Origin of the sequence: Algibacter marinivivus (assembly GCF_003143755.1) — a bacterium.
GTDB lineage: Bacteria > Bacteroidota > Bacteroidia > Flavobacteriales > Flavobacteriaceae > Algibacter_B > Algibacter_B marinivivus.
Genome location: NZ_QFRI01000001.1, coordinates 576,714 through 634,384 on the forward strand (window position 1 = coordinate 576,714; position 57,671 = coordinate 634,384).

General features: G+C 32.0%; 43 protein-coding genes and 1 tRNA gene (2 of these 44 cut by a window edge). 15 read left to right on the forward strand and 29 right to left on the reverse strand.

Going from position 1 to position 57,671, the window contains the following annotated elements; translation table 11 throughout:
- The 3 genes in view from DIS18_RS02775 to DIS18_RS02785 are tightly spaced (each overlapping or abutting the next) and all read left to right on the forward strand, a layout consistent with a single transcriptional unit that may run on beyond the window.
- Positions 1-96, forward strand: partial view of a toxin-antitoxin system YwqK family antitoxin gene (locus tag DIS18_RS02775; protein WP_109351506.1) — the end only. 381 nt of this gene lie to the left of the window's left edge; 96 of the gene's 477 nt are visible here — the last part of the coding sequence; its start codon lies beyond the left edge, outside the window; the stop codon is at positions 94-96.
- Positions 93-782 carry a glycosyltransferase family 2 protein gene (locus DIS18_RS02780; RefSeq protein ID WP_109351507.1) on the forward strand — a complete coding sequence of 230 codons (690 nt, stop codon included), beginning with the start codon at positions 93-95 and terminating at the stop codon, positions 780-782. Before DIS18_RS02775 ends, DIS18_RS02780 begins: the two co-directional genes overlap by 4 nt.
- Positions 782-2,272: a cellulose synthase family protein gene (locus tag DIS18_RS02785; protein WP_109351508.1), complete on the forward strand. Its 1,491-nt coding sequence runs from the start codon at positions 782-784 to the stop codon at positions 2,270-2,272. The genes DIS18_RS02780 and DIS18_RS02785 overlap by 1 nt, the downstream gene beginning before the upstream one ends.
- A gap of 305 nt (positions 2,273-2,577) precedes the next feature.
- On the opposite strand, the gene DIS18_RS02790 is transcribed toward DIS18_RS02785, so the two are convergent.
- Positions 2,578-3,318: a hypothetical protein gene (locus tag DIS18_RS02790; protein ID WP_146191788.1), complete on the reverse strand. Its 741-nt coding sequence runs from the start codon at positions 3,316-3,318 to the stop codon at positions 2,578-2,580.
- A 158-nt stretch (positions 3,319-3,476) separates the two neighbouring features.
- Here DIS18_RS02790 and DIS18_RS02795 point away from each other — a divergent pair, with 158 nt between their 5' ends.
- Positions 3,477-5,027: an MptA/MptB family glycosyltransferase gene (locus DIS18_RS02795; RefSeq protein WP_109351510.1), complete on the forward strand. Its 1,551-nt coding sequence runs from the start codon at positions 3,477-3,479 to the stop codon at positions 5,025-5,027.
- Positions 5,028-5,065: 38 nt separating this feature from the next.
- Here the strand turns inward: DIS18_RS02795 and DIS18_RS02800 are convergent, their stop codons facing one another.
- The 12 genes from DIS18_RS02800 to DIS18_RS02855 form a co-directional block, all read right to left on the reverse strand.
- The gene (locus DIS18_RS02800) at positions 5,066-5,419 is read right to left on the reverse strand and encodes a hypothetical protein (RefSeq protein ID WP_109351511.1); all 354 of its coding nucleotides are present in this window, start codon (positions 5,417-5,419) and stop codon (positions 5,066-5,068) included.
- Between the two features lie 158 nt (positions 5,420-5,577).
- The gene (locus DIS18_RS02805) at positions 5,578-5,799 is read right to left on the reverse strand and encodes a hypothetical protein (protein ID WP_109351512.1); all 222 of its coding nucleotides are present in this window, start codon (positions 5,797-5,799) and stop codon (positions 5,578-5,580) included.
- A gap of 29 nt (positions 5,800-5,828) precedes the next feature.
- Positions 5,829-6,137 (reverse strand): hypothetical protein, encoded by a 309-nt coding sequence (locus DIS18_RS02810; RefSeq protein ID WP_109351513.1) that lies wholly within the window; start codon positions 6,135-6,137, stop codon positions 5,829-5,831.
- 259 nt (positions 6,138-6,396) lie between these two features.
- Positions 6,397-7,239 (reverse strand): pseudouridine synthase, encoded by an 843-nt coding sequence (locus tag DIS18_RS02815; protein WP_109351514.1) that lies wholly within the window; start codon positions 7,237-7,239, stop codon positions 6,397-6,399.
- 51 nt (positions 7,240-7,290) lie between these two features.
- Positions 7,291-8,241, reverse strand: coding sequence for a carbon-nitrogen hydrolase family protein (locus tag DIS18_RS02820; protein WP_109351515.1), 951 nt, complete (start codon positions 8,239-8,241; stop codon positions 7,291-7,293).
- Entirely contained in the window at positions 8,242-9,144 is a 903-nt protein-coding gene (locus tag DIS18_RS02825; protein WP_109351516.1) for a geranylgeranylglycerol-phosphate geranylgeranyltransferase, read from the reverse strand. It abuts the gene before it with no gap.
- A 72-nt stretch (positions 9,145-9,216) separates the two neighbouring features.
- Positions 9,217-10,146 (reverse strand): mevalonate kinase family protein, encoded by a 930-nt coding sequence (locus DIS18_RS02830; protein ID WP_109352564.1) that lies wholly within the window; start codon positions 10,144-10,146, stop codon positions 9,217-9,219.
- A gap of 28 nt (positions 10,147-10,174) precedes the next feature.
- On the reverse strand, positions 10,175-11,254 hold the full coding sequence (mvaD, locus tag DIS18_RS02835; protein ID WP_109351517.1) for a diphosphomevalonate decarboxylase: 1,080 nt from the start codon (positions 11,252-11,254) through the stop codon (positions 10,175-10,177).
- Complete coding sequence (locus DIS18_RS02840; protein WP_109351518.1) at positions 11,251-11,793, reverse strand: DUF1697 domain-containing protein; 543 nt, start codon at positions 11,791-11,793, stop codon at positions 11,251-11,253. The genes mvaD and DIS18_RS02840 overlap by 4 nt, the downstream gene beginning before the upstream one ends.
- Positions 11,794-13,002, reverse strand: coding sequence for a BaiN/RdsA family NAD(P)/FAD-dependent oxidoreductase (locus DIS18_RS02845; RefSeq protein WP_181363976.1), 1,209 nt, complete (start codon positions 13,000-13,002; stop codon positions 11,794-11,796). It abuts the gene before it with no gap.
- A complete protein-coding gene (locus DIS18_RS02850) occupies positions 13,002-13,688 on the reverse strand; it encodes a glycerophosphodiester phosphodiesterase (protein WP_109351520.1) in 687 nt (228 codons plus the stop codon). The genes DIS18_RS02845 and DIS18_RS02850 overlap by 1 nt, the downstream gene beginning before the upstream one ends.
- A 13-nt stretch (positions 13,689-13,701) precedes the next feature.
- Complete coding sequence (locus DIS18_RS02855; RefSeq protein ID WP_109351521.1) at positions 13,702-14,349, reverse strand: MORN repeat-containing protein; 648 nt, start codon at positions 14,347-14,349, stop codon at positions 13,702-13,704.
- A gap of 145 nt (positions 14,350-14,494) precedes the next feature.
- Here DIS18_RS02855 and DIS18_RS02860 point away from each other — a divergent pair, with 145 nt between their 5' ends.
- Positions 14,495-15,298, forward strand: a complete 804-nt coding sequence (locus DIS18_RS02860; protein ID WP_109351522.1) for a hypothetical protein — start codon at positions 14,495-14,497, stop codon at positions 15,296-15,298.
- A gap of 9 nt (positions 15,299-15,307) precedes the next feature.
- Here DIS18_RS02860 and trxA read toward each other — a convergent pair whose 3' ends face one another.
- The gene (gene trxA, locus DIS18_RS02865; protein ID WP_109351523.1) at positions 15,308-15,607 is read right to left on the reverse strand and encodes a thioredoxin; all 300 of its coding nucleotides are present in this window, start codon (positions 15,605-15,607) and stop codon (positions 15,308-15,310) included.
- Between the two features lie 71 nt (positions 15,608-15,678).
- A complete protein-coding gene (locus tag DIS18_RS02870; protein WP_109351524.1) occupies positions 15,679-19,368 on the reverse strand; it encodes a metallophosphoesterase in 3,690 nt (1,229 codons plus the stop codon).
- Between the two features lie 154 nt (positions 19,369-19,522).
- Between DIS18_RS02870 and DIS18_RS02875 the strand changes: the two genes are divergently transcribed.
- Positions 19,523-20,719 (forward strand): Pycsar system effector family protein, encoded by a 1,197-nt coding sequence (locus DIS18_RS02875; RefSeq protein WP_109351525.1) that lies wholly within the window; start codon positions 19,523-19,525, stop codon positions 20,717-20,719.
- On the opposite strand, the gene DIS18_RS02880 is transcribed toward DIS18_RS02875, so the two are convergent.
- The 10 genes from DIS18_RS02880 to DIS18_RS02925 form a co-directional block, all read right to left on the reverse strand.
- On the reverse strand, positions 20,716-23,088 hold the full coding sequence (locus tag DIS18_RS02880; protein WP_109351526.1) for a GAF domain-containing protein: 2,373 nt from the start codon (positions 23,086-23,088) through the stop codon (positions 20,716-20,718). The genes DIS18_RS02875 and DIS18_RS02880 overlap by 4 nt on opposite strands.
- A gap of 94 nt (positions 23,089-23,182) precedes the next feature.
- Positions 23,183-24,835, reverse strand: a complete 1,653-nt coding sequence (locus DIS18_RS02885; RefSeq protein ID WP_109351527.1) for an alpha-amylase family glycosyl hydrolase — start codon at positions 24,833-24,835, stop codon at positions 23,183-23,185.
- A gap of 4 nt (positions 24,836-24,839) precedes the next feature.
- A complete protein-coding gene (locus DIS18_RS02890; protein WP_109351528.1) occupies positions 24,840-26,717 on the reverse strand; it encodes an alpha-amylase family protein in 1,878 nt (625 codons plus the stop codon).
- Position 26,718: 1 nt separating this feature from the next.
- On the reverse strand, positions 26,719-27,696 hold the full coding sequence (locus tag DIS18_RS02895; protein ID WP_109351529.1) for an alpha/beta hydrolase: 978 nt from the start codon (positions 27,694-27,696) through the stop codon (positions 26,719-26,721).
- Between the two features lie 85 nt (positions 27,697-27,781).
- Entirely contained in the window at positions 27,782-29,761 is a 1,980-nt protein-coding gene (locus DIS18_RS02900) for a glycoside hydrolase family 13 protein (protein WP_109351530.1), read from the reverse strand.
- Positions 29,762-29,771: 10 nt separating this feature from the next.
- Complete coding sequence (locus tag DIS18_RS02905; RefSeq protein ID WP_109351531.1) at positions 29,772-31,889, reverse strand: glycoside hydrolase family 97 protein; 2,118 nt, start codon at positions 31,887-31,889, stop codon at positions 29,772-29,774.
- A 19-nt stretch (positions 31,890-31,908) separates the two neighbouring features.
- Positions 31,909-34,218, reverse strand: coding sequence for a glycoside hydrolase family 65 protein (locus DIS18_RS02910; protein WP_109351532.1), 2,310 nt, complete (start codon positions 34,216-34,218; stop codon positions 31,909-31,911).
- 65 nt (positions 34,219-34,283) lie between these two features.
- Complete coding sequence (gene pgmB, locus DIS18_RS02915; protein WP_109351533.1) at positions 34,284-34,967, reverse strand: beta-phosphoglucomutase; 684 nt, start codon at positions 34,965-34,967, stop codon at positions 34,284-34,286.
- 2 nt (positions 34,968-34,969) lie between these two features.
- Complete coding sequence (locus DIS18_RS02920) at positions 34,970-36,337, reverse strand: MFS transporter (RefSeq protein ID WP_109351534.1); 1,368 nt, start codon at positions 36,335-36,337, stop codon at positions 34,970-34,972.
- A 153-nt stretch (positions 36,338-36,490) separates the two neighbouring features.
- Entirely contained in the window at positions 36,491-37,564 is a 1,074-nt protein-coding gene (locus DIS18_RS02925) for a LacI family DNA-binding transcriptional regulator (RefSeq protein ID WP_109351535.1), read from the reverse strand.
- A gap of 250 nt (positions 37,565-37,814) precedes the next feature.
- Between DIS18_RS02925 and DIS18_RS02930 the strand changes: the two genes are divergently transcribed.
- The 4 genes from DIS18_RS02930 to DIS18_RS02945 all read left to right on the forward strand — a co-directional run bounded on the left by DIS18_RS02930 (position 37,815) and on the right by DIS18_RS02945 (position 46,823).
- Positions 37,815-40,919 (forward strand): SusC/RagA family TonB-linked outer membrane protein, encoded by a 3,105-nt coding sequence (locus DIS18_RS02930; protein ID WP_109351536.1) that lies wholly within the window; start codon positions 37,815-37,817, stop codon positions 40,917-40,919.
- Between the two features lie 12 nt (positions 40,920-40,931).
- Positions 40,932-42,485, forward strand: a complete 1,554-nt coding sequence (locus DIS18_RS02935) for a RagB/SusD family nutrient uptake outer membrane protein (protein WP_109352565.1) — start codon at positions 40,932-40,934, stop codon at positions 42,483-42,485.
- A gap of 11 nt (positions 42,486-42,496) precedes the next feature.
- On the forward strand, positions 42,497-43,849 hold the full coding sequence (locus tag DIS18_RS02940) for a SusF/SusE family carbohydrate-binding protein (protein WP_109351537.1): 1,353 nt from the start codon (positions 42,497-42,499) through the stop codon (positions 43,847-43,849).
- Between the two features lie 88 nt (positions 43,850-43,937).
- A complete protein-coding gene (locus DIS18_RS02945) occupies positions 43,938-46,823 on the forward strand; it encodes an alpha-amylase family glycosyl hydrolase (protein WP_109351538.1) in 2,886 nt (961 codons plus the stop codon).
- A gap of 81 nt (positions 46,824-46,904) precedes the next feature.
- On the opposite strand, the gene fsa is transcribed toward DIS18_RS02945, so the two are convergent.
- The 4 genes from fsa to DIS18_RS02965 form a co-directional block, all read right to left on the reverse strand.
- Positions 46,905-47,561, reverse strand: a complete 657-nt coding sequence (gene fsa / locus DIS18_RS02950) for a fructose-6-phosphate aldolase (protein WP_109351539.1) — start codon at positions 47,559-47,561, stop codon at positions 46,905-46,907.
- 7 nt (positions 47,562-47,568) lie between these two features.
- Positions 47,569-49,617 (reverse strand): transketolase family protein, encoded by a 2,049-nt coding sequence (locus DIS18_RS02955; RefSeq protein ID WP_109351540.1) that lies wholly within the window; start codon positions 49,615-49,617, stop codon positions 47,569-47,571.
- Between the two features lie 210 nt (positions 49,618-49,827).
- Positions 49,828-52,086, reverse strand: a complete 2,259-nt coding sequence (gene bglX, locus DIS18_RS02960) for a beta-glucosidase BglX (protein ID WP_109351541.1) — start codon at positions 52,084-52,086, stop codon at positions 49,828-49,830.
- Positions 52,087-52,172: 86 nt separating this feature from the next.
- Positions 52,173-52,254 (reverse strand) — tRNA-Leu (locus DIS18_RS02965).
- A 100-nt stretch (positions 52,255-52,354) separates the two neighbouring features.
- Here DIS18_RS02965 and DIS18_RS02970 point away from each other — a divergent pair.
- From DIS18_RS02970 to DIS18_RS02990, 5 genes are all read left to right on the forward strand, one after another.
- Positions 52,355-53,743 carry a dipeptidase gene (locus DIS18_RS02970; protein ID WP_109351542.1) on the forward strand — a complete coding sequence of 463 codons (1,389 nt, stop codon included), beginning with the start codon at positions 52,355-52,357 and terminating at the stop codon, positions 53,741-53,743.
- Between the two features lie 109 nt (positions 53,744-53,852).
- The gene (locus DIS18_RS02975; protein ID WP_109351543.1) at positions 53,853-54,713 is read left to right on the forward strand and encodes a DMT family transporter; all 861 of its coding nucleotides are present in this window, start codon (positions 53,853-53,855) and stop codon (positions 54,711-54,713) included.
- A gap of 82 nt (positions 54,714-54,795) precedes the next feature.
- A complete protein-coding gene (locus DIS18_RS02980; RefSeq protein ID WP_109351544.1) occupies positions 54,796-55,161 on the forward strand; it encodes a BlaI/MecI/CopY family transcriptional regulator in 366 nt (121 codons plus the stop codon).
- Between the two features lie 2 nt (positions 55,162-55,163).
- Entirely contained in the window at positions 55,164-57,095 is a 1,932-nt protein-coding gene (locus tag DIS18_RS02985) for a M56 family metallopeptidase (RefSeq protein WP_109351545.1), read from the forward strand.
- Between the two features lie 122 nt (positions 57,096-57,217).
- Positions 57,218-57,671: the beginning of a DUF4407 domain-containing protein gene (locus DIS18_RS02990; RefSeq protein WP_109351546.1), read on the forward strand. It continues 647 nt past the right edge of the window; only the first 454 of its 1,101 coding nucleotides appear in the window; the start codon lies at positions 57,218-57,220; its stop codon lies beyond the right edge, outside the window.

Consider the following 57,671-nt stretch of genomic DNA (forward strand, 5'->3'; position numbering starts at 1 on the left):
ATAGCAGCTTCTAAATTTAAAGCAGGTAAAAAAATAAAAGAATGGACTACCTTTGCATCCTTTAAAAAGGAAAACAAACTCAGCGATCTTAAATGACCAAAATAATAGTCATCATTCCAGCTTATAACGAAGCGGATTCTATTGCACATGTAATTAACGATATTCCAAAAACCGTTAACGAGGTTCTTGTGGTTAGTAACAATTCATCTGATGACACAGAAATTAATGCTAAAAATGCTGGGGCAACCGTTTTAAAAGAAACCAATAAAGGTTATGGTTATGCCTGCTTAAAAGGCATGCAGTACATTGCTGATGAAAATAAACAACCAGATATCATCGTTTTCCTTGATGGAGACTATAGTGATTATCCTGAAGAGTTAACAAAAATTGTAGCACCAATAATTAATAATAATGTTGATTTTGTAATAGGAGCACGAGTAAACCGACTTAGAGAAAAAGGTTCTATGACCGTACCACAAATTTTTGGTAATTGGTTAGCAACAACTTTAATGACCTTATTCTTTAAAGCTAAATTCTCAGATCTAGGGCCTTTTAGAGCTATTAAATATGAAAAATTATTAGCGCTAAATATGGAAGACAAAACTTATGGATGGACCGTAGAAATGCAACTTAAAGCGCTAAAACAAAAACTCACATATACTGAAGTACCAGTAAATTATAGAAATAGAATTGGCGTTTCAAAGGTGTCTGGTACAGTAAAAGGTGCTATATTTGCAGGCGTTAAAATCTTAGGTTGGATTTTTAAATACAGTTTTAAATAATGATTTTAGAAACAACAGTTATAGTTATATATACCGTATCGCTTTTGCTCATATTTATGTACGCATTGGCGCAACTTAATCTGTTATTTAATTATCTGTCTTCAAAAAAAGCGAAAGACAATTGCCCTAAGTACGATTTATCAAACCCAGACGAAATCCCATATATCACCATACAACTTCCTGTGTATAATGAGATGTATGTTATGGAACGTTTGCTTGATAATATTGCTAAAATTGACTATCCAAAAGATAAATTAGAAATTCAAGTTTTAGATGATTCTACAGACGAAACTGTTGCAAGTACTCTAAAACACGTACAAAAATTACAAGCCACTGGCTTAGACATCACGCATATTACCAGAACAGACCGTACAGGCTTTAAAGCAGGTGCGCTTAAAGAAGGTTTAGAAATAGCAAAAGGTGATATTATAGCCATTTTCGATTCCGATTTTTTACCACAAAAAGACTGGTTAAAACGTACCGTGCCGTATTTTAAAGATCAAGCAGTTGGTGTAGTACAAACACGTTGGGGGCATATTAACCGCAACTATTCTATACTTACAAGAATTCAAGCCTTTGCACTCGATGCGCATTTTACTTTAGAGCAAGTGGGGCGAAACAGTAAAGGGCATTTTATCAATTTTAATGGTACTGCAGGATTGTGGCGTAAAGCCTGTATTATTGATGCCGGAAATTGGGAAGGAGACACCCTTACCGAAGATTTAGACCTTAGTTACCGTGCACAACTTAAAAATTGGAAATTCAAATATTTAGAGCACGTAGAAACCCCTGCCGAACTTCCTATAGTTATAAGTGCAGCACGTTCTCAACAATTTAGATGGAATAAAGGTGGTGCAGAAAACTTCCGTAAAATGCTAAGTCGTGTTGTAAAAAGCAAAAATATTTCGGCTAAAACAAAAGTACATGGCTTACTGCATTTATTAAACAGTACCATGTTTTTAAATGTTCTTATCGTTGGTGTTTTAAGTATTCCAATGTTATACATAAAAAACGAATATGCGCATTTACGCCCTTACTTTTATGTAATGAGTTTCTTTGTAATGAGTACCATTATATTTTTTATATGCTACTGGTTTATGTACAAAAACATCTATGGTGGTGGCTTTAAAAACTTTATACGCTATATAGGCATGTTTTTCGTGTTTTTCTCAATAGCAATGGGGTTTTCATTACATAATTCTATAGCAGTTCTAGAAGGCCATTTGGGTAAAAAATCAGAGTTTGTTCGTACTCCAAAATTCAATATTAAAAAGTATAAAGACAATTGGAAAAACAACAAGTACATAAAAAAAACAGTATCTGTACACGTTATTTTCGAAGGGCTACTTATGCTTTATTTTGGTTTTGGTATGTATAGCGCCTTTATTGTAGGCAACCAAGGTGGCGATTTCGGACTCTTCCCATTTCACCTCATGCTTTTTGTAGGCTTTGGCTATGTGTTTTTTAAATCTTTAGCTTCTAAAGTTTAACACGTTTCAGTATCTATTTTTTGGGCGTTACCACAAGGGTCGGGCTATCCGTTACAAGTCCTCGCTCCCAAAAAGGTCGCTGTGGGCTTTCCACTGCTATCCCTAACGCGGGCTTGTTTGCTTATTTTGTTTTAAAATCAAAAAGAGAGGCTTTTTTGGAGAAGTTCGTTTAACGTGTTTGTGTATGATTTCGTTGCGTGGTTTAAGCACTAAAGTTAGCAAATAAATCACAGATAGAAAGTCCGCGAGGACTTTCGTAAGTAGGCTATAACTAGCAATGAATTATACACGTTGTTGTGCTTTCGTTATTTTATTTCTACTGTTTTAAATATTTTCTTCAATTCACTTTTGTCAAATTCCATATCTGATTTTATTCCAATTGATAATTCATTTTTTGAATCTCCATAAACTGGTTCAAAATTCACGCTTGATATATTCGGATTTTGTTTGTCTTTCCACAATGCGATTGTTCTTTTATAATTTCCGATTGTGTCAATAGTCAATTCGTAATTTTCAAATTGTTTTCGTTCTTCGTTTGGTATGCAGAAAGGAATTATAAATTCCGCTTTTTTGTACTCAAAAGTGTAATAATACTCACAATTACTTTTAAAGTTATTTTGAGTAGCAATACTATCAGTCATTTTATGTAAATTCAAGTTCCTGATTTTTTTAACTATTTCTCGTGGATTTACACCTCCATTTTCATCTTCATAAGGTTTTAAGTCAATTTTGTTAAAGAACTTTTGAGTCGTTTCAAAATTCATTCCTTTTCGGCTTTCCTCAATATAGCTTCTTTCGTCCATTGGTGGACTTGGTGAATACCAGCCATAATCAAAAATAAACTTTGACTTTCCGTTTTTAATTTCTCCGACAAAAGAGTCAATTCCGTCAATTTTTTCATATTTGAATTCAGTTGGAAGAATAATACTGAACAATTCGAAATCAATTAAATGACTTTTTCCATTTTCTTGCGTAACGTATTTTGCACCATCATTACAGCTTATTAAAAGCAAAAATGTAAATAATATAATAATGTTCTTTTTCAATTCTAATGTTTTTGGGTAATGAAGCACAATGTTTTCACGGATATGCGTCGTTTTAATGACTTATATCCGACGTTAAACGAAGGTAGCAGATTTTTTTTACAAAGTCAAGTAAGTACCTTTCATAAAAAGCAACAAACAAATAGTATTATATTTGATTCATGCTTTTAAATCCAACGTTTTTAAAACTTAATAGAATACCATTGCTTATGGTATTATCTAGTGCAATATTCTATTGGGCTTTTGCTTACGATTTGGTGAGAACAGACTATATAAAACTCATCATGCTTTATAGTGCATTATTTTTTTTGTTCTACAAATTGGTACAACGTTTTAAAAGTAATATTTCTTTTTTAACTTATTTAGCCTTCGCGTTTCGAGCTATTTTTATTTTAGCCATTCCTAACCTGTCACAAGATTTTTACCGCTTTATTTGGGATGGCCGCATTATTTTAGAAGGCATAAACCCTTATTTATTTACTGTAGAACACTTTATAAGTCAAGGCCAGTTTCCAGTAGCAGAAGCCTTAGAACTACGCGCAGGTATGGGCAATTTAAACGCAAGCCACTACACAAACTATCCGCCCATAAACCAACTCTGCTTTATTATTGCAGGATTATTTGCAAGTAAAAGTATTTTAGGTTCAGTAATCGTTATGCGATTGCTCATTATTGCTGCGGATTTTGGAACACTGTTTTTTGGTAAAAAAATATTAGAAAAACTAAAACTCCCTACTTATCATATATTCTGGTATATTTTAAATCCATTCATCATTATTGAACTCGCAGGAAATCTGCATTTTGAAGGTGTTATGATATTCTTTCTGGTTTGGAGTTTATACCTGCTTTATGTTGGTAAATGGCAATTTGCAGCAGTTGTTTTAGCTTTATCAATTTCTGTAAAACTCATTCCATTAATATTTTTGCCTTTGTTTTTTCAGTGGTTTGTGAAGCAACCTCTCGTCGGAGCTTGTGCTGAGCGCAGTCGAAGTGCTCGAGGTGACAACGAAAATGATTTGTCTGGTCGAGCGCAGTCGAGACCTAATTCAAGTAAAGAAGATCATGTGATACTGAAACAAGTTCAGCATGACAGAACCTCTAAGTTGATTCCTGCCTTTACTTCGACTGCACTCAGTATAAACTCAAGAATAACAAAATTAATAGCTTTTTACAGCATTGTCATCATAACTACACTTCTACTTTTTCTTCCATTTTACTCCTCAGAATTCATAAATAATTACTCTCAAACGGTAGCCCTTTGGTTTCAAAATTTCGAATTTAATGGAAGCTTGTATTACTTAGCCAGAGAAATTGGATACCTTTTTAGAGGTTATAACGAAATTGCTATTATTGGAACCATTACACCAATTATTGTAATTCTATTTGTTTTAATAATCACCTTTTTCAGAAAAAACAGAACGTATATAGAACTTATTACTGCCATGTTACTGGTATTATCATTTTACTATTTTACAACCACTACAGTGCATCCTTGGTATGTGGCTACGCTATTAATATTATCGGTATTTACTAGATACAAATTCCCATTGGTGTGGAGCTTTGTTATTATACTCAGTTATTTGGCTTATATAAACCTTAATAAAGCCGATAAATCTGAAAACCTTTGGGTAATTGCTTTAGAATACATGATTGTATATGGTGTATTTATCTGGGAAGTATTCATAAAAAAGGCTCCCAAACTGGAAGCCTAAATCTTTTTTATAAAAACTATATATCGATTTCAATAGAGCTAGTGAACTTGCACCTTTTCTAGTTTCGAGATCGTTTTTGTTTCATCACCGCCTTGATTAAACGTAATTTTAAACATCGTGCCTACAAAAGTTTCAGCATTTAAATCAAACGCAGTTAATACACTATCGGCAGCATTTTGAAAGCTTAAGGCTTGCTTTTTACCTTTTCTATCTGTAACGATAAAATTATAATCCGTGTCAGTTTTCCCATCATAAACTGCATAAACAACTAAACCATCTTGGGTTTCAACTTTGCAGAAAGTCTCATTTAAATCCAATCCAGATTTAAAGCTTGAAAGTGATAAAAAAAGAACCATTAAACCACTTAATAAAATTATTTTTTTTGTGTTCATCATTAAAAATTTAAAATTCAACTTAAATTATTTTTCGAAAACGATTTACCTAAATTTAAATCACTTGAAATAATTACAACGTAAAAATACTGATATTCAATATAATAAATAGTTTCCGTTTTATAACTAACACAAATAACGTGCCTCTTTAAAAAAAATTAAAGTGGCTTTAAACTCTCTACTCTATAAATAGGATCATCATCATTTCCGTCTTCAATAAATGTAATTCGAAAATCTCTATCAATCAAACTTTCGTCATTTCTTAAATCATACTGTTTTAAAACACGTGGATGCACTTCTTCAAAAGCTAATTCTTCACCGTTTTCAAACCAAAAAATATAATAACCATTTTCAAAAGACTTAAAAACAGCTGTTCTCATAGTGCTAAAATATTTTTGTTTTTTTTATTTTATTCTTCTTCATCCATTTTTGGTAACTGCACTCCCTTTGGGTCATCACTATCAAAGTCTTCATAATCATCTTCATCATAATTCTCCATAGTTACCGCTAATTTAGAACTTACTTTAACTAAATACTTAGTGTCTTCTGTTGTTACCTCAACAGCCTCTATCATGTCATTGTGTTGGTTCCTGAAAGATATAATATGGTCATCATCATATCCATCAGGGTACTTCTCTACTAATAACGTCAAAATTTCTGGAGTTAATTTTTTAAAATCAACAATGACACGTTTTAAGTTATCATTCCTCTTTTCCATCGTTAGATTTTTAATTTGATTTGGTTAATTTACATACAAGAAATATACATAAAAATTAAAAACGCAACAATAGAGGCATTATTTTTTTATGAATTTTATAGTATAAAAATCAAAGTGAAATAAAATTAAAGTTTTGAGTATAAGATTATTCTTAAATTCTATAAATAAAAAAACCCTTTAGATACCAAAATATCTAAAGGGTTTTTCGAGAATAGTGCTTTCTATACTTTTCGGAACCTTATGAAGGTTTCCAAATTCATTATAACATTTTTAACGTATTTAATTCTTGTTCTGTTAAGTGTTTCCAACTTCCGCGAGGTATATCTTTTTTAGTTAAATGCCCTATAGCAACACAATCTAAACTTAAAATATCGTATTTAAAATATTCAAAAATGGTACGAATAATGGTGTTCCCAGTGTTTTTAATTTTTAATCCTATTTCTTTTTTGCTAGCACCATCTATATAACTTATTTCTTCTACTTCTATCAATTTTCCTTCAACTTTAAAACCACCTTGAATCTTTTTTAAATCTTCTAGTTTTAGGTTTTTATCTAACTCTATATGGAACAAACGTGCTACACCATTTTTAGAATTAGTGAATTTTTTTACTACAGCATCATCATTTGTAAATAACAATAATCCTTTAGAGTTTCTACCTAAACGGCCAATTGGTTTTATTTTAGAATTTGTAGCATTTGCAACTAAATCCATAACGGTTCTACCTTTACCCTCACTAGTGGTTGTAGCAAATCCTTTAGGTTTGTTGAGTAATACATAGGCCTTTTTCTCAGGATTAATTCGTGCGCCATCATAACGCACCTCATCTCCTGGCTTAACTTTATAGCCCATTTCTGTTATAATTTTTCCGTTTACAGCTACTAAACCTGTAGCTATATGAACATCAGCTTCACGTCGTGAACACATGCCTGAATTAGCAACATATTTATTCAATCGGATTTCATCAGAATTACTAGGTGTATTCTTTTGAGTATTTGCTTTCTTAACTGGCGCATTTCCTTTTCCATATCCTTTAGAACGATGATCTCTATTTCCTCGTCCTGATGGTTTTCCTTTTCCTTTACCGCCTTGTTGTCTGTTCATGACTTATAATTTTTTGCAAAGATAGGTTTAAAATCTACTATTTACGCTTATTTACTTATTAAACTTAACTGTAGATTGTCTTTCTGTATTTACTGACAATAGTGTAACATCAGGCCTTGAATAATGTCCTACAGGATCAAAATTTTGACGTTCTTCATAAACTCGATTAAAATCAATCGTTTCAATAATTAAACCTGATTTATTAAGAACAGGTTCAATTATCCACTCACCGTCAGGTCCTGCAATACAACTACCGCCATTAGCCAAAACATTAGGAGATTTTTCCAATATTTTATCTAGATGTGGTGTGCTTTTCGGAAAGTCTTCTTTATTCATTAAACTCGAAACAGAAATAACAAAACTTCGAGATTCTCTAGCAATAAAACGTGTAATATCTTTTGTGTTATGATAGCCCCCTGGCCATACAGCTATATGCAAATTTTCACCTAAACCATAAAGTGCTGCTCTTGGTAAAGGCATCCAATTTTCCCAACAGTTTAAACCACCAACTGTAAATTCTTTAAGGGAATGCACTTGTAAACCATTACCGTCTCCTGGAGACCAAGTTAAGCGTTCATCATAAGTGGGTTGTAATTTTCTATGCACAGATTTAATCTCTCCTGCTTCGTTTATGTATACTAAAGATGCATAAACACTGTGTCCTCCCCTATCCAATGGTCGCTCTATAATTCCTAAATAAATTGCTATTTTGTTTAATTTAGCAAGTTTACAAATGGAATCTAAATCTCCATCTTCAATAGTTACCGCATTTCTAACATAATGGGCATGAATTTCTTTATTTACATCTTTATTCCACTCTGCACCATCTGTTAATGCTAGCCAAAAAGGATATCCTGGTATTAATCCCTCTCCAAAAACTATCAACTCGCAACCTTCTTTGGAAGCCTCAATTATAGATTGCTCTACTTTCTTGAGCGTTTCAGCTTTATTTAACCAAACTGGAGAAATTTGAGCCAACGCTACTTTTAATAAATTTTGCATTTAAATTCGGTTTAAAATAACACTTACATCAATTAGTAAAATACTGAAGACACCTGCAAGAATTATGAATTTTAAAATATTATGTAATATTAAGTATTGTACTTTAGTTGAAGATCTCCATAATAATATCAAAAACACAATCAACAAAAACAAACTTAAATAAAAGAAGAGGTACATGTAGCCAACTTCAAAATAAAACAGTAGTAAACACATTGGAATTAAGGTTAAAACTGCCAAAAGTGTTAATATTGTTTTAGATGTCTTTTCTCCGTGAGCTACAGGAATAGTAACATAATTCTGTACAATATCTCCTTTTATGTTTTCTAAATCTTTAGTGAGTTCTCGCATAGAAATCATTAGAAATAAAAATATGGCATGTACAAAAATTACAGTATCAAAATTTTTGTAATACATAAAAATGGCAAAAAATGGTGTAATGGTTAAAACTGCCGAGGTTAAGTTGCCAATAAAAGGTAATTTTTTGAGTTTATGCGAATAAAACCAAATCCCAAAAATGTAAACCGAAAAGAATATTACGGCTTTAAATGACACATAACTTGCCATAATTACTGCCAAAAAATTAAGTGTAAAATAGAAAGACAATTTTGTGTTTTGACTAACCAACCTATCTAATCGAGATTTTATAGGTCTGTTAATCAAATCTTTTTCAGAATCGTAAAAACTATTTATAATATAACCTCCGGCAATTGTTGATGCTGATGCTAAAACAAGCATTAATAAGTTTATATCAAAAACAACTTGCTTTACAGGTTTATCATGAGCCAATATATAAATAGCTGTAAGATATTGTGCAACTACAACAACTAATATATTGTAGCCTCTAACTACAGAAAACATACTGAAAAATTTTAATAGTATATGTTTCTGTCTACGACTTAGCATTAAAAAATATCTTTTTTGATGAGACCCTTCGATTACGTTCAGAGTGATATATAGAACGAAATTACATGAAGTTTAGAAGTTATAAACCACCTCTAATTTATAATCTGCAAGAGATTGTTTTGCTTTTTCAATATCTTCAGTAAAACCAAGGATATAACCACCTCCTCCAGAACCGCAAAGTTTAAGATAATAATCGTTAGTTTCAATTCCTTTTTTCCAGAGTTCATGAAACTGCTTAGGAATCATTGGTTTAAAATGATTTAAAACAATTTTTGAAAGCTGTTTTGTATTACTGAATAGCGACTTAATATCTCCTTTAAGAAAATCATCAACACAAGCATCTGTATGTTTTATAAATTGATTTTTTAACATACTCCTAAAACCTTCTTGTTTCATTTTATCCATAAACAAGCTAACCATTGGTGCTGTTTCACCAATAATACCACTATCTAATAAAAACACTCCACCTTTACCTTTACTTTGCTGTGCAGGTATACCTGTAGCTTCAATATTATCTTTAGAATTAATTAAAATTGGAATACTTAAATAACTATTTAATGGATCTAAACCAGATGAACTTCCATGGAAAAAAGATTCCATTGCAGAAAATATGGACTTAAGCTTTAAAAGCTTTTCTCTTGTTAAATTTTCGAGAACTGTAATCTTATCATAAGCATATTTATCATAAATAGCAGCAACTAGAGCACCACTACTACCAACGCCATAACCTTGAGGTATAGAAGAGTCAAAATACATTCCTGAATTTACATCTTCCAATAATCGGTCAGTATCAAAACATACAATAGAGCTGTCTATGCTATGTAAGTAATCAACAAATCTTCTTAAGCTTTCGTTTGATTTTAGTGCTATATCAGTTGCATTATCATCCTTTTTTAGAGCACCATTGTAAAAACTATAAGGAATCGATAAACCTTTGGAATCTTTAATGATTCCATACTCTCCAAAGAGTAGAATTTTTGAGTAAAAAAGAGGTCCCTTCATAAACAACTTTTGATTTGGTTTTACAAATTTACGATTGTTTCGCTCCAAATCCAATTTTATCGTTAATATACTGTCCTTTTTGACAAAATACAACTAATTCATTTTGAATGAATTCAAGCACATTTTTAGTTTCAGCATCAGGAAATAAAACATGTACGTTAGCACCAGCATCTAGAGTAAAACAAACTTTAGAACCTGTTTGTTTTCTATATGCCCAAATTTTATTAATAATTTCAAGTGTATTTGGCTTCATCAAGATGAAATATGGCATACTAGTCATCATCATCGCATGAAGTGTTAAAGCCTCACTTTCAACAACTGCAATAAATTTATCTAAATCGCCTTTTTTTAAGATTGAAATAATTTCTGAAAGGTTATTATTAGCTTGTTTAAAACGCTCTTGAGCAAACGGATGTCCGTGCATCAAATTATGGCCAACAGTACTGCTTACTTGCTTTTCGCCTTTATCAACTAATAAAATAGTATCCCTATAATTTTTAAAATTTTCATGAACTTCATAAGGATATTTTACACCGAACAAATCCGAGCTTCCTTTAATTTCCGTGTGCTTTCCCCAAACTACTAAATCACCCTCTAAACTTCTACAGGCACTTCCTGAACCTAAACGTGCTAAGAATGAAGCTTTTTGAATGAAATCCACTTCTGAAACATCTGAACTTAATTCTTTTTCAATACTCATCAAACACAAGGCTAAAGCACTCATTCCTGATGCCGAAGATGCAATTCCAGAACTGTGTGGAAAAGTATTTGAGGTTTCTATCTTAAAATGATACGTCTTTAAAAAAGGTAAATAGGCTTCAACTCTTTTAAAAAAGGTTTTAATTTTCGGTTTAAAATCATCTTTCTTTTCACCATCTAAAAATACTTCAAAAGAAAATTCTTCTTGATTTTCCTTTTTTGAAAAACTTAAAGCGGTGGTTGTTTTACAATTATCAAGTGTAAAACTTATTGATGGATTTTCTGGGATTTGGTGTTCTTTCTTTCCCCAATATTTTACTAACGCAATATTACTTGGGGATGACCATGTAAAACTTCCGTTTTCAATAGTATTCGGATATGGTTTAGGAATAAATTTATTTTCTATCATGGCAATAATTCTGCCGACAAAGATAACAACTTTACCATAGTTTTATAGTTTCTTGCTGTGGCTGTAACTTTTAATTTGCGTTCGAAGAAGTTATTACTACATTTTGCCTTTCCGTAACCTACTGAACAATAGAAATAAACACACTTATCCGTTATTTCAAAATATTCATTCGGATAAGACAGCTTTGATACTTCATTTACTAAATCAGTATTAGCTTTTGAATATAACATCATAAAATAGCTTTTCATTTTTTCTTCTTCTGAGAAAGGGCTATCATTAAAAATTTGTTTTAATTCCTGAGGCAATAACACTAAAATTGGCACTTCAAAACCAAAATGAGATTTTATGGTATTGTGGATTTTCAATTCTAATTTTTCTTTATCGTTTTCTGAAGATTGAAATATTACATTACCGCTTTGAATGTAAGTTTGTACATTTTTGAGTCCAATTTTGGAAAGCAATTCTCGAAGTTCCGCCATTGGAATTTTCTTTTGCCCACTAACGTTTATACCCCTTAAGAGCGCAATATATGTTTTCATTTATTTCGAAATATTTTGAGATACAATATAAGCTCCTGTCCAAGCATTTTGAAAATTAAAACCTCCCGTTACCGCATCAATATTCAATACCTCTCCAGCAAAATAGAGATTTTTAACATACTTACTTTCAAAAGTTTTAAAATTGATTTCTTTAAGGTTTACACCTCCTGCTGTTACAAATTCTTCTTTAAATGTACTTTTCCCATCTACATTAAAAATAGCTTGCGTTAATTGACTCGCTAAGTTCTCTAATTGCAATTTATTTAAATCTGCCCAACGCGAATCTTCATTCATATTGGAAGCAAAAACTAACTTGTGCCATAATCGTTTTGGAAGTTCAAATTGGGTAGTTTTAAAAACTGTTTTTTTAGCTAAATCTTGTTTTAATGTTTTTAACACTTCTAAACACTCCTCAAAAGGTAGTTTTATAAAATTAACCTCAATCTGAAATTTATAATCGCGTTTAGCTAACTCTAATGCACCAAACGCAGACAATTTCAAAATAGATGGCGCACTCATACCCCAATGTGTTATCAATAAAGGACCTTCACTCCATAAGCTAGTTTCTAATACTTTAACATCAACATCTTTAGCAACTACTCCTGGAATATCTTTGATGCGTTCATCTTTTATATTAAAAGTAAATAATGAAGGAACAGGTTTTGAGATAGAATGCCCAAAATCTTGAAGTAAATTCCAAATTTTTGGGTTATTCCCTGTGGCTATCAATACTTTTTCAGAGAAAAAGTCACCATTAGAAGTTTCAATTTGAAATATTTTATTTTGATTTGAAATAGACTTAACAGAATGATTATAAAACACCTCAACCTGATGTTTTTTAGCTTCATTCAGAAAGCAATCAATTATAGTTTGTGATGAATTTGATACTGGAAACATTCTACCATCTTCCTCAACCTTCAACTCTACACCCCTTTTTTCAAACCATTCAATAGTATCGCCTGTCATAAATTGATGAAAAGGTCCTAATAGTTCTTTTTCACCTCTAGGGTAATTCAATATTAATTCTTGTGGAATAAATTCGGCGTGGGTAACATTACAGCGCCCACCTCCAGAAACTTTAACTTTACCTAATCCTTCTTTACCACGCTCTAGAATAGCAACTTTTAAATCAGGATTTTGTTCTGCAATATTAATGGCGGCAAAAAAACCTGCAGCTCCTCCACCAATAATAATTACATGTTTTTGCATTATATTCTATCTGGAAAATCAGTAATCATACCATCCACACCGTAAGATTTAATTCGTTTTATTGGATTTAAGTTGTTTACAGTAAAAGCAATGACTTTATAATTTTCTTTTAATTCTTCTACAATCTCTTCAGTGAGCATTGTATAATTTAAATGAATAGATTCTGCTTTTACCAATTCTGCGGTAGCAATGGCTTCCTCTATATTCGTTTCTGTAATGACGCCTAATGGTATTTTATCATTTATTTTATAAACTTCTTCAAGTAAATTTCTTTGAAAACTAGAAACGATTATATTTTTATACTCCCAACCTTTCTTATCTACAAAAAAAGTAATCAATCTTGCCGCTTCTTTAGCTGTATCTTGCCCTTTTAATTCAATATTTAACAAAAATTTATTATCAACAAAAGCTAAAACCTCAGACAAAGTTGGGATTTGGCAATAGCCCTTTACTACAGCTCTTTTGAGTTCTTTAAGTGTCTGCTTTGAAACCTCTCCAGTGGCATCAGTCATTCTATCTAAAGTAAAATCATGTAAAACTACTAACTGACCTGTTGCACATCTATGCACATCTATTTCAATCCCATCAACACCTAAATCCATTGCTTTTTTAATGGACTCTATTGTATTTTCAGCAAAATGTCCTTTGGCACCTCGGTGACCTATTACTAATAATTTTGACTTCATTTAAAATTTATACTTAATTATAGATAGTAACATCCCAATCACCTGGTTCATTTATTATAAATTCAAAATCTACTTGATACGTTGTAGTATTAAATTTATTACGAGTAAAGTAAATTACTTGAATTTCTACAGGGAATTTAATTATATTTAATCTATTAACATTGCTTCCACTAACATCTATACCATTAGTTGACATGATATTCAAATTAGTGACAGGGTTTCTATTTCCGTTTCGAAGAAAATTAATACTTACTTGATTACCTTCTCCTTTTCTTTTTATGATATTCCTATCAATATTAAATGCTTTTTTTACTATGTATGGTACTACTTTTTTTTCTCCTAAATATTTATTTTTCTCCCAAAAACCTTTTTTTATTACTTTTTTATTCCCATTGTGTAATGTATATAATTCTCCTTTTCCTGTAATCATTCCTTTTTTAAAAACACCTTCAAAAACTCTCCCATCTTTATATACAAACTTCCCCTTACCATGAGCTAAACCTTTTTTACATTTACCACTGTAGTCACCTTCTTTTAAAGCAACGCCCTTAACTTTACATTTAACTTCTTTATCAACCTCTACTTTTCTATTCTGAGAATTACTAAAAGAACACAAAAAGAATGCAAACAAAAGAATGGATATCTTAAAATAATCTTTCATAATATTAAGTTTACAGAGCATAAAGTTAAATAATTTTTTTCCTGAAATGTTATTAAATCTGATGTTTTATATTTATGTCGTGATATTCTCTTTTACTTTTGTAACAAATATTATTATCATATGAGTTTTAATAACTAAAATTAAAATGAATTTTAAATTAAAAATAATTACGTTAATAACACTATCTTATTTCTCTTGCAATAAAGGAAACCTTATCACAATCTCTAATTTACCAAACAGTTTAAAAGAGACTTCCGCAATAGAAAAAGTGATGAATTCTGAATTGCTTTGGACAATTGAAGATTCGGGTAACAAAAACAATATTTATGGTTTAGACCTAAAGGGGGATATTGTAAAAGATATTGATATTAGTAACTCTAGTAATATTGATTGGGAAGATCTAACTTCAGACAAGAAAGGCAATTTATATATAGGTGATTTTGGAAATAATAGTAAAAATAGAGACGATTTTACCATTTATAAAGTTTCAAATTTAACAGATAAAAAAACCAAAGCAGAACGTATCAATTTCATATTACCAAAAAAGGTGAAACCAAAAGATTTTGAAGCTTTCTTTTTGTGGAACAGCCACTTTTACCTTTTTAGTAAAGAAAACAAATCTAGTATGCTTTTTAAAGTTCCTAACCAAATTGGATTACACACTGCCGTTTTAGTTAAGAAATTTAATTTAGATGGAAAAAATCATAGAATTACTTCTGCAGATATTAGTGATGATGGTAAAACCGTTGTGCTGTTAAATCATAATAAGCTATGGAAAATAACCGATTTTAAAGATGATAACTTCTTTGAAGGAAAAATAGAAGCTCTAAAATTTGATCATAATTCTCAAAAGGAAGGCATCTGTTTTAAAAACAAGTCTAAGGTTTATATCACAGACGAAAAAACTAAAGGAGAAGGTGGGAATTTATATCAATTCCGATTGAATTAATTTAATAAATTATCCATGGGTTTCTATAACATTAATAATATCTCTTTTTTGTAGAACACCAGATTGTCTCCATTTTGGTACACCGCTCTTAAATAAAATCATTGTTGGCACACTTCTTACTTGATACTTTACTGCTAATTCATGGTTTTTATCTATGTCAACTTTTACAATTTTCACAGCATCACCAAGTTCATCTTTTACTTCTTTTAAAATTGGCATAAGTGCTTGACAAGGGCCACACCACGTTCCAAAAAAGTCTACTAACACGACCTCTTCAGAGGTTACAATATCTTTAAAACTGCTTTTCACAATTAATTTATTCTTACTATAATGTGGTCGAAATTTCTAATTAAAAATTACAATTTTTAAACACTTGAATTCTAGAATCCAAAACCAACTCTAAAAGCTAAACGCAAACCGTCATCACTACTAAATGCTGATAAATTTAAAGTCATAATATCTGCAGCATTTGCAAAAATACCGCCACCTATTGAGGTATTCCAGATATTTGAATTAAATGAATTATTATTTAAAACTAAATCATCATCAACCCAAACACGTCCGTAATCAAAACCTACATAGATTCCAATATTTAAAGGCAGTAAACCCGTTCTTACTTTTCGAAGATTTAAACGTAAATCTGTACTTTGATAAAATGAATTTTTACCAGAAAAACGTTCATTTCTATAACCTCGCAACCCATTATTCGCTCCTAAATTTGCTGATTGATAAAACTCAAAACCATCACCAAAAATAAAATGTGCTTTTGCATTTGTTGCAAAAACCAACTGTCCGCTAGAATCTAACTTGTAATCAAATCCAAGCTCTGGAATAAAATACGCAAACCCATTTGATTCTTCTAAATTAGAAGTATAACCTAGTTGCAAACTGGTTTGCATCCCTAAGGTAGGAAAGGCTTCGTTATCTTTATTTTGATAGGTATAAGTAGCATCTGCGCTTATAAAATCGTTTTGTGTTTCTAATCCATTTGTAAATGAATTTATAAACCTCCCATTAGTCTCTTCAACCTCTATAGACTCATAACTTAATCCTAATTTAAAATGTGCTCCTAACTCTCCTCTCCAATTTAATGAAGGTGCGAATTTTAGCGTACTTAGCTTTACGCGGTTATAGTTTAAATCAAAATTATCCTCATCATCTGCATTCAAGTTAGGTGTACTGTTCCCAAATCCGAAGAAATTAACCGCATAATTCGGACTTGTATATTTAGCATTCAACCCTAAATTCCATGATCCTATTACATTGGCAAACTCACCATTATATTCAAAATCAAACCCGCTTGTAGCAAAATAATACGCTCCTGAAATGGTATGTTGAGAACTAAACGGATTACGCTCAAATCCGTAATTAGTAAGTGTGTTTACAAAACCTATTTTAAATCCATCATCTGGATTAGCGCCTAATAAAGGGGTAAATTGATTTGCACTATTTTTAGGTTTTGCGTAATCGTATATATTCGTCTCATAATCGTCTGTGAGGTTTTTACTTCCTTTGCTAGTAGTAAAAGTATTTTTCTTAGACTTATAATCATACATCTTGACTTTCTTTCCATTTTCAATAGTATATGTATCATTATTTTGCCCTCCAATCAATCTTAATTTAATAAGATTATCGCCCTCGCCAGTAACTTTAAACACATCTTCATCATCTAATCCATACACCCAAATCTCTTTGGTTTCGTTTTTACTATACGCTTTTTGATAAATTACAACTCCCTTTTTACCATTTTTTATTCGAGATACGGTTAGTTTTGTGTTTCCATTTGGCATACGCTCTATTTCAAATAAATCATCTTTATCTGTCCCTCTTACTAGAGGTGTTTTATTAAGTGCTTTATAATATTCATCCGCTATATTTGGCAAATTATTAAGTCTTGATTTTAGTACGCGCTTTATTTCAGTAATCGTTTCTCCTTGAACTTCTTTTGGAAATGCTTTAAATGCATTATCAATAACAGCATCAGTTAAGTTTTTTTGAATGAATATTACCTGTTCTTCCCATTGCTTTTTTGTGGTTTCATTCAACAACATCATATCTAATGAAAAAGGACTGAAATTGAATCCTTTTACATTTCTAACATCATCATTAAAGCCTTCCATGAGTTTTAGTGGTGGTACAATTCTAGTTGCTACGTTCATTAAAGCACCATCTCCCATATTAGAAAATGCTTGATCTCTATCTCTTGGAATCGGTCTATAAACAACCTTACCATCTTCTTTAAATTCTGCCCAACGCCATTGGTCTGTATGTCTATCCCAATCTCCAATAGCCATATCAAATAGTCGTGCCCTTAAATACACTTCATCATCAACTTTATATTTCTCATCTTTACGAAGCTTCTTCATTAAATCATCAGTACTTTCAATTTTATTCGAATTTCCAAAGCTTTTCAGATTTCCATGACCATCAGAAACATGCTCTTCTATCATATATAATTCATCTCCAAAATCTGCATTAAATGCAGCAAGAGCATTTTGTTTCGGCACAAAATACAACACAGGGTTAGTATGATATAAATTAACCGCATCAGACAAGTCTCCAGTTACAAACGGTGCATAAGGATGAGAACCCGTGTAAAAATCTTGCAATAATTTTTCGGTTACTGTATCATCAAATTGCCCTTCTATATATTGATCTTTAAATGCCATAGCTTGAAGATAGACCGTTGCACTTTTTCTTATAGCACGCATTACATATCGCTTTCCTTCTTTATTTATTAATTGAAGAGATTTTGATTGATGCCCTCCACCTTTCCTGTAAGGTTTCAACCCTCCAAACAAGGTGTCTAAATTAACCGTTGGTGCACTTACTTGAGTCCCGTAATATTTCCTGTAACGCTCTCCCCAAATGTATTTGTAAAACCCACTTTTATTGATTTCCTCCTCAGAATAAACAGATGCCTTTTTTTGATTTGGAAACGTAGTATTGTAATTAGAAATGTACTCTTTTTGATCTTCTGAAAACACTTCTGTTTGAAAAATCATTTTATCATCTTTAGCTGAATAAAATCGTACTATGGAAGAGCCATCTTTAAAAACATCTAATCTTGCATAACCAGAATCACTAGAAGAGAATTGTCCACTTACATTTCGTGTGGCAGTAGATTTTGAGCCAGAACCACTAACAATTTGTGGTAAATTATCTTGAACTAAGTATTGTAAACTATGTTCATGCCCAGAAACAAAAAGAGCCTTTTCGTTTTCTTGAGCAATAGTTACCACTCGTTTTTTAAAGGCATTATATTTTTTATTTTGCAAATCGGCTGGAGATACGCCACTCGTTTTCCGCAATACATTTTTTAAAGTTCCTAAAACAGGAATAGGTTTTAAATGGCTACCAAAAGAATATTGTCCACCATGTGGCCCATTAGTAAACATGGGATGGTGCATTGCAATAATAGTCGTTTTTCCACGAGATTTTTTAATTAAACTTTCTAACTCCCCAAAGAATTTAAACCGTGTTTTAATCTCACAATCATCATTTATGGTTGGATGTTTATCCCAATTTGTTAAATACCATTCAGAATCAATGACAATCATAACAATATCATCAGATATTTCTACTTTCTCAATAGGGCATCCATTTTCTGGTAAAAACGTGTTTTTCCCTAATGCATCTTCAATATATTTTTCTTGTCGTTTTAAGCCTTTTAATCCATTACTATACCAATCATGATTTCCTGGAATAAAAATAGTTTCACCTTTAAAATCTTTTACAGCATTAATCTGAGCATTTAATTGACTTTCTGCTGAAGCTCTTCCTTCATCACCTTTTTTAGGCAAACCTTTCGGGTAAATATTATCTCCTAAAAAAAGAACAGTGCTGTTTTTTGAAGCTTTTGATAATACTGTCTTAAAACTAGTAATAGCCTTAGAAGACTCAGCTTCTGCCGAAATACCTGCATCACCAATAAGGTAAAACGAATGCGCTATTTCTTTATTTGGAAATGTACTTTGGAAATTATTATCCTTGTATTGCGACTTATATGTAGCACAAGCATTTAGAATAAATATGAGGACTACTAAAAGTGTTAATTTTTGAAATTTCATCGATTGGCGGATTAATTCTTTAAAGATAATAATTACAATTATATATAGTTATTATTTAAGCCAGTTCGTTTGGTGAAAATCACATTTAGTATACTTATTCAATTATCTTTAAAGTTTTAGTATTTTTACTTAATAACATTTATAATTTTCAAACATGTTGATTGAAGCAACTGAAAAATTTGTAATTAATCTTTTAAATGAAGAGTTAGACACTTCATTTACCTATCATAACATTACACATACACAACGCGTTGTAAAGGATGCCAATGATTTAGCTGAACTTTCTAATCTGGATAAAGCTCAAAAAGAATTACTACTTACTGCTGCTTGGTTACATGACACAGGCTATACTAAAGGTATCAAGAATCATGAAGATGAAAGTGTTATAATTTCTAAAGACTTTTTAAAACAACAAAAATGCTCTAAAAAAGATATTGATGCGATTTGTGATTTAATTTTAGCTACTAAAATTGAAGCTAAACCAAAAAATCAACTTGAGAAAATTATTCGAGATGCTGATTGCTCTCACATAGGAAGCAAAAACTATTTAGAAATTTCTGAGCTATTGAGAAAAGAATGGGAGCTACAATGCAACAAAACTTTTACAGAAATAGAATGGCTGGATGAAAACATCAACTTTTTATCAACCAAACATCGTTTTCACACACCAGAAGCTGCTAGTATTTGGGACAAACGAAAAGGTAAAAACCTATCAGATTTACTAAAGTCTAGAAAGAAAATAGGTAGTGATGAAAAAAAACTATCACAAAAAAAAGAAGAGTTAGATTTCAAAAAAAACAAAATAGAATTGCCCGAACGTGGTATTGAAACCATGTTTAGGGTAACACTTAAAAACCACATAACCTTAAGTAATATTGCTGATACCAAAGCAAATATATTATTATCTGTAAATGCAATTATTGTGTCTTTGGTGCTCTCAAATCTTGTATCTAAATTAGATAATCCTTCCAATGATTATTTAATTTGGCCTACAGTTATTTTTGTTGGATTTACCGTTGCATCTATAGTACTCTCAATTTTAGCTACAAGACCAAATGTAACTAGTGGAAAGTTCACTAAAGAAGATGTTGCTAATAAAAAAGTAAACCTTTTATTCTTCGGGAATTTTCATAAAATGAGTTTAAAAGATTTTGAATGGGCTATGGGAGAAATGATGCAAGACCGAGATTATTTGTACTCATCAATGAAAAAAGATTTATACTTTCTGGGTTTAGTTCTAGATAAAAAATATAAAATATTAAGACTTACCTATTCCGTTTTTATGATAGGTATTATTGTAAGCGTTATATCTTTTGCTATTGCTTTTAAGTTTTATGGTGGGATATCTTAAGACTTAATCTCCTTCATTAAATCATCATAGGTATAAAACGCTTTATCGTCTTCATTCTTATGATAAAGCACACTTACTCGTATTGCTTTTAAACCAGTTACAGCTTGTAAATCTTGGAGCTCAACAATCTCAATATCGGTATCTAAATAGTGTTTAGACTGGAGAAACTTAATATAACTTAAATATTCTAACTCATCTTGTTTTTGAGAATATACTATGCTTATTTTTCCTTTTTGAGTTACACGTTCTTTAGTGCCTTTTATATAAGCTTTATCTACACGTTTTTTCACAATCTCGTAGCGTGCATTATATGTACCATCTACATCAAACTGCTTTTCATCCATTCTAAAACTAATAGATAATGGTTGATTAAACACTAAAATCATAGAAGCTACATCTAACGCCACTGGGAAATCTGATTGCATCAGGTAGTATGCATTTTCCATTTCGCACATGACTTGCAACTGCCACAAGCGTAAGTTATACAAGTAAATTCGGTTAAAACTATCTTCTTTAGTAATAGACTCTCCTATATACATATTATGCTCAACACCATCGGTTTTAAAACGCTCAAAATAATGCGGATACATTTGTTGCGCTTCAACTTGTTTTTTATCTAACAATGAAGCCATTTCTACATTTATTTTAGCAATGGTATCATCATAATCCTTTCGGTGTTTATAAAGCACGTTTACCTTATCATCAATACTATCATAGTAAGTTTGAATTTCTTCTTTTAATACATCAACAACATAGAGGTGTTTTAATAAAGGTTCAATATCATCTTTAAAGAAATTAGAAATTTGTTGTTCGCTATCTACTTGAAAATTTTCATTTAATCCCTTTTGATAGGTGTCAATTTGATAAATGAATTGCTCATATATCGGCAAAGTTTCTATCTCTGAAGCTTTCACCAAAACATTTTTAATCGCTTTTAATTGCAGAGTTAAATCTTGTCTAGTGGCTTTATTTCTTGCTTCCGAAGATCCTTTTATATCAATTTGTCCGTAAAGTGGATATATATTATTGAAAGCTATCTTTTTAAAAGACGCTTCTCTACCTTCCATTTCATCCTTAATAAATTCTTTTGCCTCTTTAGCAAAACGCCAATGTACACTTGGGTGTATAGATGTACATTCTTTTTGGATAATGGCTTCAATTAAGTTTTCTTCATCATTTTTAGAACGCTCTACAGCCGATACAATAAATGGCATCACATCAACCAACTTATTTGCATTTATACTATTAAGAGTTTGAGGTGTAGAAGACACTATTTCTATAATCCCCATTAAGCCTTCATCATTAGCTATTGGTGCAAAAATAGCACTCTTAACACCTTGGTTTTTTAAATTTGCAATATGAGGCGCTTTCCCTTTTGAAATATCAAAATCGCGATCTACATCAGAAACAGAAAAAAACTTTTTTTCTTTAAGTAATCTATGGTAAGACCAATGGCACAAAGAATCTGAGCATTTACTATTTTCAGAATCTCCAAGCAGATAACTATGCATACCTACACCATAAACACGTTCAAAAATATCATCTTCTTCATTATAAATTGAAAAACCAACTTTAATATCATTTATTCCTAAAAGAGACCTGAAAATTTCATGGAAACTATCCATAAAACCTTCTTCTTTTCGTTTATCTTCTCCAATAAGACTAGACTTTATATTTGAAATAGATTGATCTTCAGTAACATCAAAAATATTTGAAATAACAAAACCTTTGAAAATATAACTCTCTACTGGAAATTTTTCTTTCCAAAGCGCTACATTTTCAAAATTATCTAGTAATTCATCATAGTCTTCTTTTGTTATTTCTTTTGCCTTTTCGGTTGGAATAATTTCACAAAAATCAGCGTTATATAAAATCTTGTAATAGCGTAGAATACCATTTGCATCAGGAATTTCGTAATAAAATGGGCGTTTAAAATTAAGATTATAACCGTAGCAAAAATTCAAAATAATGGTACAAGCAATAATATACCTATCATCATCGGGCATGTTTTTGATATTCAATTCAAATCCATCCCCAGCTATTTTAATAATGTTCTTAAATCGTTCAGATGAATTAAAAATTAAGTCATGAAACGGTACTGAAGCTGTTTTAATTTCATTCGTGGTCAGTACAGGAGCAAAAGAATCTTGTAGAATTACGCTAATTTCTTTTTCTCTATCCTTTAGTATTTGAGTTTCACTAAAACCATCTCTTAATTCTGGATATGGTTTAGCTGTTTTTAAAACACGCTTCGCCTTTGCTGATAAAAATTCATCATCACTTTTAGCTAAATTTTCATAATGCTCAAGTAGTTTATTAAAACCAACTTTAAGCATCATTGGCGATTCGATACTATCATTAATGTCCATTATGTTATTGTGCTTGAAAAACAAAGTTACAAATTATTGATTTAGTCGTTATTTAATAGACTTCCTAACTGTAATTTTGTTACTAAAAAAGATGTTATTTTTTTTCTAAAAGAACGATATTGAATTTAGAATCTATGGCGATTTTTCCTTGTTTTACTTTAGCTGAAATACCGGAGTAAGCATCTTGAATATTATCACCATTTTCAAATACTTTAGAAACATCTAATACTTTCATCCCCTTTGGCAAATCTAAACCGACAACTACTAAATCTTTAAAGTTATCTTTAGAAAAGCTTCTGTAAAACAAATAAGGTTTTTCTGTTATCATTTGATGAATACCTGCCCCAATAGCTGGATGATTAGCTCGAAACTGTCCTAGTTTCTGCCAATGTTTTAAGATCTCTTTTATTTTGATGTCATTTTTTATTGCCTCCCAATTCATAAAAGAACGCAATGTAGCATCTCCTTCTGTTCCCTCTATTATAAGAGAACGCCCTGATTCATCACCATAATACACTTGAGATACTCCCGGACACAACAACAATTTAGTTGCAGTTTCAAATGGTTTTTCTCTAGCTGGATCAAACGGTTGACCATCGTCGTGGGAGCTTAAATAGTTTAAAACACTAAAGCCTTTTAAGTCTGAATTTAAAATATCTGAATATTTTCTGAAATGTTCTTCTGTTGTCATTTGAGCTGCATTCCATTTGGCCTCAAAATTGATTAAGCCATCAAAAGCATTATCAAAATAATTCACTTTTTTATCTCCAAAATCGAACGCTTTAGTAGCTGAAATACCATAGTTATAAACCTCACCTACTAGATAAAAACTATTATCATCTAAAACTTTACTAGGATTGTTTTGTTTGAACTCCGCGAAAGCAAAATCACAAACTGACTTAAACTCTTGCCAAACATAAGATTCAGTATGTTTTACTGTATCTACACGATAGCCATCAATTCCAAAATCTGAAATGTAATCAGAAAGCCACTTCATAATATAAAAACGAGGTGCTCTTGGATATTTTGTTCTTTCAAAAAACGCATTTAATTCAGCTACTTCTTGCTCATACCTACCTTCTACTTTCCATTTTTCAACTAATTGAGGAGGTAAATCAACGTTTTCATTATTTTCCGTTTTAATATCTGGTAAATTTTTAACCAAGGTACATGTAACAGTACTTTCAAAAGATTGATAATCGCATTGTGGTTCAGTTCTAACCCATTCATCAGGCCACTTTACATCTTTATCAGTTACTGGTCCCGTGTGATTTATTACAGCATCTAACAAAACACGAATACCATACTTATGAGCAACGTTTACCAATTCTCTTAAATCTTCTTCTGTTCCAAAATTAGGATCTATCGCAGTCCAATCACTAGTCCAATAGCCATGGAATCCATAACTCAATCCTGTACCTTCATCTGTACCGCCATGAATTTGTTCTACAATAGGTGTCATCCAAATGGCATTAATACCCAAATTGGAAAAATACCCTTCTTTAATTTTTTGAGTAACCCCTTTTATATCACCACCTTCAAAACCACGAAGTTTTCCTGTTTTTAGTGTTCTATCAAAATTTATATCATTAGACCTATCACCATTATTAAATCTATCAGTCAATAAAAAATAAACGTTTGCTGCTTCCCAAACAAAAGGTGTTTTTGGTTTTTCTGGAAGAACTTTCTTTTTGCCTTCGCAATTAAAAAAAAACAGAGTTATTATTAGGATAGATATATACTTCATGATTCTATTTAATTTTCAAAATGAAAGATTCCAATACATCTAGCTTTATTTTAATAGTTCCAATACCATTTTCAATCTTTAGATTTGAAACAAATTGTTTATACAATTGATCTTCAACTTCATAACTCCCTTCTGATAATTTCCAATTAGAGATGATATCATCTGGGATTTCTAGTTTAAATTCATACTTATTTTCAGCATCAAAATTTGAAACAATAATGAGTTTTTCATCATCACTCCATCGAACAAAAGATAACATTTTATCATTATACCCTTTAGTATTTTTTCGGTTATACAAATGGACATCTTGATAGTTGCCAACCAAAGCGTTACTGCTTATTGTGAAATTTAAAAGTCGTTTATAAAAGTTTCTTAATTCTTTTTCTTCACTTGTTAATTGCCCTCCATCAAATTGTTTATTATTTACCCAACGCTGATGTGCTGGCACACCTACATAATCAAAAATAGAAGTTCTTGTAGGCGAACCAAACCCTGCCTGTTCTGAACCATCTTCTCCTGCTTCTTGCCCGAAATAAATCATAGTTGGCGAAGTTGTAGACGTTGCTGAAACTACCATAGCAGGCTTTCCTTTTTTTGGACTTCCTGCAAAATCTGGACTTGCCAAACGCTGCTCGTCATGGTTCTCTAAGAAGTGTAGCATGTGATGTTCAATATCTTTTAAATCATCAAGAATTGGTGGAATATGATCAGTTTTTCCTTTTCCTTGAATCACACTTTTTATGGTATCATACAACTGAACTTTATCATATAGATAATCCATTTTCCCTTTCTTAATATAATCTCTATAAAGAGCTGGATTATAAACTTCTGCCATTAAAAAAGCCTCTGGGTTTTTCATTTTGATACTTGAGTTCAGATAACTCCAAAACTCAACAGGCACCATTTCTGCCATATCATAACGGAAACCATCAACACCTTTATCCAACCAAAACATGACTATATCTCTAAACTTTAGCCAAGAATTTGGAATAGCTTTATTTTTCCAAAAATCAAAATGCATTTTATAATTTTCATTTTCAAAACCAATTGGAAGTTCGTCAAAATCTTTTTTTCCTTCAGGTGATATGCCATAATTCACCTTTACAGTTTCGTACCAATCATTCATATCTGGTTGTGATAACCTGGAGCCATTTCCAGTCCATTTTGCAGGTACCTCAGGAAATTCATTATCTTCCAAAAGGGGTTTTTCATCTCCAAGCGGTGTATAGCCATTTTTCCAAACAGGGACTTTAAACGCTTCATTGAGGTTATAATAAAAATTATTATTTATATCATAAACAACCGAAGTATCATCCTCTTCTCCAAAATCCTTAATACCTTCTGGCTTAGAAATACTTTTATAATTTCTAGCCACATGATTGGGAACAATATCAATAATCACTTTCATTCCTAAATCATGTGTCCGCTTTATTAGTGCTTCAAACTCTTCTAATCTGTTTTCAACATTTACAGCTAAATCTGGATTCACATTGTAATAATCTTTAACTGCATATGGTGAACCCGCACGCCCCTTAACAACATCTGGATCGTCATTTGGAATACCATATTTTGTGTAATCATTTATAACTGCATGATGTGGCACTCCTGTATACCAGATATGAGACACACCCAAATCTTTAATTTCTTTTAAAGCTTTATTAGTAAAATCATTAAATTTCCCAACACCATTTTCTTCAATAGTTCCCCAAGGCTTATTGTTAGTATTTGGGTTTCCAAACAAACGTGTAAAAACTTGATAAACCACATATTTTTTCTTAGCAACCTTAACCGTGATCAACTCCTTTTTAAGCGTTTTTTTTTCTTTTTTACAGCTTAAACCAATCATCATTAATACTATTAATATGTATTTTACAAATTTCATTTTATTCAGATATTAGTAAAAATGTTAAGGGAATATCTAAACGCTTATTCCATGAATTCTCAGAATGATTTGTACCTTCAAATTTTAAGTTTTTAAAATTATCATTTTCGTTATACCCTTTAGAAATCAAAATCTCAGTAACTTTTGGTGCATATTGCGGATAATGTGCATCAAGCGTTTCAGTACCATAATCAAAATAAATTTTATGAGATTTACTTTCTGGTAAATTTGCCTCCATATATTTTAAAATTGCTATTGGTAATGGATTATTATCTATAGGCTTAGCCCCAGGCCAATGCGTTGAAATACATGCTGCACCACCAAACACATTTGGATATTCACAAAGCGCATACATACTCATTAAACCTCCCATACTAGAACCCATAACAAACGTATTCTCTTGGTTTTTATATACTGAAAATTCAGAATCAACAATTGGCTTTAATTCTTCTACCAAAAATTTCAGATAATTATCTCCATAAAGAGCACTTCCCTCTTTAATATGATTGCTCTGTTTATTGATTATCGCCTTATCTTTTTCTGATAAATATATAAATGCTTTTTGAGGAAATAAATCTTGCCATCGCTCTGCTTTGATATTATGAACAGCTACAACAATAAAGTCTTTGGTTTTGTTTTCATTCATAAGTTTTGATGCCCATTCGTCAACTTTCCATTCTTGCTTATTCCAAGTGGTTGTTTCATCAAATAACATTTGTCCATCATGCATGTACAAAACAGCATATTTATTTTCTTTTGAATAGTTTTCAGGCAACCAAACATCAACAGGCCTTGGTGTTATATATTTTGATGGAAAACTATCTAAACGCATTAATTTTCCGCTTGATAAATTAACCTTAGAGTGATTTTTAAAAAAGACGGATTTTTCTGTTTTGATATCTTGAGAACCTACAGCCTTTGATTTTGTTTTACAAGAAATCACTAAGAAAAGCGTCAATATAAACATACTCCATTTCATACTCTTATTTTTTTAATCTACCTACTAAGACATATTTACAAAAAGCCAAAATAATTTATTTTATATTTTTAAAAATAAGACTAATCTAATTCAATTTAGTAGTCAAAATGATACTTCCTTTTTCTTTTAAATTAATATTATCTCCCCATAAAAATTGATAGTCAGTAACTATATTTTTAACAGGTTTTCCTTTTAAACCAACTTCTTCAAATCTGTCTAAATCTAATATAATGGGCTTTTCATTTTTATTTATTATGTGTACCACAGTTTCATCTTCAAAAACCCTAAATAACACGTATACACCACCTTGAGGTACGAAATGAACTGTCTTTCCTTTATGAATTGCTTTACTATGTTTTCTATAATTCAATACTTTTTTCATAAAAGACTGCATATCTTTTTGCTCATCAGTTAAGCCGTCACCATTAAAAGCATTAACTTTATCATCTGGCCATCCTCCAGGAAAATCTGTTCTAATTAGTCCATGATCTCCAGGTTTTTCCGTATCATTCATTAAAATTTCAGTTCCATAATATACTTGTGCTGTTCTTGGCAAGCACAACATATAACTCATTGCCATTTTGGTTTTGGTTATATTTTCGTCAAATTCTGTAAACACTCTACTTTTATCATGATTATCCATAAAAATCATGATATCGTTCGGATTGGCATAATTAAAATCATTAGCCAAACCTTCATACATTTTAATCAAACCTTTATCCCAAGATTCTTCTTCATTTAATCCTTCCTTAATAAATTTAATCATTGGGAAGTCCATTGTAGATTTTAAATTAGACTCATAACCATCTTTATTATTATTCCCCGTTTGCCAATAAGCAACTAACAATGGGTTATAACTCCATTCTTCTCCAACAATTGAGAAATTAGGATATTCATTCATTATTGCTCCTGCCCAATCTGCCATAAAATTCTTATCTGGATACGGGTATGTATCTTGTCTAATACCACCCAATTCTATAGTTTCAATCCACCAAATACTGTTTTGAATGATGTATTTCGCCATAAATGGATTACGTTGATTTAAATCTGGCATTGCAGAAACAAACCAACCATCTGCATTCCCATTTTTATCACTCTTTGAGGCATACAAGTCTTGGTTTGTTGTTCGTCGGTGATTAGAACCAATATTTTTATCCCAAGTCCAGTTATTAATATTATCCTCGTAATTTTTTTGATTATTTACCCAATCTTTAAATGGCAAATCTTTCATCCACCAATGTTCCAGTCCACAATGATTAGCAACTTGATCCATGATTAAACTCATGCCTTTCTCTTGTAGTTTGGATGATAATTCTTTGTAATCTTCAAGTGTCCCAAAACGAGGATCAACTTTATTATAATCTGTTATTGCGTAGCCATGATAAGAGCCTTGATGCATATCATTTATTAAAACTGGTGTTGACCAAATACAGGTATAGCCTAAATCATGTATGTAATCAATCTTGTTGATTATTCCTCTAATATCTCCTCCATGTCGGGCATAACCATCAGTTCTATCAATTTTAGTTTCGTTTAAGCCTTCAACGATATCATTGGATTCATCTCCATTAGCAAAACGATCTGGGGTAATTAAAAATATAGCATCGCTACTATCAAATCCTAAATACTCTTTTGCTGGTTTTATTCTTGATTTCAATTCGTATGTTTGAATCAAATCATCTTTACCCTCTTTTTTGAAAGTGATATTGAATTTTCCTGCTTTTGTATTTTCAGAAATATTTAAATCTATAAACAAATAATTAGGACTATCTGCCTGATGTACTTTTTCTATTGAAACGCCTTGATATGAAATTTCAGTGGTTCTTTCAGAAATCTTAGGATGATGTACCAAAAGTTGTAAAGTTGAATCCTTAAAATCAACCCACCAGTTTAATGGTTCTACACGATTAATATCATTTTTATCAACTAATGAGAAATTTTCAACAGTATCTTCTGCATTAATATCACTTTGCTCTTTACAAGAGGTATTAAAAGTAAATACAGATAATAATCCAATCAAAACAAATTGTTTTGTTTTTCTCTGACTCTTAAAATAAGCTTTCATGTTTTTTGCTTTATTTAATTTCTTTTATACTTATTGCATACCCTCCTCCTGGAACAGAAACAAGAGAGAGTTTAGACTTACTCGTCACTTTTTCTGTCTTAATGGTATATGCTTGAGGGTTTGTTTTGTAATGCGCATCTTTAGCATCAGCGTAAATAGTTGCTTTATACTTTTTACCTTTTTCTAAGAAATCCAATTTAATATTAGAAGTTCTAGAGTTTGTTCCATTTACATTTCCTATAAACCAATCATTACTAGCTTTTTCTTTACGAGCTATAGTAATATAATCTCCTGGTTCTGCTTCTAGATATAAACTCTTATCCCAATCAATAGCTACGTCTTTAATAAATTGAAATGCATCCATAAATTGCTCATAATGCTCCGGTAAATCTGCTGCCATTTGTAACGGACTATACATAGTTACATATAATGCCAACTGATTTGCAATAGTACTATTTACATGAGAATTGTTATTAGGGTTTAACTTGCTAATATCCATTTCAAAAATCCCAGGTGTATAATCCATAGGACCACCTATTAATCTAGTAAATGGTAGAATAGTAACATGACTTGGTTTTGAACCACCAAAAGCCTGAAATTCTGTTCCTCTTGCTGATTCATTTCCTATCAAATTTGGATATGTTCTGCAAACTCCAGTTGGCCTTACTGCTTCATGGGCATTTACCATAACCTCATATTCAGCAGCTTTTTCAATGGCGTATTGATAATGATTTACAATCCATTGACTGTAATGGTGTTCTCCTCTTGGTAAAATATTACCAACGTAACCACTTTTAACAGCATCATACCCGTTGTCCTTCATAAATTGATATGCTTTATCCATATGACGTTCATAATTTCTTGTAGAACCCGAAGTTTCATGATGCATAATCATTTTAACTCCTTTTGATTTTGCATAGTTGTGAATATCATCAACATCAAAGTCTGGATATGGTGTTACAAAATCAAATACATAATCTTTCGATTTCCCAAACCAATCTTCCCAACCTTCATTCCAACCTTCAACTAAGACACCATCAAAACCGTGTTCTGATGCAAAATCGATATAACGTTTTACTTTTGTATTATTTGCGGCATGCGTATCGTTTGGTTTTACTTTAGAGTAATCTGTAACTCCTAATTGAATTGCTGGTAATTCATTAGTATAAGCCCAAGAACTTTTACCTGTTATCATTTCCCACCAAACACCAATATATTTTACAGGTTTTATCCATGATGTATCTTCAATTTCACAAGGGTCGTTTAAGTTTAACGTCATCCTTGAGGCTAAAATATCACGAGCATCATCACTTACCATTATGGTTCTCCAAGGCGAATTACAAGGCGCTTGCATATAGCCTTTATCGCCATTAACATCTGGAGTTAAATGCGATTCGAAAACCATATTTTTATCATCTAAATCTAGATGCATACATGAATAATTTATCAATGCAGCTTCATGTAAATTAATATATAAGCCTTCATCTGTTTTCATCATTAATGCGGTTTGAACTCCCGTTTTTGAAAACTGCTCTTGTGAAGCATTTCCGGTAACTGCATTATCAAATTTCTGCCTAATCTCAGATAATTTAGATTTTGTATAGTCGTACTCTTGAGTATCATAATCCCCAGGAATCCAAATTGCAGTATGGTCACCCGTCATAGCGAATTGTGACTTCTCTTCTTTAATTATGAAATACACTAAATTTTCTTGCTGTGGAAATTCATATCGAAATCCTAAACCTTCATTAAATAATCTGAAACGAATAGTTACAATTCTATTAGTTACATTTTGTTTTAAGCTTACTGCCAATTCATTATAATGATTCCTTATTTGTTTTTCTTCTCCCCAAACTGGTTTCCAAGTATCATCAAAAGTTGAATTTTCGGTATTAAGAATTGTAAAATCATTTAACAAAGATTTCTCATCATCTTTTAACTCCAAACCTAAGTGACTTGGCTTTATAACATCTTGGTTTTTATAGGATAATTTGTAAGTAGGCACACCATTATTTTCTAAATAAAAATTCATTGCCAATTCACCATTCGGCGATTTCAACTCTTGACAATTTATTAGATTAAAAGCTGATAAAAAGATTGTTAAACTTAAAATTAATAACTTTTTCATTTCTTTAAAATATTACTGATTAGCTTACTGCTTTTAGTACATTATTCTTAAGTAATAATGATTTTTTATTTACTAGAATTTCTAAATTCTCACCATAAATCATTTCAAAATTTGTTTGCTTTTGAGTGACATTAACCTTTATGATATGATTTCTAAAATTTACTTTAAATGAATACTCTTTCCATTGTTTAGGGATTTTTGGATTGAACGAGAGCTTATTATCTTTAATTCGCATACCTCCAAAACCCTCAACAATACTCATCCAAGTTCCTGCCATGGATGTTATATGCAAGCCTTCATGTACTTCATGATTATAATCATCCAAATCTAACCTTGACGTTTGTAAATAGAAAGCATACGCTTGCTCCATTCTATCTAATTTTGCGGCTTGAATACTATGCACGCAAGGAGATAATGAACTTTCGTGAACTGTAAGTGGTTCGTAAAAATCAAAATGACGTTCTAAAGCTTCATCAGAAAATTGATCTTCAAAAAAGTAAAAACCCTGTAAAATATCTGCTTGCTTAATATATGGTGAACGTAAAATTCTATCCCAACTCCATTTTTGATTTATCGGTCTTTCTGATTTTGGTAAATCTTCAACTGAAATTAATTCTTTATCTAAAAACCCATCTTGTTGTAAATACACTTGGTGCTTTTCAGAATAAGGAAAATACATATTATCGGCAACGGTCTTCCATAAGGCTAACTCTTTTTTAGACAGCTTTACTTTTTTAGCTATTCTTAAAAAATCTGAAGCAAACTCCGATTCTACTTTTTCAATTTGATCTAAAGTATAATCGAGACACCACTTAGCTAAATAGTTTGTATACCAGTTGTTATTAACGTTATTTTCATATTCGTTCGGACCAGTAACTCCTAGTATAACATATTTATTTTTATCTGATGAAAAATTTGCACGCTGTTGCCAAAAACGAGCAATTCCTATTAAAACTTCCAAGCCTTTTTCAGGAATATAACTATAATCTCCTGTGTAACGATGATAGTTGTAAATGGCAAATGCTATTGCCCCATTTCTATGGATTTCTTCAAAAGTGATTTCCCATTCGTTATGACACTCTTCACCATTCATAGTTACCATTGGATATAAAGCTGCTCCGTTTTTAAAACCTAATTTTCCAGCATTTTCAATGGCTTTATCTAAATGATGATAACGATATTCTAATAATGTTCTGGCTACTTTTTGATCTTTGGTGGCCATATAAAATGGGATACAATATGCTTCGGTATCCCAATAGGTACTTCCGCCGTATTTTTCACCTGTAAAACCTTTTGGCCCAATATTTAATTTTGAATCTTTACCTAAATATGTTTGGTTCAATTGGAAAATATTAAAACGAATACCTTGTTGTGCTTTTACATCACCTTCAATAGTAATATCTGCCATTTTCCAGATAGTTATCCAAGCATTTTTTTGGTCTTCAAGTAATTGATTGAACCCTTTTTCAGTAGCGGTTTTTAAAACTTGCTTAGCAACTTTAACTAATTGTGATTTATTATGATTTCTATCTACAATATAGCCTCCAAATTTCTGAACACTATAAGTCTCACCCTTTTTTACTGGATATGCATAACTAAAAGACACATGATTTGAATCTGCTTTTGTATTATGCTCAACCAAAATAGGTTTACCAGAAATATAGACTTTTGATTCCATAAACGTACAAGTATGGAAATCCGTTTTCATGGTTTTTGCCTCAATAAAAGCTTGATTATTTTTATGGCTTATACCAGTTGTATCCCAGAATTTATCATCCCAATTGGTATCCTCATTTGTAATTCCTGAATCTAAATACGGTTGAAAAATAATTTCGGCATCCGAATTTAACGGCGTTATCTCATAATTAATGGCTCCAATTTCATCTAAATCTAAACTTAAAAAACGTTTTACAAATACTTCAACTTGAATATCATTTAGTAAGGTTGCTTTAAAATATCTAGACAACCAACCTTCCTTCATATTCAATTCTCTCTTGAAATCATCAACACTTTTACATATATTTAAATCTAAAGACTCTCCGTTAATTTTAACATTAATTCCTATCCAATTCGGTGCATTTAAAACCTTTGCAAAATATTCTGGATAACCATTTTTCCACCAACCCACACGGGTTTTGTCTGGATAATACACTCCAGCGATATAGCTTCCTTGGAAGGTGTCACCTGAATATTCTTCTTCAAAATTAGCACGTTGCCCCATGGCACCATTACCAATACTAAATAAACTCTCGGAAGATTTAACGCGACTTGCATCAAAACCTTCTTCTATTATGGACCAATTATCTGGTTTTATATAATCTTGATTCATTTTTACTAAGATATTAGAGCATAGACTTTAGAAAATAAACGGGTTAATATTCACCGTTGTTCTTCTTATCTATACACTTTGTTCTTTTTCTCTTTTGTTTCAATTAATGCTTTGATAAAACTTGAAGTAATTCCAGTTAAATCAGTAAAGTTATAATCAGCTTTATGAAGTATTTTTTTATCTCCAATGCCAATTGATATCATATTTGCAGTATTTGCAGCTTCTACTCCAGCAATAGCATCTTCAAAAACAATACATTGCTCTGGTTGTAGATTTAATTTTTTAGCACCAATTAAAAACACTTCTGGATCTGGTTTTGCTTTTGAAACGCTGTTACCATCAACAATACCAACAAACCTTTCAAATAGATTTACTTGTTTTAAAATTAATGGTGCATTTTTACTTGCTGAACCTAATACATATTGAATACCTAATTCATCTAGGGTATCCAATAATTCACTTGCTCCTGGGAGAATCTCTTCTGGTCCCATTTTAGTAATGTATTTAAGATACTCTTCGTTCTTACTGATTAAAAATTGTTGCTTTTTATCTTCTGAAAGCTTAACGTTTCCTATATCTAAAAGAATTTCTAATGATCTTACACGACTTACTCCTTTTAATAGTTCGTTATGTACTTCAGTAAACTCAAATCCTAAATCATCTGCTAGCTCTTTCCAAGCCAGAAAATGGTATTTTGCTGTATCGACTATTACGCCGTCTAAATCGAATATGACTCCTATTTTGTTCATTATTATGATTGATATGAAATTGCAGATTTGTTTGTAATTAAAAAATTACATAGTCCAGCAATTATTAAACTTCCTCCAGCAACTAACATTGCGTTAATAGCTTCTTCACCTAATAGACTAGAAACATAATTAATACCTCCTAATGCCGCAATAATTTGAGGTATTACTATAAACATGTTAAAAATACCCATAAACATTCCCATTTTTTTTGGGTCTACTGAACTGGATAACATAGCATAAGGCATTGATAATATGCTTCCCCAAGCTATGCCAACTAGCATAAAACAATACTTTAAATTTTCTGGAGCATCTATAAAATACATGCCAGCAAATCCGAACCCTCCCAAAATTAGAGACCCCATATGAACATATTTTCTATTTATATTCTTTTTTGAAGTATAAAATGTTAACAGTAAAGCAAATGCCATTGAAGACAATCCATAAACCCCCATTGCAGAACCCACAAGATTTGATGCCTTTTGAAAAGATGTGTTAGCCACATCAAAAGCTTCTTTTTCTTGTAAGATTTCCATATTATAGTTTTCTTCAATTGGAGCTGGGGCATTAAAAACATGCTCTGTTAAAGCTGGATTAGCTAAACTCCACATTGTGAAGAAGGCAAACCATGAAAAAAACTGAATAACTCCAAGTTTTTTCATCGTTGTAGGCATATTGCCAATATTATTGACAATGTCTGGGATAAATTGGTTCTTCTTTTGTTTTTCTTTTTCAAACTCTTCCATATTTTCTGGTGGATACTCCGAAGTTGTAAAAATTGTATAAAGCACACTAACAAGAAATACAAATCCACCAATTGCAAAAGCTACTTTAACCGACATAGGAACTACTCCTTGAGGTGCAGAATCACTAACACCTAATTCAGATATCATCCAAGGCAAATTACTTGCAACCCATGTACCAATACCAATAATCAATGTTTGAACAACAAATCCATAAGACCTTTGTGATTCTGGCAACTTATCTGCTACCAAAGCCCTGAACGGTTCCATAGAAATATTTATGGAAGCATCTAAAATCCATAGAAAGCCTGCAGCCATCCATAATGCAGATGAATGTGGTACAAAAAATAAAGCTACAGAGCTTAAAACAGCTCCAATAAGAAAATAAGGTCGTCTTCGACCCAATTTAGGATGCCAAGTTCTATCACTTAGGTAACCAATAATTGGCTGAACAAGTAATCCTGTTAGAGGTGCAGCAATCCATAACAAAGGTATATCGTCATGACCAGCTCCTAAAGTTTGAAAAATTCGAGACATAAAGCCTCCTTGGAGGGCGAATCCAAATTGTATCCCCAGAAACCCGAAACTCATGTTCCAAATTTGCCAGAAACTTAATCTACGCTTTTCCATTAATAGTATGTTTAAATGAATACTATTTGATAAGCGATATACTTATCAAAACTTATGTGAGAAGTGAAAATATAAGTTTTGATTTCGAATCAAAGATAAAAAAGAATTTTAGTTTTCCTAATACCTTCTTTTTTTCAATATTGTTTTACGAAACTATTTAGTAGACTCTCTTTCTATAATTTCGGTCTCTATTACCATCTTTATAAAATCACGTTTCTTTTCATTATTTGTAAAGTATTGCTCGGTTGAGACGTCTTCAGCTTCTAATCTATCAATCAATAAATTCGCAGATTGCTCACCTATTTTTTGACCATGTTGACTGACTGTTGTTAAGCTTGGTGTTGCATGTTTTGAAAGCACACCATCTGTAAATCCAATAACTTGAATATCATCTGGAATTCTCATTCCTAACTTACTAGCTACTTTCATAGCAGAAACTGCATACAATTCATTCACAGCAAATACCGCATCTATATTTTGATTCGATTTAAAAAAATGAGCAATTTCAGTCTCTAAAACTTCAAGATTATTTTCTACATCTAGACTATCATCAATTTTTAAAATCAAGTTAGAATTTGCCTCAATACCACTACTTTGCAAAGCTTCCAAATAACCTTGGGTCCTCAATCTACCAACACTTACATAATCCATTGTTGTTATTAATGCTATGTTTTTACAGTCGTTTTCAACAAGTTTTTTTACGGCCTTTACCGCTCCGTTAAAATCATCTACAATAACCTTATCACAATCAACCTCATTAACTACTCTATCAAACATTACAATAGGCATTCCTTGATCTATTGTAGCATTAAAATGATGGTAATCTTGCTTTAGCAAAGTCTCTTTAGATATAGATAGAATAAAACCATCTATACTTCCACTTGCAAGCATTTCCATGTTGATTATTTCCTTTGTAAAAGATTCATTTGAGAGCCCAACAATAACATTATATCCGCGTCGGTTTGCTACACGTTCAATACCGCGTATTACTGTTGAAAAAAAGTGATGTACAATTTCTGGAATTAAAATACCAATAGTCTTAGTTTTTCTATTCTTTAGGCTTAATGCTATATTATTAGGCTTATAGTTATAAAGTTTAGCAAAAGCCTGTATTTTTTGCGTAGTATCTTCACTTATCTCTTTGCTATTGCTCAAAGCTTTTGAAACAGTTGACACTGAGACATCTAACTCCTTAGCTATTTGCTTTAATGTTATCTTTCTTTTCATAATCTTAAATGCTCTCTAAAATAGTAATTATTCTATGGTTAACGTAAAGATTTTTTAATATTTATATCAGTTACAAATATTCGATTTTCTTATTTTAAAGCTTAAAAATTAAAAAGTTGTCAACACGAAAACGTTTTCGTTAAATATTTCGTAATCAATAATTGTTTCTTAACAATTTCTTTACATAGTTTTGAGGTGAGAAGTGAAAATATAATCAAACAAAAATGACTAATTATTTAAACTAATTTGTATGAAGACAATTTTTAATAGTTTACTGTTTTTTCTGTTTTTGGCGCCCATCTCTATGCTTGGGCAAACGCCAATTACAGGAACAGTAACGGAACAATCCACTTCAATTCCGCTTCCCGGTGTTAACGTTGTTATAAAAGGAACCATTAATGGTACTGCAACAGACTTTGATGGGAATTACCGTATTGAAGTTAATAACGGAGACGTCATTGTATTTTCTTATGTTGGTTATCAATCACAAGAAATAACCTATTCAGGGCAATCAACATTAAATGTCCAATTAGTAGAAGACGCAGCTCAGTTAGATGAAATCGTTATTATTGGATATGGTAGCGTGAAAAAAGAAGATTTAACTGGTGCGGTTGATGTTATATCATCAAAAGACTTTAACCAAGGAGCAGTTGTTTCTCCAGATCAATTACTACAAGGTAAAGCTGCAGGTGTTAGAATAACAAGTGCAGGTGGACAACCAGATGCTGCTCCAAACATTAGAATTAGAGGAGGATCATCACTTTCTGGTAATAACGCACCCTTAATTGTTATTGATGGTGTTCCATTAGATAATGGTGGTGTAGCTGGTGTTGGAAACCCATTGAGTTTAATAAACCCAAATGATATTGAAAGTTTCAGTATACTAAAAGATGCATCTGCAACTGCTATTTATGGTTCTCGTGCTTCTAATGGTGTACTTATTATCACCACTAAAAAGGGAACTTCTGGAGAAGCTAAATTCAACTTTTCAGCAAGAACATCTTTAAGTAATATTAGTTCTAAAGATCAAATTCAAGTTATGAATGGTGATGAGTTTGTACAATTTGCACAAACATACTTTCCAAATAATCTTAGTGCTTTAGGAGTACCTGTAGGTAGCGTTGACAATAACCAAACTGTGTCACAAATTATTAGCACTCCAGATGGAGACAGAGCTATTTACAATACAGATTGGCAAGATGTTATTTACAGAACAGCTATAACAAAAGATTATAACTTTGGAGTAAGAGCTAATTTATTTGAAAAAATTCCTTTTAGAGCTTCTATTGGTTATAATGAAACCGAAGGTGTTGTAAAAACAAACGATTATGAAAGAATTACGGCATCACTAAGATTGACTCCAAAGTTTTTTGATGACCATTTGAAAGTAGATATTAATGCTAAAGGAACAGTTGTAGATAAAAATTCTATAGATGATGGAGCTGCTTTAGGTGGCGCTGTTACAATGGATCCTACAAAACCAATATATGATGGGAACTCTATTTTTGGTGGTTTTTATCAGCAGTTACAAGCCTCAGACAACCCTAACGATCCAAATGCGAAAATTGGTGCTGGAAACCCTCTAGGAGTATTACTTCAAAGAACAAGACCTGAAAAAGTAAATCGTTTACTTGGTAATATTGAATTAGACTATAAGATGCACTTTTTACCTGAATTGCGAGCTGTTGTAAATTTAGGATTAGAAGCTTCAAGAGCTGAGATTGAAGAAAGATTCTCTGATAATGCTATAAACTCATACACTTTAGTTCCAGATACAAATGTGCCTGCTGGTACTTTTATATTCAATCCAGGAAAAAGTTTTGGAGAAAGACAACATATTACTAATGTTACTATGGAATCGTACTTAGCGTATAGAAAAGAATTTGATGACTTCTTCGTTAATAATTTTGATGTACAAGCAGGGTATTCTTATCAAAATTTTAAGAATGATGGTAATAAGGATGAATTTGAAAACGACCCAGTGAGCGGACAAAGAATCCCGAATATAGACCCATTAAATCCTAATAATAGATATTTTAATGAATTAAATCTTCAATCTTTCTTTGGGAGAGCTAATATTAATTTAGCTAACAAATATTTAATTACAGCCTCTTTTAGAGCGGATGGATCTTCATTCTTTACAGAAGAAAACCGCTGGGGTTACTTCCCTTCTGCTGCATTAGCTTGGAAAGTAAAAGAAGAGAGTTTCTTAAAAGATGTAAATTTTGTAAACGATTTCAAACTAAGATTTGGTTGGGGTGAAACTGGACAGCAAGATATTTCTGGACAGGTAGGTTTTTATCCATCTATTCCATTATTTGAAATCGGGTCTCCAGAAAGTCAATATATAACTGGAGTAAACTTATATAATGCTAAAGAGTTTAATCCAGACTTAACTTGGGAAAAAACAACAACTTATAATGCGGGTGTTGATTTTGACTTTTTTGCAAACAGCTTCCTTTCTGGATCTTTTGATATCTTTAAAAGAGAAACAACAGATTTATTAGTTGTTACAAATGTACCTCCGGGGCAAGCTTTAAGTGATCAAGTTATTCAAAACGTAGGATCAACAGATAGCAAAGGTTTTGAATTAAACTTAAACTTAAATCCTGTACAAAATGAAGATTTTAATTTATCTTTTAATGGAAACCTATCATACAATATTTCAGAAGTAACGGATTTAAAAGGTGTAGAACAAATTAACGCTCCCAATGGTGGACTTCCAATAGGTACTGGTAACATCTTATTAAGACATGCTTTAGGAGAACAAGCAGGTTCTGCTTGGGTATTAAAACAAGTATACGATGCGGCAGGTAACCCTGTATTAGGGTCTTTTGTAGACTTAAACGATGATGGTAGAATTACTGAAGCTGATAGATATTATAGAGCTATTCAACCTAATTGGACCTTTGGTTTTGGTTTTAATATGAACTATAAAAACTGGGATTTTAGTGCCAGTTTTAGAGGGCAGTTAGATGGTGAAATTTATAACTCTAGACGATTAACACAAGGTGCGATTGAAAACGCTTTATCTTTAGATGGTAATTCGTTTAATAACACATTAAATTTCTTTGCAGGTGAAGCAAACCCAGTATTTTCGGATATTGTAGATCCAATTCAATATTCAGATTATTTTCTTGAAGGTGCTTCATTCTTAAGGTGTGAAAACATTGTAATTGGTCATACGCTAACTGATGTTATAAAAAATGCGAGACTAAAGATATATGGTGCAGTTAACAATCCATTCCTAATCACAAATTATTCTGGACAAGATCCTGAAAATTTCACAGGTATTGATAGTAATTTCTACCCTAGAGCTACAGTATATAATTTAGGTGTTAATATTGATTTTTAAACTATGAAAATTATGAAAAATAAAATTTTAAAATTACTATTTGGTTTAGTAGTAGTCTTTACTGTTAACATTAGCTGTACAGATGATTTAAATACAAAACCATTAATAGAATTATCATTAGAAGAACTACTTGATCAAGATCCACAAGCTGTTGAAGGAATATTATCAAGACTATATGGTTCATTTGCACTTTCTGGTGCTGATGGCCCTGGAAGTTCAGATATTAGTGATGATGCTGGGGAATCGCCTTTTCTAAGAGGTATTGTAAACTTACAAGATTTTGCAGCTGATGCTATGAAAAACAGATGGGGAGATAATGGTCTTGATCAATTAACAACAACAACAGATTGGACCCCAGAGAATAAATTCTTTAGATATTTATATAACAGAATTTTCTTTACAATTCCTCAGTGTAACAATTTACTATCTATACTACCAAATGTTGATGTAGAAAATAAAGATGGTATTATTTCCGAAGTACGTTTTATAAGAGCTTTAGCTAACTATTACTTAATTGATGTATTTGGTAAAGGCGTTATTGCTACTGAAGAAAATTTTGGACAATCAGAATCATTACCTGAAGCATCACGTCAAGAATTATTTGATTTTGTAGAGTCAGAATTACTTGCTATCGAAGCACTCTTACCTACAACTAATACTTATGGTAGAGCTACAAAAGGTGCTGCACAAATGTTATTAGCAAAATTATATTTAAATGCTGAAGTCTATACAGGAACTCCCAGATATGATGACGCTGCAACATATGCTAATAAAGTAATAACTGAAGGTTCATACACTTTAGCTACAAATTTTGTGAGTATATTTTCTGCTGATAATGACTCATCAACTGAAATTATATTCCCTTTAATTGCTGATGCTCAAGTAAGTCAAAGTTTTGGTAATACCACTTATATTGTAAATGGTAGTTTAAATGCAGACACCACACCTCTAGCTCAATTTGGTGCTACAGAAGGATGGGGTGGACACAGATCTAGTAAAGCATGGTATGGCTTATTTGGTGATTTAAATACTTCTACAGACGTTAGAGCTAGTCTTTTTTGGACTGACGGACATAACTATGAAATGGAAGATTATAAAGAGTGGACTGATGGCTATCCTTCTACAAAATTTAGAAATACGAATTTCGCAGGATCATCTTTACCATCAAGCTTTTCTCCTACAGATTTTCCTTTATTCAGACTAGCTGATGCTTATTTAATGTATGCAGAGTGTGCAGTTAGAGGAGCAGCTGGAACAGATATGGGAACTGCTGTTCAATATGTAAACGCCGTTCGAACTAGATCAAACGCAAGTTCTATTACTCAAACTGATTTAACAGAGCAATTTATAATTGACGAACGCGGAAGAGAATTAAACCTTGAAGGACACAGACGTACAGATTTAATACGCTTTGGTATGTTTACAGGCAATAAATATTTATGGCCATGGAAAGGTGGTGTAAAAGATGGAACTTCAATTCCAGATACTTATAAATTATACCCAATTCCTTCGTCTGCTTTACAGGCTAACCCCAATTTAACTCAAAACCCAGGATTTCAAAACTAAACACAATAATTATGAAAAATATAAAAATTTTATCGCTCTTATTAATAGCTTTCATTGGCTTCAATGCCTGTGATCAAGATGACGACTTAGTGTTCACAGCTCAAGAACCAGTAGATGGTATTGTATTCTCTAATTCTTTTTTAGATGAATACGTATTAACTGTAGGTGCTTCAAATAATTTAGGTGAACGTTTCACTTGGCAAGATGCAGATTTTGGTGTACCAACTAACACAACTTACGAGTTAGAAAACTCTATTTTAGGAGATTTTACTGATGCTACTACAGTAGGAACAACAGACGGAAATGAGCTTGCTGTAACTATTGGTAACATGTTAGCTTTTGCAGAAGCTGCAGGTTTAGATAACGACCCTAATACAGATATGCCAAATACTGGAACTTTATACTTTAGAGTAAAAGGTTTTATTGGAACTGAAGGACTTCCAACCTATTCAGCAATACAAGAACTTACTGTTGTATTACCAGAAATAGTAGAAGGTGGTGGTAGTTTTGAAGTGGCTTCTTGGGGAGTTGTGGGTTCTGGCTATAATAACTGGGGTGCATTTGCTGATGGCAAATTCTATACAACGGCTGTACCTGGCGTTATAGTATCTTACGTAAACTTGGTTGATGGTGAAATTAAATTTAGAGAAAATAACCAATGGGGTGGAGATTTAGGTGATGCTAATTTAGATGGTATTTTAGATGCTGATGATGGCAACAATATTGCAGTAACTGCTGGTGATTATAAAATCACTATTGATACTAATGATAACTCTTATACTATTGAACCATTCTCTTGGGGTATTGTAGGCTCTGGTTTTAACGATTGGGGTGCAACTCCTGATGCCAAATTATATTATGATTACACAAGTGACACTTTTAAAGTTGGTGTTCAACTTTTAGACGGTGAAATTAAATTCCGTATGAATAACACTTGGGGTGGTGATGTTGGTGATGCTAACAATGATGGTATTTTAGACTCTGATTCTGACAACAATATTGCTGTAACTGCTGGACATTATCTAGTAACTGTTAACTTAAACGATATGTCTTATAGTATCGAACCAGCAACAAACGTATGGGGAGCTGTAGGTTCTGGATATAATGACTGGGGAGCTACTCCAGATGCTAGTCTAACAGAAATCCAACCAGGTGTTTTTTATGCTGAAAATATAACCATGCTTGATGGTGAAATTAAATTCCGTATGAATAATAATTGGGGCGGTGATTATGGTGATGCTAATGCAGATGGTATTTTAGATCAAGATTCAGACAACAATATTGCTGTAACTGCTGGAAATTACGTTGTATCAATAGATTTTAACGATGCTGCTGGACCTGCATATTATTTAGGCTCTAGGTAAGCTCTTTTAAAAAGTAAATATTTTTTGAATTAGGAAGAGGTTGCATGTTATCTTATTGCAGCCTCTTTTTTTATAAAAACTAAATGCTATGAAAAAATTAATACTCGTTTTTTTACTATTCATAAATTGGTGTTTTGCACAGCAACAAACTGTAACACATTCTGTTACTCCATCACCTTTTGAAGAAAGCGACAATATAACAATTACTATCCAAGGTAGTAGTGTTAATGAAGTCACTTGGGGTATTACAGGTAATGAATTATATCTTTGGGCTTGGTCTTTTGGTACTAACTTAGGTAATTTACAAGATTGTCCAACTAATGGTTCTTGGGATAACTCAAGTGAAACAAATCGTTTTACATACAATAGTGGTTCAGATACCTATACTATTTCTTTCGTACCGACATCGTTTTTTTCGAGAACAGGCATAGGAAGAATTGGCTTTTTAGTAAAAGCTAAAGATGGTAATGGAGATAAAAAATCTCAAGATATTTTAGAAGATGTTGGTGCTTTTCAATTATCACTTACTTCACCGACTAATACAACAACTATATTGTCATCCGGAGCAAATCTTAATATTACGGGATCTAATACTGGTGGAAATGCAAATTATGTTTTAAAAGCTGATGGAAGTACTGTTAATTCACAATCCGGAATTTCATCATATTCATATACAGATACAAATATTACTGTTAATAAAAATTACACACTAGAGGCTACTTTAAACGGAGAAACAAAAACAAAAACCTTTTCAGTTATAGTTGACCCTGGAACAAGTTTTAGTGTTATGCCGCAAACTTATTTAGATGGCATAACCTATGATGACACAGACCCAACTAAAGCGACATTAGTACTTTATGCCACAGGAAAAGACTTTGTATATGTTGCAGGGAGTTTTAACAATTGGCAACCCGATGCAAATTATGCTATGAAACGTGACCCATCTAGAAATAATAAATTTTGGCTCACATTAACAGGCTTAACCTCTGGGCAAATTGAAACTTTTCAATATTGGGCAGTTGATAAAACACCTATAGCCAATTCACCAGCATTGGTTAAAACTGCAGACCCCTATTCTACTCTAGTTTTATCTCCTTTTGACGATCCGTCTATTCCAGCATCAACTTACCCGAATTTACCAATATACCCTGCTGGTCAAGAACGTGAGGTTACTGTTTTACAAACTGGAAAAACACCTTATAACTGGCAGATTACAAACTTCAACAAACCTAAAAAAGAGGATTTGGTTATTTATGAAGTTTTAATTCGAGATTTTGATGCCGACAGGAACTTTCAAGATATTATTGATAAAATAGATTATTTTAAAAACTTAAATATTAATGCTATTGAACTCATGCCTGTAATGGAATTTGAAGGCAATGAAAGTTGGGGATACAATACTTCTTTTCATATGGCTTTAGATAAGTTTTATGGTACTGAGGATAAATTTAAAGAACTTGTAGATGTCTGTCATCAAAACGGTATTGCCGTTATTTTAGACGTTGCATTAAACCATGCTTTTGGAAGAAATCCAATGGTTCGTATGTGGATGAAAGATTCTGATAATGATGGCTGGGGAGAACCAAGTTCTGAAAATCCGTATTTTAATGAAACCGCTAGACACTCATATAATGTTGGTTATGATTTTGATCATTCAAATTCTTTCACCAGAGTATACACTAAACGTGTTGTTAAGCATTGGATAGAGGAATTCAATATTGACGGTTTCCGTTGGGATTTAACAAAAGGGTTTACTCAATTATGCTCTTCTGGAGATGAAGGATGTACAAATAGTTTTAAACAGGATAGGGTTGATGTTTTAAAAGAATATGCGGATTACTCATGGAGTCTAGACGAAACACATTATGTGATTTTTGAACATTTAGGAGCTGATAACGAAGAACAGGAATGGGCTAATTACAGAATTGGAGATGCCATTCCTAAGGGTGTTATGATGTGGAGTGAAATGTGGACAGCTTATAAAAACCTTGCTCAAGGACAAACCAGTGATATTAATTTTGACAGAATGGGGCATTCCTCCCATGGTTTTACAGAAAAACGTACATTAGGCTACCCAGAAAGTCATGATAAAGATAGAATCATGTATGAAATGACCGAATTTGGTATTGACACTAATCCATCACATGATGTAACAAATTTGAACACTGCTTTATCTAGAATGTCTGCATTGGGTGCTGTAACACTAACCATTCCAGGACCAAAAATGGTATGGCATTTTGCGGATTTAGGAATGGAAAATTCTATATGGACATGCTCTAATGGTGTTGTTAATTCTGATTATGATGGAAATGGTGATGGAGATTGTAAGTTAGATACAAAACCTCAGCCGCAATGGACAAATAATTGGTTAGGTAATGCTAACAGAAATCAAATTTATAATGATTGGTCAAGGTTAAACGCTCTAAAAATTAATGAAGCTGTTTTTGAAGGTGATTACAATATAACGTCAGGAACTCAAACACCTAGAATAAGCATTTATACTGGTGATGAAAATACATCAGGATCAGAGCTTAAAAATGTCATTGTTATTGCAAACTTTTCGGTAACCAATCAAACTATAAGCCCTAATTTTCCATATTCTGGAGATTGGTACGATTTAATGGATGAATCAAACACACCAGCAACAATTAATGGTTCTATAACTTCAATTAATCTAAACCCAGGTGAATTTAGAGTTTATGGCAATCAAGTATCAACGTTATCCGTTGGAAAGATTAACGCTGATATTGAACTTAAAATATTTCCAAACCCAGCAAATCACTCATTTTCAATAAATAAAAATATTAGCAAACTTGATATATATAATATCACAGGAAAGCTAATAAAAACCTTCCAAGGCGATTTTAGAAAAGGTAATGCTTTTGATATTTCTAACCTAAAACAAAGTATTTACTTAGTTAAAATTATTAATAATTTAGGTGAAACAAGTACAGTAAAACTTATAAAAATTTAGTTTAGTTTGTTTATAAAAAAGCTTCTCAATTCCTGTTTGGAACATGAGAAGCTTTTATTGTTTTAAAAGGAAAATAGAATTCTAACTATTTCCTTTTTTATAGTCTGCTAAAAACTTAGCTAAACCAATATCAGTTAAAGGATGTTTTAGTAAACCTTTGATAGAAGATAAACCTCCAGTCATAACATCACTACCTAATTTAGCACAGTCTATAACATGCATAGTGTGTCTTACAGATGCTGCTAATATTTGAGTCTTAAATCCGTAGTTATCATAGATTTGTCTGATTTCTGCAATTAGGTTTAACCCATCGGTTGAAATATCATCTAATCTACCAATAAATGGAGACACATAAGTCGCTCCTGCTTTAGCAGCTAAAAGTGCTTGACCCGCAGAAAATACTAATGTAACATTTGTTTTAATGCCTTTATCTGAGAAATATTTACATGCTTTAATACCATCTGCAATTAATGGTAATTTTACAACAATTTGAGGGTTTAAAGCTGCTAATGCTTCTCCTTCTCTAACCATACCTTCAAAATCTGTAGAAATAACCTCAGCACTTACATCGCCTTCAACTAAATCGCAAATCTTTTTGTAATGTGCAATGATATTATCTTCTCCTGTAATACCTTCCTTAGCCATTAAAGACGGGTTTGTTGTTACACCATCTAAAACCCCTAAAGCTTGTGCTTCTGCAATATCATCAAGGTTTGCTGTATCTATAAAAAATTTCATCTGTTATTTATTTTATTAAAACGTTAGTATTTAAGTACTCCATTACATTTTGGCTTACCTGCTCTCCGGTAAAACCAAATTTTTCATCTAAAACACCAGCTGGTGCAGAATACCCGAAGTGATCTACTCCAAAAACTTTTCCATTTGCTCCAACAAGACCTTCTAAATTTACAGGTAATCCAGCAGTTAAACCATATAATGGTTTATCATTTGGAATAATACTTTCTTGATATGCTTTAGATTGTAATCTGAATACACCTTCTGAAATTATAGAAGCAATATTCACTTTCAATCCTTCTTTTTCTTCAAGAATTTGAGCTGCGTCAATTAAAGTTGAAACTTCCGACCCGTTTGCTACAAGAACTATATCTGGATTTTCTACTTCTTTAACTAAATAACCACCTTTCTCAGCAGCTAAAGCTTCTTGGTATCTTGATTCACCTTGAGCAGGAACATCTTTAATGCCTTGTCTAGATAAGATTAAACCTGATGGTGTATCTTTATTTTCTAAAGCCATTTTCCAAGCTACACTTGTTTCTGCTGAATCTGCAGGTCGCATTGCTAAGAAACTATTTTTACCACTATGGTTTTTAAGTTTCTCTAATAAACGAATTTGAGCTTCTTGTTCAATAGGCTGGTGAGTTGGCCCGTCTTCACCTACTCTAAAAGCATCGTGAGTCCAAACATATTTTACACCTAATTCTTGAATTCCACTTAAACGAATAGCTGGTTTCATATAATCTGAAAATACAAAGAATGTTGCTACAACTGGAATACAACCTCCATGTAATGCAATACCATTTGCTATACAAGACATAGTTAATTCTGCGACACCTGCTTGTAAGAACGACCCACTGAAATCACCTTTTTGTAATGCTGAAGATTTTTTTAAAAACCCATCTGTTTTATCACTATTAGATAAATCTGCAGAAGACACAATCATGTTTTCAACATTATCAGCTAAATAGCCTAATACATTTGAAGACGCTACTCTGGTTGCTAATCCTGCTTTATGCTCAATAGATTCAAAATCTAATTCTGGAAGGTCTCCTGATAAAAAGAAATCCAATTTACTAGCTAAAGCAGCATTATCTTTTCTCCAAACATCAATTACAGCTTTCTTTTCAGCTGCTTGAGCTGTTTTTTCTGATATTAAGTTTTTATAAAAATCACTTACATCACTAAAGATATCAAAAGGATTTTCAACGCTTGCTCCTAAATTTAGTAATGTTTTTTCGTAATCTGCTCCTGTTGCTCCAATAGGCTGCCCGTGAAGCTCACAATGCCCTTCAAACATACTTCCATCAGCAGTTACACAACCTTTACCCATTATTGTTTTACCAATAATTAACGTAGGTTTTTCAGTTTCGTTATTAGCATCTTTTAATGCTTGTCTTATTTCATTGTGGTTATGACCATCAATCGTTACAACTTTCCATCCCCAAGCTTCATATTTAGCTGCTGTATCTTCACTAGTAACCTCGTCTGTAGATGTTGATAATTGAATATCATTTGAATCGAAAAACATAATAAAGTTATTCAATCCTAAATGACCAGCAATTCTACCTGCACCTTGAGAGATTTCCTCTTGAATACCTCCATCAGAAATAAAACCATATACTTTATGATTCATCCAATCTCCAAAACGCGCTTTTAAAAACTTAGCTGCAATTGCAGCTCCTACTCCCATAGTATGTCCTTGACCTAAAGGTCCAGATGTATTTTCAATACCTCTAGCAACATCAACTTCTGGATGGCCTGGAGTAATTGAACCCCATTGTCTGAAATTTGCAACATCATCTTTAGCATAATTTCCTAAAAGATAATACTGCGCATACATTAACGTAGATAAGTGACCTGCATCCATGAAGAAGCGGTCTCTAAATGCCCATTCCATATCTGAAGGATCATAATTAAAAAATTCTGAATATAGAATGTGCATAAAATCTGCACCTCCCATTGGCCCACCTGGGTGACCCGATTTAGCTTTTTCTACCATAGCTACAGCTAATGCTCTAATATTATCTGCTGCTTGTAAATTAATGTCTTTGTTCATTTTTTTAATTATGATTTATATTTAATGGCTTAAAAATGTGTTTTTTGAACGCAAAAAAGGCTTACAAAACTTTTATTTTTTTGCAAATATATAATCTTTAAATTGCTTTGGTGTCCTGTATATAAAAATAATTTAATAACAAGTGTTAACATCTATAATATGATGCTAATTATTTAGGAAAATCAGTAGTGCTTTTAAAATTTAAAATGCTTAATTTAATTCAAAATCAGCATCTAAAGTATGTATTGAATTTCCACCAACAAAAACCTTAAAGTCTCCTGATTCAATAATATATTCACCTTGATTATTATAAAATCCAAGCGTTTCTTTATCTAATTTGAAAGTAATTGTTTTAGTTTCTCCTGTTTTAATTTCAACTAACTCAAAACCTTTAAGTTCTCTAACTGGTCTTGTAACACTTCCAACCAAATCTCTTATATACAATTGTACAACTTCTTTCCCATCATAAGCTCCAGTATTTTTAACATCCACAGATACTGTTACATCATCTCCAATTTTGAATTGTTTTCCATTTAATTTAAGATTACTATACTTAAAAGTGGTATAGCTTAATCCATGGCCAAATGAGTAAAGTGGTGTGTTTTCAGAATCTATATAATGTGACCAAAATACATTACCTTCTTTATTTGTTGGTCTTCCTGTATTTTTATAATTATAATAAATTGGTACTTGTCCAACTCGTCTTGGAAATGTCATAGGTAATTTTCCACTAGGATTATAATCACCATACAAAACCTGGGCTACTGCATTTCCAGTTTGTGTTCCTAATTGCCACGCTTCTACTATTGCTGGAATATGTTTGTCTGCCCAAGTAATAGCCAATGGTCTTCCGTTGTTTAAAACTAATACGATATTAGTATTGACTTTGTAAACAGCTTCTAATAAATCTTGTTGAACACCAGGTAATTGCAAATCAGTTCTACTTCTTGCTTCACCAGATTGAAAACCATGTTCTCCTAAAACCATAACAACTACATCTGCATTTTTAGCTGCTTTGATAGCCTCATCAAATTCACTTTTATCAGTTGTATTTATTTTAACCTCTTTAACAAAAGCTGTTGAACCTACTGATACATCTGCTCCTTTTTTATAAACTAACTCATTCCCTTTGTAACTTTGCATACCTTCTAAAACTGAGACCGCAGTATTGTCATCAGATGCTATACGCCAACTTCCTAGAGGACTATTTTTATCTGCTGCTAAAGCACCGATTAAAGCTATTTTTTGACCTTCTTTTTTTAGAGGTAATACATTATTCTCATTTTTAAGAAGTACAATAGATTTTTTTGCCATATCTAATACGGCATCATGATGCTTAGAATTACCAATCATTTCTTTTTCTCTTGCTTCATCACAATATTTATAAGGATCTTCAAACAATCCAAGTTCAAATTTCACCCTTAGTATACGACTAACAGCATCATCTAACAACGCTTCATCTATAACACCATCTTTAACTAATTGCGCAAGTTCTTCTATATAAACATAACCTTCCATATCCATATCAGAGCCAGCTGTTGCAGCAATTTTTGCAGCTTGCTTTTTATCTTTAGCATGTCCCCAAGAAATCATTTCTCTAATTGAGGCCCAATCAGAAATTACAAAACCATTAAAATTCCATTTCCCTTTTAATATATCGCGTTGTAAATAAGAACTCCCAGTAACAGGCACTCCATCAATCTCATTAAATGAATTCATTAATGTTTTTACATTTGCGTCTACTGCAGCTTTAAAAGGAGGAAATACAATATTATGCAATGTTGATGTTCCAATATCAACAGCATTATATTCTCGACCAGCTTCAGCAAATCCATATCCGGCAAAATGTTTAGCTGTGGCAGCAATTGTACTTACATCAGTTAAATCATCACCTTGAAAACCATTAATACGTGCTATTGCTATTTTGCTTCCTAAATACGGATCTTCTCCAGCACCTTCCATAACTCTACCCCAACGTGCATCTCTTGAAACATCTACCATAGGCGCAAAAGTCCAATTAATACCCGTAGCTGACGCTTCAATTGCAGCTACTCTTGCAGATTGCTCTATAGCCTCCAAATCCCAACTTGCAGATTCAGCTAAAGGGATTGGACTTAGGGTTTTATAACCATGAATCACATCAAAACCAATTATTAAAGGAATTCCTAATCGAGATTCTTCAACTACTATTTTTTGTACTGAGCGCACTTGCTCAACACTTCTTACATTTAACATTGATCCTACCCAACCCTTACGCAAATGTTCATATTTTTTTGCTGCACTACCATTTTTAGGTGACGGTCCTGTAGCATCCCAAAACCCATTGTATTGGTTCATCTGCCCCACCTTTTCTTCAATAGTCATTAGTTTTAACAAAGAATCTATTTTTATTTCTATTTTTTGATTTTTCTGAGCAGTACAAATTTGAAAGGCAAAAAGCGCTAATACTAATGGTATTATATTTTTCATTTGGAATAATTTATTCTCTTAAAGATATTTAAAAAGTCGAAGATAATAAATACAAAAAAAGTCGAAGATAAATCTTCGACTTTTTGTGCGGGCGGGGAGACTCGAACTCCCACACATTGCTGCACTAGATCCTAAGTCTAGCGTGTCTACCAATTCCACCACGCCCGCTAAAGGATTGCAAATATAATCAACATTTTTAAATTGCAAACTTTATAGTATCAAAAAACATTCTTTTTTATACTTTTGAATGCATCCATATAAAAACCTCATGAATAACATTCAATCTTACATAAAAGAACATAAAGACAGATTTCTAAATGAACTTATAGAACTCTTAAAAGTTCCATCTGTAAGCGCAGATCCTGCTTATAAAAATGACGTTCTAAAAACAGCCGAAATTATTAAAAAGAGTCTAGAAAATGCTGGATGTATTACCGTTGAAATATGCAAAACAGATGGCTACCCAATAGTCTATGGCGAAAAAATAATAGATAGCAACCTACCAACTGTTTTGGTTTACGGGCATTATGATGTACAACCTGCAGATCCCTTAGAATTATGGGATTCGCCACCATACGAACCCGTAATTAAAAAAACAGACAAACACCCAGAAGGTGCTATTTTTGCCCGTGGTGCTTGTGATGATAAAGGGCAAATGTATATGCATGTTAAGGCTATGGAATTTATGACGGCTACCAATCAACTCCCCTGTAATGTCAAATTCATGATTGAAGGTGAAGAAGAAGTAGGAAGCGCAAATCTAGCAACCTTTGTAAAAAACAACCAAGAGAAACTAAAAAACGATGTTATTTTAATTTCAGACACGGGCATGATTGCTAACGATGTTCCATCCATTACAACAGGACTTAGAGGTTTAAGTTATGTAGAAGTGGAAGTCACTGGTCCCAATCGCGACTTACACTCGGGTCTTTATGGAGGAGCAGTAGCTAACCCAATAAACATACTAACTAAAATGATTGCTTCCCTTCATGATGAAAACAATCATATTACCATTTCTGGGTTTTACGACAACGTTGAAGAACTCTCCAAAGAAGAGCGTGCAGAAATGGCAAAAGCACCTTTTAATTTAGACAACTATAAAACCGCTTTAGATATTGATGCGGTTTACGGAGAAACTGGTTATACAACTAACGAACGCAACTCCATTCGCCCCACTTTAGACGTAAACGGCATCTGGGGAGGTTACATTGGCGAAGGCGCAAAAACCGTAATTGCCAGTAAAGCTTATGCTAAAATTTCTATGCGTTTGGTACCAAATCAAGATTGGGAAAACATTACAAAACTATTCATGACACATTTTGAGAATATCGCACCAAAAGGCACTAAAGTAAAAGTAACTCCTCATCACGGTGGCCAAGGTTACGTTACCCCAATAAACAGCATTGGCTATCAAGCGGCTAGTAAAGCCTATCAAGACACCTTTGGAAAAACTCCAATTCCGCAACGTAGCGGTGGCAGTATCCCAATTGTGGCGCTTTTCGAGCAGGAGTTAAAAAGCAAAACCATTTTAATGGGCTTTGGTCTAGATAGCGATGCTATTCATTCACCAAACGAGCATTTCGGGGTATGGAATTACCTAAAAGGCATCGAAACTATTCCGCTATTTTATAAGTATTTTGCAGAGTTATCTCAGTAAATTTTGGGTGTTACCACAAGGGTCGCGCTTTTCATTATATCTTTTTTTGCCATTTATTAAAGCAAAAAAAGGATGCCATTACAATCGCTAACACAAATTAGCAACACCTATGAAAAACCAACACAGTAACCAACTTTTATTACTTACATTCGCCACTTTACTAATTAGTACTTCTGGTGCTTTGGGTAAATTTATAGACTTGCCAACACCAGTAATAATTTGGTGCAGAAGTACTTTAGGTGCTTTATTCCTTTTTTTATTTTGCTATTTTAAAAAGTTGAGTATTAAAATAAAATCTAAAGAAGATATTCCTAGTATTATTTTAAGTGCTTTGTTATTAGGCACGCATTGGGTTACTTATTTTCACGCTTTAAAACTATCAAATGTAGCCATAGGTATGCTTTCCCTTTTCACTTTTCCAGTAATTACAGCTTTATTAGAACCTTTATTAACAAAATCAAAATTAAACCCTATACACATTTTATTAGCTTTAATGGTACTACTTGGAATCTATATACTTGCTCCAGATCTTAATTTTGAAAGCACATACTTACAAGGAATCCTATTTGGTGTTTTTTCAGCACTATGTTATGCTTTAAGAAACCTTATTTTAAAACGCCATATAAATAAATATGATGGCACAGTGCTTATGACACAACAAGCATTAATAATAAGCATTTGTTTACTTCCTGTAATGTTTAAAATGAATACAACAAATATTCAAACACAAATCCCATATCTAATTTTACTAGGCTTAGTTACTACCGCCATAGGCCATTCTCTTTTTATCAGAAGTCTTAAACATTTCTCTGTTAGTACAGCAAGTATAATTGGGAGTGCACAACCCATCTTTGGAATTATTATTGCTTTTATTTTCTTAAATGAAATTCCAAATTTAAACACCTTTTTTGGAGGTTCTTTAATTATTGCAACTGTAGTTATTGAAAGTATTCGGTCTAAAAAAGTTTAATTTTTCAATTTTATTACCTCTACATTTGTAGAATACATATTTTTATTCTACATTTGTAGAGAACATTCTAATATTGTAGAATATGCAACTATCAAAAACAGAAGAAGAATTAATGAATCATCTTTGGAAGCTTGAAAAAGCTTTTATGAAAGATTTACTGGACGTTTATCCAGAGCCAAAACCTGCAAATACTACCATTGCTACACTACTAAAACGCATGACAGACAAAGGTTTTATAAATTACAAGTTGTTTGGAAAATCAAGACAATATTACCCTTTAGTAAAAAAGAAAGACTATTTCTCTAAGCACGTAAATGGTTTAATTAAAAACTTTTTTAATGATAGTGCTTCACAATTCGCTTCGTTTTTTACAAAAGAAACCAATCTAACTAAAGAAGAGTTGGAAGATTTAAAAGCCTTAATTGATAGTGAAATTAAAAACAAATAACTATGCTTTTGTTCTTATTAAAATCTAGTGCTTGTTTAGCAACTTTTATACTGTTTTATAAACTCTTTTTAGAAAAAACAAGTGTACATACGCTTAAGCGTTTCTACCTAATTATTGCAATTTTAATTTCAATTTGCATACCGTTTATTACGTTTACAGAGTATGTTTTGGTAGAACCAGAAAACATAATCCCTACTTCTGGACATATAAACCAAACTGCATTTGAAGCTACTGAAGTTACAGAACAGAAAAACTATTTATCTGTAATTATTTGGAGTATTTATATCATTGGAGCACTTTTATTTTCTTTTAGATTCTTTAAAAATCTTTATAAAATTATTCATAAAATAAAAACCAACCCGAAGTTTAAAAATGAAAAGTTTATTAACGTTTTATTACATGATTTAATACATCCACATACCTTTTTCAATTACATATTTTTGAACAAAAATAAATATGAGAACAACCTTATCCCAAATGAGGTTCTTTTACATGAACAAGTTCATGCTAAACAAAAGCATGCTCTAGACATATTGTTTATTGAAATACTTCAAATAATTTTTTGGTTTAATCCACTATTACATTTTATAAAAAAAGACATTAAACTTAATCACGAATTTTTAGCAGATCAAGCTGTTATAAAAAATGGAGCTAACACAAAACAGTATCAACAACTATTATTAGCATTCTCATCAAATGCTTCTCACAATCAATTGGCAAATGCCATAAATTATTCATTAATCAAAAAACGATTCACAGTCATGAAAACAAAAACATCAAAAACAAAAATATGGGCAAGAAGTTTAGTGCTCCTCCCATTATTAACCATTCTCATCTACAGTTTTAGTTCTTATAAAAAAGTAGAAAAATACATTGCTTCCGAAACTTCAGATATAAATCATACAGCTAGAAGTATTGATATCGAAGTATTCGAAAATGGTAATTATAAAATAGATGGTATTTCTGCAACTAAAGCAACATTTAAATCAACTATTAATCAATTGCATCAAGATATTACTCCTGAAATACGAAATCGAATAATAAATATTCATGTTAATGACATGAAGGCAGTATCGGATAAAGAAGTATGGTTTATTTATAATGCTGTCATAGATTATGGCTTTCATCGTATTGTTACTTATAACCAAGAAATAATTCGTGAAAAAGGAAATAAACCTTTTGCTATTACAAGTTCGGTTAACCAAAAAGGAGCATCAAAAGAACAAATTGCTGAGTATAATAAATTAGCTAAAAAGTATAATACTCAACCAGAGAACAAGCGTATTATAAAACTAAAAGACGTGAAACGGTTAGAGTATCTATACGGTTTAATGACAGAAAAACAAAAGGAAAATGCGGAACCCTTCCCAAATTGTCCACCACCACCTGAACCTCCACATGTAAAAAAAGGAGAGCCTTCAGATATTCCACCTCCGCCACCACCAGCACCTAAAGTGAAAGAAGGATATCAAGTTCCAGATCCTTCAAAAACTGGATTCATTGAAATAAATGGTAAAGATCATTTTTATTCTGTAAGAGATGGAAAAACTAAATATTACAATCGATGGGGAGTTGAAGTAGATAAAAAAGGTAATAAACTATCAACAAAACAAACGGATGGAAGAAAAGTTGTTAAAGGTCAAAAAATAACAAAAGTTTATAAAGGCAATAAAGTAATTAGCGAATTTAAAAAAACTTGGGATGATGAAGATATAAATCAAATCCCTCCACCACCTGAACCAAAAGCCCCATTAGACTATGTAATTGAGATGGCTAAAAAAGATGCTACATTTTACTATAAAGACAAAAAAATATCATCAGATAAAGCTATAGATCTAATGAAAAATAACAAGAGTCTTAATATATCTTCAAAAACGCACAATGGTGTTCGGGTTGTAAAACTACAAACGGAACCCATAACTATTTCACATTAAACTACCTTTAAGACATCTAAAGACCTATAATCTCATAAATTATAGGTCTTTTTTGTTAAATCATGTAACAAATACTTAGCTTTAACGTTCTAATAGTCAATCAATCAAAAAACAATCAAATCATGTTAAAGCGCTTTTTTATTATCTGCTCTGGAGCGGATACCGATATCTTAGAAGAATGCTCTGTAGGAGAGCAAAACAAATATGCAGGTATTGGAGCTACCGTTTTCTTTACTGCTGTTATGGCTTTTATTGCCGCTAGTTATGCATTATATACCGTTTTTGACAATCTATATACTTCAGCTTTCTTCGGACTTATTTGGGGTTTACTCATTTTTAATTTAGACCGTTATATTGTTTCAACCATTAAAAAAACTGGTAATGTAATTGACGAATTGATTCAAGCTTCTCCTAGAATACTTTTAGCCATTATAATTGCTGTTGTTATTTCAAAACCATTAGAGCTAAAGATTTTTGAAAAAGAGATTAATCAGGTTTTATTGGAAGAAAAAAACGAAATGACTTTGGCTAACAAAACACAAATTGCAGAACAGTTTACACCAAATATAGAAGCTT

What these genes read in the sequence shown, in the direction of transcription:
- DIS18_RS02780 (WP_109351507.1), top strand. Translation starts at nt 93, where the DNA reads ATGACCAAAATAATAGTCATCATTCCAGCTTATAACGAAGCGGATTCT.
- DIS18_RS02785 (WP_109351508.1), top strand. Translation starts at nt 782, where the DNA reads ATGATTTTAGAAACAACAGTTATAGTTATATATACCGTATCGCTTTTG.
- DIS18_RS02795 (WP_109351510.1), top strand. Translation starts at nt 3,477, where the DNA reads ATGCTTTTAAATCCAACGTTTTTAAAACTTAATAGAATACCATTGCTT.
- DIS18_RS02800 (WP_109351511.1), bottom strand. Translation starts at nt 5,419, where the DNA reads ATGAACACAAAAAAAATAATTTTATTAAGTGGTTTAATGGTTCTTTTT.
- DIS18_RS02805 (WP_109351512.1), bottom strand. Translation starts at nt 5,799, where the DNA reads ATGAGAACAGCTGTTTTTAAGTCTTTTGAAAATGGTTATTATATTTTT.
- DIS18_RS02810 (WP_109351513.1), bottom strand. Translation starts at nt 6,137, where the DNA reads ATGGAAAAGAGGAATGATAACTTAAAACGTGTCATTGTTGATTTTAAA.
- DIS18_RS02815 (WP_109351514.1), bottom strand. Translation starts at nt 7,239, where the DNA reads ATGAACAGACAACAAGGCGGTAAAGGAAAAGGAAAACCATCAGGACGA.
- DIS18_RS02820 (WP_109351515.1), bottom strand. Translation starts at nt 8,241, where the DNA reads ATGCAAAATTTATTAAAAGTAGCGTTGGCTCAAATTTCTCCAGTTTGG.
- DIS18_RS02825 (WP_109351516.1), bottom strand. Translation starts at nt 9,144, where the DNA reads ATGCTAAGTCGTAGACAGAAACATATACTATTAAAATTTTTCAGTATG.
- DIS18_RS02830 (WP_109352564.1), bottom strand. Translation starts at nt 10,146, where the DNA reads ATGAAGGGACCTCTTTTTTACTCAAAAATTCTACTCTTTGGAGAGTAT.
- mvaD (WP_109351517.1), bottom strand. Translation starts at nt 11,254, where the DNA reads ATGATAGAAAATAAATTTATTCCTAAACCATATCCGAATACTATTGAA.
- DIS18_RS02840 (WP_109351518.1), bottom strand. Translation starts at nt 11,793, where the DNA reads ATGAAAACATATATTGCGCTCTTAAGGGGTATAAACGTTAGTGGGCAA.
- DIS18_RS02845 (WP_181363976.1), bottom strand. Translation starts at nt 13,002, where the DNA reads ATGCAAAAACATGTAATTATTATTGGTGGAGGAGCTGCAGGTTTTTTT.
- DIS18_RS02850 (WP_109351520.1), bottom strand. Translation starts at nt 13,688, where the DNA reads ATGAAGTCAAAATTATTAGTAATAGGTCACCGAGGTGCCAAAGGACAT.
- DIS18_RS02855 (WP_109351521.1), bottom strand. Translation starts at nt 14,349, where the DNA reads ATGAAAGATTATTTTAAGATATCCATTCTTTTGTTTGCATTCTTTTTG.
- DIS18_RS02860 (WP_109351522.1), top strand. Translation starts at nt 14,495, where the DNA reads ATGAATTTTAAATTAAAAATAATTACGTTAATAACACTATCTTATTTC.
- DIS18_RS02870 (WP_109351524.1), bottom strand. Translation starts at nt 19,368, where the DNA reads ATGAAATTTCAAAAATTAACACTTTTAGTAGTCCTCATATTTATTCTA.
- DIS18_RS02875 (WP_109351525.1), top strand. Translation starts at nt 19,523, where the DNA reads ATGTTGATTGAAGCAACTGAAAAATTTGTAATTAATCTTTTAAATGAA.
- DIS18_RS02880 (WP_109351526.1), bottom strand. Translation starts at nt 23,088, where the DNA reads ATGGACATTAATGATAGTATCGAATCGCCAATGATGCTTAAAGTTGGT.
- DIS18_RS02885 (WP_109351527.1), bottom strand. Translation starts at nt 24,835, where the DNA reads ATGAAGTATATATCTATCCTAATAATAACTCTGTTTTTTTTTAATTGC.
- DIS18_RS02890 (WP_109351528.1), bottom strand. Translation starts at nt 26,717, where the DNA reads ATGAAATTTGTAAAATACATATTAATAGTATTAATGATGATTGGTTTA.
- DIS18_RS02895 (WP_109351529.1), bottom strand. Translation starts at nt 27,696, where the DNA reads ATGAAATGGAGTATGTTTATATTGACGCTTTTCTTAGTGATTTCTTGT.
- DIS18_RS02900 (WP_109351530.1), bottom strand. Translation starts at nt 29,761, where the DNA reads ATGAAAGCTTATTTTAAGAGTCAGAGAAAAACAAAACAATTTGTTTTG.
- DIS18_RS02905 (WP_109351531.1), bottom strand. Translation starts at nt 31,889, where the DNA reads ATGAAAAAGTTATTAATTTTAAGTTTAACAATCTTTTTATCAGCTTTT.
- DIS18_RS02910 (WP_109351532.1), bottom strand. Translation starts at nt 34,218, where the DNA reads ATGAATCAAGATTATATAAAACCAGATAATTGGTCCATAATAGAAGAA.
- pgmB (WP_109351533.1), bottom strand. Translation starts at nt 34,967, where the DNA reads ATGAACAAAATAGGAGTCATATTCGATTTAGACGGCGTAATAGTCGAT.
- DIS18_RS02920 (WP_109351534.1), bottom strand. Translation starts at nt 36,337, where the DNA reads ATGGAAAAGCGTAGATTAAGTTTCTGGCAAATTTGGAACATGAGTTTC.
- DIS18_RS02925 (WP_109351535.1), bottom strand. Translation starts at nt 37,564, where the DNA reads ATGAAAAGAAAGATAACATTAAAGCAAATAGCTAAGGAGTTAGATGTC.
- DIS18_RS02930 (WP_109351536.1), top strand. Translation starts at nt 37,815, where the DNA reads ATGAAGACAATTTTTAATAGTTTACTGTTTTTTCTGTTTTTGGCGCCC.
- DIS18_RS02935 (WP_109352565.1), top strand. Translation starts at nt 40,932, where the DNA reads ATGAAAAATAAAATTTTAAAATTACTATTTGGTTTAGTAGTAGTCTTT.
- DIS18_RS02940 (WP_109351537.1), top strand. Translation starts at nt 42,497, where the DNA reads ATGAAAAATATAAAAATTTTATCGCTCTTATTAATAGCTTTCATTGGC.
- DIS18_RS02945 (WP_109351538.1), top strand. Translation starts at nt 43,938, where the DNA reads ATGAAAAAATTAATACTCGTTTTTTTACTATTCATAAATTGGTGTTTT.
- fsa (WP_109351539.1), bottom strand. Translation starts at nt 47,561, where the DNA reads ATGAAATTTTTTATAGATACAGCAAACCTTGATGATATTGCAGAAGCA.
- DIS18_RS02955 (WP_109351540.1), bottom strand. Translation starts at nt 49,617, where the DNA reads ATGAACAAAGACATTAATTTACAAGCAGCAGATAATATTAGAGCATTA.
- bglX (WP_109351541.1), bottom strand. Translation starts at nt 52,086, where the DNA reads ATGAAAAATATAATACCATTAGTATTAGCGCTTTTTGCCTTTCAAATT.
- DIS18_RS02970 (WP_109351542.1), top strand. Translation starts at nt 52,355, where the DNA reads ATGAATAACATTCAATCTTACATAAAAGAACATAAAGACAGATTTCTA.
- DIS18_RS02975 (WP_109351543.1), top strand. Translation starts at nt 53,853, where the DNA reads ATGAAAAACCAACACAGTAACCAACTTTTATTACTTACATTCGCCACT.
- DIS18_RS02980 (WP_109351544.1), top strand. Translation starts at nt 54,796, where the DNA reads ATGCAACTATCAAAAACAGAAGAAGAATTAATGAATCATCTTTGGAAG.
- DIS18_RS02985 (WP_109351545.1), top strand. Translation starts at nt 55,164, where the DNA reads ATGCTTTTGTTCTTATTAAAATCTAGTGCTTGTTTAGCAACTTTTATA.